This is a genomic window from Solicola agrisoli, assembly GCF_049059935.1.
GTDB lineage: Bacteria > Actinomycetota > Actinomycetes > Propionibacteriales > Nocardioidaceae > JAURVT01.
Map to the genome: position 1 here is coordinate 56,176 of NZ_JBMGQR010000008.1, position 45,253 is coordinate 101,428.

Annotated in this window: 48 protein-coding genes and 1 pseudogene (1 of these 49 cut by a window edge); 28 read left to right on the plus strand and 21 right to left on the minus strand. The window is 73.9% G+C overall.

Features of this window, described 5'->3' with window-relative positions; translation table 11 throughout:
* A protein-coding gene (locus ACI6PP_RS04905) for an RNA polymerase sigma factor SigF (RefSeq protein ID WP_421109607.1) crosses the window boundary here: on the plus strand, positions 1–22 show its end. It extends 788 nt beyond the left edge of the window; the window shows 22 of its 810 coding nt (coding positions 789–810); the start codon falls outside the window, past its left edge; it ends in the stop codon at positions 20–22.
* A 6-nt stretch (positions 23–28) separates the two neighbouring features.
* Here the strand turns inward: ACI6PP_RS04905 and ACI6PP_RS04910 are convergent, their stop codons facing one another.
* Positions 29–448, minus strand: coding sequence for a hypothetical protein (locus tag ACI6PP_RS04910; protein WP_421109609.1), 420 nt, complete (start codon positions 446–448; stop codon positions 29–31).
* 279 nt (positions 449–727) lie between these two features.
* On the opposite strand from ACI6PP_RS04910, the gene ACI6PP_RS04915 reads away from it, so the two are divergent.
* Positions 728–979, plus strand: coding sequence for a WhiB family transcriptional regulator (locus ACI6PP_RS04915; RefSeq protein WP_421109610.1), 252 nt, complete (start codon positions 728–730; stop codon positions 977–979).
* A 69-nt stretch (positions 980–1,048) separates the two neighbouring features.
* Here the strand turns inward: ACI6PP_RS04915 and ACI6PP_RS04920 are convergent, their stop codons facing one another.
* The gene (locus ACI6PP_RS04920) at positions 1,049–2,518 is read right to left on the minus strand and encodes a sensor histidine kinase (protein ID WP_421109612.1); all 1,470 of its coding nucleotides are present in this window, start codon (positions 2,516–2,518) and stop codon (positions 1,049–1,051) included.
* 66 nt (positions 2,519–2,584) lie between these two features.
* Here ACI6PP_RS04920 and ACI6PP_RS04925 point away from each other — a divergent pair, with 66 nt between their 5' ends.
* From ACI6PP_RS04925 to ACI6PP_RS04955, 7 genes are all read left to right on the plus strand, one after another.
* The gene (locus tag ACI6PP_RS04925; RefSeq protein WP_421109614.1) at positions 2,585–3,511 is read left to right on the plus strand and encodes a DUF2785 domain-containing protein; all 927 of its coding nucleotides are present in this window, start codon (positions 2,585–2,587) and stop codon (positions 3,509–3,511) included.
* Between the two features lie 51 nt (positions 3,512–3,562).
* Positions 3,563–3,823 (plus strand): DUF3311 domain-containing protein, encoded by a 261-nt coding sequence (locus tag ACI6PP_RS04930; protein WP_421109616.1) that lies wholly within the window; start codon positions 3,563–3,565, stop codon positions 3,821–3,823.
* The gene (gene mctP / locus ACI6PP_RS04935) at positions 3,820–5,520 is read left to right on the plus strand and encodes a monocarboxylate uptake permease MctP (RefSeq protein WP_421109618.1); all 1,701 of its coding nucleotides are present in this window, start codon (positions 3,820–3,822) and stop codon (positions 5,518–5,520) included. Before ACI6PP_RS04930 ends, mctP begins: the two co-directional genes overlap by 4 nt.
* A 10-nt stretch (positions 5,521–5,530) precedes the next feature.
* A complete protein-coding gene (locus ACI6PP_RS04940) occupies positions 5,531–7,225 on the plus strand; it encodes an acetolactate synthase (protein ID WP_421109619.1) in 1,695 nt (564 codons plus the stop codon).
* Entirely contained in the window at positions 7,225–7,746 is a 522-nt protein-coding gene (locus ACI6PP_RS04945; protein ID WP_421109621.1) for a GNAT family N-acetyltransferase, read from the plus strand. The genes ACI6PP_RS04940 and ACI6PP_RS04945 overlap by 1 nt, the downstream gene beginning before the upstream one ends.
* Entirely contained in the window at positions 7,743–8,129 is a 387-nt protein-coding gene (locus tag ACI6PP_RS04950) for a thioesterase family protein (protein WP_421109623.1), read from the plus strand. Before ACI6PP_RS04945 ends, ACI6PP_RS04950 begins: the two co-directional genes overlap by 4 nt.
* A gap of 191 nt (positions 8,130–8,320) precedes the next feature.
* A complete protein-coding gene (locus ACI6PP_RS04955; RefSeq protein WP_373887156.1) occupies positions 8,321–8,395 on the plus strand; it encodes a 50S ribosomal protein bL37 in 75 nt (24 codons plus the stop codon).
* Positions 8,396–8,474: 79 nt separating this feature from the next.
* Here ACI6PP_RS04955 and rsrA read toward each other — a convergent pair whose 3' ends face one another.
* From rsrA to ACI6PP_RS04980, 5 genes are all read right to left on the minus strand, one after another.
* Positions 8,475–8,798, minus strand: a complete 324-nt coding sequence (gene rsrA / locus ACI6PP_RS04960; RefSeq protein WP_421109625.1) for a mycothiol system anti-sigma-R factor — start codon at positions 8,796–8,798, stop codon at positions 8,475–8,477.
* Positions 8,795–9,454 (minus strand): sigma-70 family RNA polymerase sigma factor, encoded by a 660-nt coding sequence (locus ACI6PP_RS04965; RefSeq protein ID WP_421109627.1) that lies wholly within the window; start codon positions 9,452–9,454, stop codon positions 8,795–8,797. Before ACI6PP_RS04965 ends, rsrA begins: the two co-directional genes overlap by 4 nt.
* A 155-nt stretch (positions 9,455–9,609) precedes the next feature.
* Positions 9,610–10,227 carry an alpha/beta hydrolase family protein gene (locus ACI6PP_RS04970; RefSeq protein WP_421109629.1) on the minus strand — a complete coding sequence of 206 codons (618 nt, stop codon included), beginning with the start codon at positions 10,225–10,227 and terminating at the stop codon, positions 9,610–9,612.
* Between the two features lie 25 nt (positions 10,228–10,252).
* Entirely contained in the window at positions 10,253–11,023 is a 771-nt protein-coding gene (locus ACI6PP_RS04975) for an SOS response-associated peptidase (protein WP_421109630.1), read from the minus strand.
* A gap of 297 nt (positions 11,024–11,320) precedes the next feature.
* The gene (locus ACI6PP_RS04980) at positions 11,321–12,043 is read right to left on the minus strand and encodes a hypothetical protein (protein ID WP_421109632.1); all 723 of its coding nucleotides are present in this window, start codon (positions 12,041–12,043) and stop codon (positions 11,321–11,323) included.
* A 202-nt stretch (positions 12,044–12,245) separates the two neighbouring features.
* On the opposite strand from ACI6PP_RS04980, the gene ACI6PP_RS04985 reads away from it, so the two are divergent.
* The 4 genes from ACI6PP_RS04985 to rsgA are packed head-to-tail and all read left to right on the plus strand — an operon-like array spanning position 12,246 to position 17,788.
* Positions 12,246–14,936 carry a sigma-70 family RNA polymerase sigma factor gene (locus ACI6PP_RS04985; RefSeq protein ID WP_421109634.1) on the plus strand — a complete coding sequence of 897 codons (2,691 nt, stop codon included), beginning with the start codon at positions 12,246–12,248 and terminating at the stop codon, positions 14,934–14,936.
* A 37-nt stretch (positions 14,937–14,973) separates the two neighbouring features.
* The gene (locus tag ACI6PP_RS04990) at positions 14,974–15,477 is read left to right on the plus strand and encodes a DoxX family protein (RefSeq protein ID WP_421109636.1); all 504 of its coding nucleotides are present in this window, start codon (positions 14,974–14,976) and stop codon (positions 15,475–15,477) included.
* Between the two features lie 18 nt (positions 15,478–15,495).
* Complete coding sequence (gene aroA, locus ACI6PP_RS04995; protein ID WP_421109637.1) at positions 15,496–16,773, plus strand: 3-phosphoshikimate 1-carboxyvinyltransferase; 1,278 nt, start codon at positions 15,496–15,498, stop codon at positions 16,771–16,773.
* Between the two features lie 10 nt (positions 16,774–16,783).
* Positions 16,784–17,788 (plus strand): ribosome small subunit-dependent GTPase A, encoded by a 1,005-nt coding sequence (gene rsgA, locus ACI6PP_RS05000; RefSeq protein ID WP_421109639.1) that lies wholly within the window; start codon positions 16,784–16,786, stop codon positions 17,786–17,788.
* On the opposite strand, the gene ACI6PP_RS05005 is transcribed toward rsgA, so the two are convergent.
* On the minus strand, positions 17,785–18,270 hold the full coding sequence (locus ACI6PP_RS05005; protein WP_421109641.1) for a DUF2231 domain-containing protein: 486 nt from the start codon (positions 18,268–18,270) through the stop codon (positions 17,785–17,787). The two genes, rsgA and ACI6PP_RS05005, sit on opposite strands and share 4 nt — an antisense overlap.
* Positions 18,271–18,347: 77 nt before the next feature.
* On the opposite strand from ACI6PP_RS05005, the gene ACI6PP_RS05010 reads away from it, so the two are divergent.
* Positions 18,348–19,232, plus strand: coding sequence for an inositol monophosphatase family protein (locus tag ACI6PP_RS05010; RefSeq protein WP_421109643.1), 885 nt, complete (start codon positions 18,348–18,350; stop codon positions 19,230–19,232).
* Positions 19,233–19,304: 72 nt separating this feature from the next.
* On the opposite strand, the gene ACI6PP_RS05015 is transcribed toward ACI6PP_RS05010, so the two are convergent.
* The 3 genes from ACI6PP_RS05015 to ACI6PP_RS05025 are packed head-to-tail and all read right to left on the minus strand — an operon-like array spanning position 19,305 to position 21,786.
* Positions 19,305–20,522 (minus strand): MFS transporter, encoded by a 1,218-nt coding sequence (locus ACI6PP_RS05015; protein ID WP_421109645.1) that lies wholly within the window; start codon positions 20,520–20,522, stop codon positions 19,305–19,307.
* Positions 20,519–21,046, minus strand: a complete 528-nt coding sequence (locus ACI6PP_RS05020; RefSeq protein WP_421109647.1) for an ArsR/SmtB family transcription factor — start codon at positions 21,044–21,046, stop codon at positions 20,519–20,521. The genes ACI6PP_RS05015 and ACI6PP_RS05020 overlap by 4 nt, the downstream gene beginning before the upstream one ends.
* A gap of 32 nt (positions 21,047–21,078) precedes the next feature.
* Entirely contained in the window at positions 21,079–21,786 is a 708-nt protein-coding gene (locus ACI6PP_RS05025) for a hypothetical protein (RefSeq protein WP_421109649.1), read from the minus strand.
* A 98-nt stretch (positions 21,787–21,884) separates the two neighbouring features.
* Here ACI6PP_RS05025 and ACI6PP_RS05030 point away from each other — a divergent pair, with 98 nt between their 5' ends.
* The 5 genes from ACI6PP_RS05030 (at position 21,885) to ACI6PP_RS05050 (ending at position 23,786) form a co-directional block, all read left to right on the plus strand.
* On the plus strand, positions 21,885–22,322 hold the full coding sequence (locus ACI6PP_RS05030) for a CBS domain-containing protein (RefSeq protein ID WP_421109651.1): 438 nt from the start codon (positions 21,885–21,887) through the stop codon (positions 22,320–22,322).
* Positions 22,323–22,348: 26 nt separating this feature from the next.
* Positions 22,349–22,714 (plus strand): FluC/FEX family fluoride channel, encoded by a 366-nt coding sequence (locus ACI6PP_RS05035; RefSeq protein ID WP_421109653.1) that lies wholly within the window; start codon positions 22,349–22,351, stop codon positions 22,712–22,714.
* Positions 22,711–23,070: a fluoride efflux transporter FluC gene (locus tag ACI6PP_RS05040; RefSeq protein WP_421109654.1), complete on the plus strand. Its 360-nt coding sequence runs from the start codon at positions 22,711–22,713 to the stop codon at positions 23,068–23,070. The genes ACI6PP_RS05035 and ACI6PP_RS05040 overlap by 4 nt, the downstream gene beginning before the upstream one ends.
* Positions 23,071–23,091: 21 nt before the next feature.
* Entirely contained in the window at positions 23,092–23,493 is a 402-nt protein-coding gene (arfB, locus tag ACI6PP_RS05045; RefSeq protein ID WP_421109656.1) for an alternative ribosome rescue aminoacyl-tRNA hydrolase ArfB, read from the plus strand.
* Positions 23,494–23,648: 155 nt separating this feature from the next.
* Positions 23,649–23,786 (plus strand): hypothetical protein, encoded by a 138-nt coding sequence (locus ACI6PP_RS05050; protein ID WP_421109657.1) that lies wholly within the window; start codon positions 23,649–23,651, stop codon positions 23,784–23,786.
* Positions 23,787–23,790: 4 nt separating this feature from the next.
* On the opposite strand, the gene ACI6PP_RS05055 is transcribed toward ACI6PP_RS05050, so the two are convergent.
* Complete coding sequence (locus ACI6PP_RS05055; RefSeq protein ID WP_421109659.1) at positions 23,791–25,182, minus strand: helix-turn-helix domain-containing protein; 1,392 nt, start codon at positions 25,180–25,182, stop codon at positions 23,791–23,793.
* A gap of 258 nt (positions 25,183–25,440) precedes the next feature.
* On the opposite strand from ACI6PP_RS05055, the gene ACI6PP_RS05060 reads away from it, so the two are divergent.
* A complete protein-coding gene (locus tag ACI6PP_RS05060; RefSeq protein ID WP_421109660.1) occupies positions 25,441–25,593 on the plus strand; it encodes a hypothetical protein in 153 nt (50 codons plus the stop codon).
* Between the two features lie 46 nt (positions 25,594–25,639).
* On the opposite strand, the gene ACI6PP_RS05065 is transcribed toward ACI6PP_RS05060, so the two are convergent.
* On the minus strand, positions 25,640–27,067 hold the full coding sequence (locus ACI6PP_RS05065) for a helix-turn-helix domain-containing protein (protein WP_421109662.1): 1,428 nt from the start codon (positions 27,065–27,067) through the stop codon (positions 25,640–25,642).
* A gap of 212 nt (positions 27,068–27,279) precedes the next feature.
* On the opposite strand from ACI6PP_RS05065, the gene ACI6PP_RS05070 reads away from it, so the two are divergent.
* Positions 27,280–27,483, plus strand: coding sequence for a hypothetical protein (locus tag ACI6PP_RS05070; RefSeq protein ID WP_421109663.1), 204 nt, complete (start codon positions 27,280–27,282; stop codon positions 27,481–27,483).
* A 2-nt stretch (positions 27,484–27,485) separates the two neighbouring features.
* Here ACI6PP_RS05070 and ACI6PP_RS05075 read toward each other — a convergent pair whose 3' ends face one another.
* Positions 27,486–28,742: an MFS transporter gene (locus tag ACI6PP_RS05075; RefSeq protein WP_421109665.1), complete on the minus strand. Its 1,257-nt coding sequence runs from the start codon at positions 28,740–28,742 to the stop codon at positions 27,486–27,488.
* A 90-nt stretch (positions 28,743–28,832) separates the two neighbouring features.
* Between ACI6PP_RS05075 and ACI6PP_RS05080 the strand changes: the two genes are divergently transcribed.
* Entirely contained in the window at positions 28,833–29,402 is a 570-nt protein-coding gene (locus ACI6PP_RS05080) for a GNAT family N-acetyltransferase (protein WP_421109666.1), read from the plus strand.
* 72 nt (positions 29,403–29,474) lie between these two features.
* Here ACI6PP_RS05080 and ACI6PP_RS05085 read toward each other — a convergent pair whose 3' ends face one another.
* Together ACI6PP_RS05085 and ACI6PP_RS05090 are read right to left on the minus strand one after the other, a co-directional pair.
* Positions 29,475–30,965, minus strand: coding sequence for a CYTH and CHAD domain-containing protein (locus tag ACI6PP_RS05085; protein ID WP_421109668.1), 1,491 nt, complete (start codon positions 30,963–30,965; stop codon positions 29,475–29,477).
* A 193-nt stretch (positions 30,966–31,158) separates the two neighbouring features.
* The gene (locus ACI6PP_RS05090; RefSeq protein ID WP_421109670.1) at positions 31,159–32,133 is read right to left on the minus strand and encodes an LLM class flavin-dependent oxidoreductase; all 975 of its coding nucleotides are present in this window, start codon (positions 32,131–32,133) and stop codon (positions 31,159–31,161) included.
* Between the two features lie 161 nt (positions 32,134–32,294).
* Between ACI6PP_RS05090 and glgX the strand changes: the two genes are divergently transcribed.
* Genes glgX through ACI6PP_RS05120 form a run of 6 tightly spaced genes read left to right on the plus strand, consistent with a single transcriptional unit; the run spans position 32,295 to position 40,070 of the window.
* Positions 32,295–34,391, plus strand: coding sequence for a glycogen debranching protein GlgX (glgX, locus tag ACI6PP_RS05095; RefSeq protein WP_421109671.1), 2,097 nt, complete (start codon positions 32,295–32,297; stop codon positions 34,389–34,391).
* Positions 34,384–36,771 carry a malto-oligosyltrehalose synthase gene (treY, locus tag ACI6PP_RS05100; protein WP_421109672.1) on the plus strand — a complete coding sequence of 796 codons (2,388 nt, stop codon included), beginning with the start codon at positions 34,384–34,386 and terminating at the stop codon, positions 36,769–36,771. The genes glgX and treY overlap by 8 nt, the downstream gene beginning before the upstream one ends.
* Entirely contained in the window at positions 36,768–38,534 is a 1,767-nt protein-coding gene (treZ, locus tag ACI6PP_RS05105; RefSeq protein WP_421109674.1) for a malto-oligosyltrehalose trehalohydrolase, read from the plus strand. Before treY ends, treZ begins: the two co-directional genes overlap by 4 nt.
* Before the next feature lie 40 nt (positions 38,535–38,574).
* A complete protein-coding gene (locus ACI6PP_RS05110; protein WP_421109676.1) occupies positions 38,575–38,739 on the plus strand; it encodes a hypothetical protein in 165 nt (54 codons plus the stop codon).
* Positions 38,740–38,775: 36 nt separating this feature from the next.
* Complete coding sequence (locus ACI6PP_RS05115; RefSeq protein WP_421109678.1) at positions 38,776–38,979, plus strand: hypothetical protein; 204 nt, start codon at positions 38,776–38,778, stop codon at positions 38,977–38,979.
* The gene (locus tag ACI6PP_RS05120) at positions 38,976–40,070 is read left to right on the plus strand and encodes a hypothetical protein (RefSeq protein ID WP_421109679.1); all 1,095 of its coding nucleotides are present in this window, start codon (positions 38,976–38,978) and stop codon (positions 40,068–40,070) included. Before ACI6PP_RS05115 ends, ACI6PP_RS05120 begins: the two co-directional genes overlap by 4 nt.
* Before the next feature lie 85 nt (positions 40,071–40,155).
* Here ACI6PP_RS05120 and ACI6PP_RS05125 read toward each other — a convergent pair whose 3' ends face one another.
* From ACI6PP_RS05125 to ACI6PP_RS05145, 5 genes and pseudogenes are all read right to left on the minus strand, one after another.
* Complete coding sequence (locus ACI6PP_RS05125; RefSeq protein ID WP_421109681.1) at positions 40,156–40,845, minus strand: cutinase family protein; 690 nt, start codon at positions 40,843–40,845, stop codon at positions 40,156–40,158.
* A gap of 212 nt (positions 40,846–41,057) precedes the next feature.
* Positions 41,058–41,561 carry a P-loop nucleotide/nucleoside kinase family protein gene (locus ACI6PP_RS05130; RefSeq protein ID WP_421109683.1) on the minus strand — a complete coding sequence of 168 codons (504 nt, stop codon included), beginning with the start codon at positions 41,559–41,561 and terminating at the stop codon, positions 41,058–41,060.
* Positions 41,562–41,563: 2 nt separating this feature from the next.
* A complete protein-coding gene (locus ACI6PP_RS05135; protein ID WP_421109685.1) occupies positions 41,564–42,499 on the minus strand; it encodes an esterase/lipase family protein in 936 nt (311 codons plus the stop codon).
* Positions 42,500–42,593: 94 nt separating this feature from the next.
* Positions 42,594–44,471, minus strand: coding sequence for an exodeoxyribonuclease V subunit alpha (gene recD / locus ACI6PP_RS05140; RefSeq protein ID WP_421109686.1), 1,878 nt, complete (start codon positions 44,469–44,471; stop codon positions 42,594–42,596).
* Positions 44,468–45,253: pseudogene (locus ACI6PP_RS05145) on the minus strand (exodeoxyribonuclease V subunit beta); the annotation flags it as partial. The gene recD and the pseudogene ACI6PP_RS05145, both read right to left, overlap by 4 nt.

Sequence of the window (45,253 nt, forward strand, 5' to 3'; positions counted from 1 at the left end):
GGGCCTCGGCGACGAGCTCTGACCTGGCTCAGACCGTGTGGGGGTCGGGCGGGTCGGCCGCCTCGAACGCCCGCAGCACCGGCCGGTTGAGCAGGCACCCGAGCACCACCACGGCGGCCACCACCAGGAACGGCGCCAGCGGGGTGCCGGTGCCGCGCAGGTTCCAGGCCAGGCCGAGCTGGATCAGCTGGGTGAACAGCACCGGTCCCCGCGACCACGAGCGCAGGCGCAGCAGCCCCCACGCGGCGACGAGCTGTCCACCCCCGTAGACGACGAAGAACAACGACGTGCCGATGCCGAGCGCGAGCCGGCCGGACGACACCGAGGCGAGGTCGAGGGCCGCGAACGTCAGCAGGGCGAGGGCCTCGGCCGCGACCACGACCGCGGCGAGCACGACGGCGGCTCGGGCGCCCGTGCCGGGTCCCGGCTGCTCCTGCGGCGTGTCCACGCGCCGAGCGTACGTCCCGGACCACCGTCCGCCCCGTACGGGTCTACCCCAGATGTGACAGATTCGACAACGGCAACTCCCTTGTGCAAGGGAGGGTTTGTTGCGACGATCGACTCAGCTTGAACAGAGCGCTCCTCGTCGTGCCCCGACACGACGTCCGGCCCCGTCCCACCCGTCAGCAGATGACGGTCAGATGACGGTCGAGGCGGTGGTGATCTGTTCGACATGAGGTCGAGACCCGCCGGTCACGACCTACCCAGTCAAGAAGGAGGCAAGGCCGTGGATTGGCGTCACCGCTCTGCGTGTCTCGAAGAGGATCCAGAGCTGTTCTTCCCGATCGGCAACACCGGCCCCGCGATCGCCCAGATCGAGGAGGCCAAGGTGGTCTGCCGACGCTGTGACGTCCGCGAGCTCTGCCTGGAGTGGGCCCTGGAGTCCGGTCAGGACCACGGTGTCTGGGGCGGTCTCAGCGAGGACGAGCGTCGCGCGCTGAAGCGCCGCAACGCCCGTGCCCGCGTCCGCACCGCCTGAGCAGCACCCACAGGACCCTGACGGTCCCGCACCCCTCGGGGTGCGGGGCCGTCGTCGTTCTCGGGCCGGCTAGGCGAGGGGCAGGGCGACCTCGACGCGGGTACCGGCACCGTCGGGTCCCCGGCCCGGGCCGAAGGCGAGGGTGCCGCCCAGCTCGGTCTCGACCAGCACCCCCACGATCGAGACGCCGAGACCGGCGCTCTCGCGGGGGTCGACGTCGGCGGGGATGCCGACGCCGTCGTCGACGACGGTGAGCACCAGCCGTCCGGGGGTCCGCTCGACCTCGAGCACCACCTCGCCCGGGCCGTCGGCGAACGCGTGCTCGGCGGCGTTCTGGATCAGCTCGGTGAGCACCATCGCCAGGGGGGTGGCCACCTCGGCGGGGAGCACGCCGAAGGTCCCGCGACGGGTGGTGGTCACCCGCGACGAGGACGACGACACCTCGGCGACCGTCAGACGCAGGCGGTCGGCGATCTCGTCGAACTCCACGGTCTCGTCGAGCTTGCGGCTGAGCGTCTCGTGGACGAGGGCGATCGAGCCGACCCGGCGCTCGGCCTCCTCGAGCGCCTGTCGTCCCTGGGGCGAGTCGAGCCGCCGCGCCTGCAGCCGCAGCAGGGCGGCGACCGTCTGCAGGTTGTTCTTCACCCGGTGGTGGATCTCGCGGATGGTCGCCTCGCGGCTCATCAGCTCGCGCTCGCTGCGGCGCAGCTCGGTGACGTCGCGCAGCAGCACGAGCGCTCCGCTGCGCTCGCCGTCGGCCCGCAGGGGCACCGACCGGAGCAGCAGCGACGCCCCGCGGTTCTCCAGCTCGGCCTCGGCCGGGGCGCGTCCGGCGACGACCGCCGACAGCGCGACGTCGGTGGCGCGCGCCGAGGTGGGCACCAGCGTCTCGGTGGTGCCGGCCAGGGGCTGGCCCACCAGGTCGCCGGTCAGGCCGAGCCGCCGGTACGCCGACATCGCGTTGGGGCTCGCGTACGAGACGGTGCCGTCGGCGTCGGTGCGCACGAACCCGTCACCCACCCGCAACGAGCGGCTCGGCGCCGACGGCTCCCCCGGCGTCGGGAACTCGCCGCGGCTGATCATGGTCGCGAGCTCGCCCGCCGTCTGCAGGTAGGCCAGCTCGAGGCGGCTGGGGGTGCGCACGCCGAGCAGGTTGGTGCTGCGTGCGATCACCGCGATGACGCGGTCGCCCCGGCGCACCGGGATGGCCTCGACCCGCACCGGCACGTGGTCGAGCCACTCGGGGTCGCCCTCGCGGATCACCCGGCCCTCGGCCAGGGCCGCGTCGACCATCGGACGGCGACCGGCCGGCACGAAGTCGCCGACGAGGTCGTCGACGAGCGCCGTCGGACCCGTCGTCGGACGCATCTGCGCCCCGGCCCAGAAGCCGCGTCCCTCGGCGTCGGGGAGCCAGAGCAGCAGGTCGGCGAACGACAGGTCGGCGATGATCTGCCAGTCGGCGATGAGCAGGTGGAGCCACTCGACGTCCAGCGGCTCGAGACGGGTCTGGTGGTGGGCGACGTCGTCCAGCGAGGGCACGGCCACAGCCTAGGCCCGTCCAGATGGGCGTCCCGCTCCCGCGGGTCGGCGTGCGACGATGGGGCCGTGTCGGAGTCGTACTGGCAGTCGGTGGTCAGCGCCGGCATGCACGTCCCCGCCGACCGCCCCCTCGACGAGTCCACGATGGAGCTCGTCGAGATGCTGGGCAGCCCCAACCCCCGTCTGCGCGACGACCTCGCGTACCCGCTGCTGGCCACCTGGATCTCGCAGGGCGAGTACGACCACGTCCTCACCGGGCTCGGCAACGGCATCGCGCCCGGGCTGCGCACCGGCCTCGGCGGCGACGGCGACGTGTCGGTGCTGCGGCGCTCGTTCAGCGCGCTGCTGCTGGCCGAGATCGTCTCCCGCGACAACAACGAGGCGCTCGTCCCGCCCGACACCGTGATGTCGTGGGGCGACCTCGCCACGTCCTGGTACGTCCGCGAGCGCGACCTGCGGGGCTGGATCCCCGGGCAGGGCCGCGCGCTGGCCGTCGCCCACGGGGCCGACCTGCTGGGTGCGCTCGCGCGATCACGGCACTTCAAGCGGCTCGAGCTGACCGTGCTGCTCGACGTCACCGCCGACCGCCTGCTGACCCCCACCACGCACGCCTGGCGCCACGGCGAGGAGGACCGTCTCGCGTACGCGACGATGGCCGTCCTGCAGCGCGGCGAACTGGCGTTCGGCGTGCTCGAGCCGTGGCTCGCCCGCGTCGCCGAGGGCACCCGCCCGCCGCGCACGCGCGGCTCGGTCGTCGGCGAGTGGCCCACCGTCAGCGCCCACAACACCTCGGCCTACCTGCGCTCGCTGCACATCCAGCTCGCGCTCGGCGTGCAGGGTCGCCCCGGCCAGCGCGACGACGCCGACCTGTTCCGCGGCCGTCCGCCGCACCGCTCGGACCTGCTGCTGGTCGTGCTCGACGCGATCCGCGCAGAGAGTCCCTGGTTGTTCCAATCGTCCACCGGAAGGCGTACGTTCCCCTCAGCGACCTGAGCCTCGGGGGCGACGTCGCCTGTCCACTGACTCACCGCCGGAGGTCTCGACGTGCCGTCCCGCACGCCCGTGTACGTCGCCGGGATCGCGCTCGCGGTCCCCGTCGTGCTGCCGTTGCTCGTGTTCACCTACGCCCGCAGGGGTCCGGAGCTCGCGGGCATCCCGTTCTTCTACTGGTACCAGTTCCTGCTGGTGCTGGTGTCGGTGGTCGGCACCTCGATCGCGTTCCGCATGGTGCGCGTCGACGAGCGCCGCCGCCGCGAGATCGAGGGGCCGCCCGTCGGGCGCAAGGACCAGGAGCCCCGCGCATGACCGGCGACGGGCTCGACGGCGTGGCGCTGGCCGTCTTCCTGTTCTTCTTCATCCTCGTCACCGTGATGGGCTTCCTGGCCTCGAGGTGGCGCAAGGTGGCCAAGCTCGACAACCTCGACGAGTGGGGCCTGGGCGGCCGCAGCTTCGGCACGTTCGTCGCGTGGTTCCTCATCGGCGGCGACATCTACACCGCCTACACGTTCATCGCGGTGCCGGCCACGCTCTACGCGGGCTCGGTGACGGGCTTCTTCGCGGTGCCGTACACGATCATCCTGTACCCGATCATCTTCATCTTCCTGCCGCGTCTGTGGTCGGTCTCGCACCGCCACCGCTACGTGACACCGGCCGACTTCGTCCAGGGCCGCTGGGACTCCAAGGCCCTGACGCTCGCCGTCGCGTTCACCGGCCTGCTCGCGACGATGCCCTACATCGCGCTGCAGCTGGTGGGCATCCAGGCGGTGCTGGACGTCATCGGCATCGGCACCGACAGCGACAACTGGCTGATCAAGGACATCCCGCTGTTCGTCGCGTTCCTGGTGCTCGCGCTCTACACCTACTCCTCGGGCCTGCGGGCACCGGCGCTGATCGCGTTCGTCAAGGACTCGCTGATCTACGTCGTCATCATCGCCGCGGTGATCTACCTGCCCACGCAGCTCGGCGGCTGGGGCGAGATCTTCAACGCCGCGGAGCGCTCGTTCAACGAGTTCAACTCCACCAACTCCGACGCGATCGCCTCGGGCGACGCCACCGCTCGTGGGCTGATCCCCCAGGGCCCCGCGCACTGGGCGTACGCGTCGCTGACGCTCGGCTCGGCGCTCGCGCTGTTCATGTACCCGCACTCGATCACCGCGGTGCTGTCGACCAAGAACCGCAACATCATCCGGCGCAACGCGTCGCTGCTCCCGGCGTACTCGTTCCTGCTCGGCCTGCTGGCGCTCCTCGGCCTCGCGGCCGTCGCGGCGGGCGTCCAGACCGACAACGCGCAGCTCGCGATCCCGCAGCTGTTCGAGAACGAGTTCCCGGGCTGGTTCGCGGGCCTGGCCTTCGCCGCGATCGCGATCGGCGCGTTCGTGCCCGCCGCGATCATGTCGATCGCCGCGGCCAACCTGTGGACCCGCAACATCTACAAGACCTACATCCGGCCCGACTGCACGCCGGCCGACGAGGCTCGCCAGAGCAAGCTCGCGAGCCTGCTGGTCAAGTTCGGCGCGCTGGTGTTCGTCCTCGCGCTGCCCAACGAGTTCGCGATCAACCTCCAGCTGCTGGGTGGCATCTGGATCCTGCAGACGCTGCCGGCGATCGTCATCGGCCTGTACACGCGGTGGTTCCACCGCTACGCGCTCCTGGCCGGCTGGGCCGTCGGGTTCCTGTGGGGCACCTACGCCGCCTACGCGCAGCCGTCCGTCGGCGATCCCGGCTCGCACTTCGGCGGTTCCGTGGCGCCGCTCAAGGTGTTCGGCATGCAGCTGAGCGACAACCCGGTGTACTTCGGCATCACGGCCCTGGTGCTCAACCTGGTGGTCGCCACCCTCCTCACGCTGGTCCTGCGGTCGGCCAACGTGCCGCGCGGCACCGACGAGACCGAGTCGGGCGACTACCGCGCGGACGCCGGCGACGAGGGCGTCGTCGAGAGCCTGGAGGGCGACCTGCCGCCGCGCGACGCGTCGGCGGCGGCGGAGGGCACTACCGGTCGGTAGGGTCGGGTCCATGACCGACGCACCCGAGACCGCCGACGCGAACGAGCCGACCGGACGGGAGGGGCACGGCGGCGAGCTGGCCCTCGACGTCGCCCGGGCGCACGGCGTCCGGACGATGTTCACGCTCTCGGGCGCGCACGTGTTCCCGCTGTACGACGCCGCCGTCAAGGACGAGCCGACCACCCGGCTGGTCGACGTGCGGCACGAGCCGTCGGCGGTGTTCGCGGCCGAGGCCACCGGCAAGCTCACCCGCACGCCCGGCCTCGCGGTGCTGACCGCGGGTCCCGGCGTCACCAACGGCGTCAGCCCGGTGGCGCAGGCGCACTTCGCTGGCTCGCCGCTGGTGGTGATCGGCGGCCGCGCGCCCACCAACCGCTGGGGCACCGGCAGCCTGCAGGAGCTCGACCACCCCCCGATCTTCGCGACGATCTCCAAGCACGCCACCACCGCGATGCGCACCGACGAGATCGCGCCGACGATGCAGCAGGCCTTCGACCTCGCGGGCTCCTCGCACCGCGGCCCGGTGTTCGTCGACGTCCCGATGGACCAGATCTTCGACCGCGCCACGAGCACGGTGACCGACCCCGGCCCATCGGTCGCGCCCCTCGAGCCCGACGCCGACGACCTCGCCGCCGTCGCGCACCTGCTCGCGGGCGCCGAGCGTCCCGTCCTCGTGCTCGGCACCGACGTCTGGTCCGACCACGCCGAGGAGGCGGCGCTGCGCTTCGTCACCGAGACCGGCGTGCCCGTCATCGCCAACGGCATGGGACGCGGCGTCGTCCCCGGCGGGCACCCGCAGCTGGTCACCAAGGCCCGCTCCGTGGCGTTCGGCCGGTGCGACCTCGCGGTCGTCGTCGGCACGCCGCTGGACTTCCGGCTCGGCTACGGCGTCTTCGGCGGCAAGGAGGGCGCCCCGCAGGCCCAGGTGGTGCACCTGGCCGACTCCCCCGGCCAGGTCTCGACACACGCCGTCACCGCCGCCACCGCGTCGGGCGACCTCACCCGCGTGCTCGACGGGGTCCTCGCGGCGCTCCAGTCGGCGTCCGGCAGCCGTCCGGACTGGTCGGGTTGGCTGTCGACGCTGCAGGACCAGGTCGCGTCGGCCATCGAGCGCGACTCGGCGCTGCTCACCGCCGAGGCCGATCCGGTGCACCCCGCCCGCATCTACGGCGAGCTGCTCCCCCGGCTCGCGGACGACGCCGTCGTGATCGGCGACGGCGGCGACTTCGTGTCGTTCGCCGGCAAGTTCGTCGAGCCGCAGCGTCCCGGCGGTTGGCTCGACCCCGGCCCCTACGGCTGCCTGGGTGCCGGTCTCGGCGCGGCGATGGCCGCCCGCATCGCGCGCCCGTCGAGCCAGGTCGTGCTGCTGCTCGGCGACGGCGCCGCCGGCATGTCGCTCGTCGACGTCGACACGCTCGTGCGCCACGACCTCCCCGTCGTGATGATCGTGGGCAACAACGGCGCGTGGGGCCTGGAGAAGGGCCCGATGCAGATGCTCTACGGCTACGACGTGGCCGCCGACCTCACCCCCGGCACCCGCTACGACCAGGTGGTCACCGCGCTGGGCGGCGGTGGCGAGACCGTCACCGACCCGCGCCAGATCGGGCCGGCGCTCGACCGCGCGTTCGCCTCGGGCGTCCCGTACCTGGTCAACGTCATCACCGACGTCGAGGCCGCCTACCCGCGCAGCACCACCGGCATCTGATGCTCGAGGTCCGGCTCGCGCACCCGTCCGAGCCCGAGACGGCAGGGGCGCTCACCGCGTCGGTCTACGCCGTCGAGGGGTACCTGACGCGACCCGACGGCTCGCCGGACGAGCACTACCGCGGCGAGCTCGCCGACGGACGTCGCCGCGAGCGCGACGCCGAGCTGGTCGTGGCGGTCGACGACGGCGAGCTGGTCGGCACCGTCACCTGGTGCCCGCCGGGGTCGCCCATGCGCGAGGTGGCCACCACGGACCGGCAGGGCGAGGTGCGGATGCTGGCGGTCGCGCGGTCGGCCCGCGGTCGCGGCGTCGCGCGGGCGCTCGTCACCTGGTGCCTGGACCGCGCCGACGAGCAGGGGCTCGACGAGGTCGTGCTGTGCTCGCTGCAGGAGATGACCGCGGCCCACGCGCTCTACACCGGGTTCGGGTTCCGCCGCGACCCCGTGCTGGACTGGGCGCCGATGCCCGGCGTCGACCTGATCGGCTTCCGGCGCGACGTCCACCTCCAGGGAGCCCCATGAGCATCACCGCCGGCCAGAGCGCCAGCGTCGACCACGTCGTCACCGACGACGACACCGCCCTCGCGCTCGGCAGCGGCGACCTCCCCGTGCTGGGCACGCCGCGCCTGGTCGCCTGGTGCGAGGAGGCGACGTGCGCGGCCATCGCGACCGAGGTCGACGGCGCGTCGTCGTCGGTGGGCACCCGCGTCGACGTCGAGCACGTCGCGGCCAGCGCCGTCGGCACCACCGTGACCGCGACCGCCGCCGTCACCGACGTCGACGGACGCCTGGTCTCGTTCGAGGTCGTCGCCCGCGACGACGCCGGCCAGGTGGTCGCCCACGGCCGCGTCCGCCGCGTCGTCGTCCGTCGCGAGCCCTTCCTCGCCCGCCTCACCCGCCCCTGACCTCCCACCCGGCCCACGCCCGGCCCCTCTCTCGCGTCGAGGTCCGAGTTGCTCAACGCATCGAGTCGCGGTGCGTCGCACCACTCGGACGTCGACGGGCGAGACGAGCACGCGACGGCCTCGCGAGGGCGTGTGGGACGATGGGGGCGTACGTCCCCGACCGCGGGGAGACACCCCGACGAGGAGGACCCATGGGCAAGACCGGTCGCAAGCGTCGTGCGCGTCGCAAGAAGAACGCGAACCACGGCAAGCGCCCCAACGCGTGAACCACCCGGCACCACCGGTGCCGGACGACGAAGGCCCCCGCAGCACGTGCTGCGGGGGCCTTCGTCGTGGTGGGCGGTGTCAGTCGCGCGGCGGCTCAGGATCGGCCGACGAGAAGCCGGACTCGGTCCAGCTGTGCTCGGTGTAGGTGTGCTCGGAGATCTCGACGCGGACGGTGCGGATCGACGTCAGCACACGGTCGCGCAGCGGCGCCGGGGCGCTCTCGGTGCACGAGCGGGCGACGAGGTTCTTCACCATCCGCTCGAGGTCGAACGCCGTGAGGCAGGGCTCGCAGTCGGCGATGTGGGCGTGGATCTCGTCCCAGCTGGCCTCGTCGAGCTCGCGGTCGATGAACAGGTACAGCGAGTCGAGGGCGCGGACGCAGTCGGGGCCGTGGTCGCTCATGCGCTCTCCCCCGCCCCGGTGACGGCCATGCCGCGGTCGCGGGCGTAGTCCGACAGCATCTCGCGGAGCTGGCGGCGTCCACGGTGCAGGCGCGACATCACGGTGCCGATGGGGGTGCCCATGATCTGGGCGATCTCCTTGTACGGGAAGCCCTCGACGTCGGCGAGGTAGACCGCGTACCGGAAGTCCTCGGGCAGCTTCTGCAGCGCGTCCTTGACGTCGCTGTCGGGGAGGTGCTCGAGCGCCTCCATCTCGGCGGACTTCAGGCCCGACGAGGTGTGCGACTCCGCCGCGGCCAGCTGCCAGTCCTCGACCTGCTCGGTCATCGACTGCTGCGGCTGGCGCTGCTTCTTGCGGTAGGAGTTGATGTACGTGTTCGTGAGGATGCGGTACAGCCAGGCCTTGAGGTTGGTGCCGGGCTTGAACTGGTGGAACGCGCTGTACGCCTTGGCGAACGTCTCCTGGACGAGGTCCTCGGCATCGGCGGGGCTGCGCGTCATCCGCAGACCGGCGGAGTAGAGCTGGTCGAGGAAGGGAAGGGCGTCGCGCTCGAAGCGCAGCGCACGGTCCTCGGGCGTCTCGGTGGCGACGTCGATCTCGACGTCGGCGGGCGTGTCGAGGGCCGCCGTGGCGGTCGAGTCAGTGGGTTCGGTCATCGCGCTCAAGCGTACTCCCGCACCCTCGTGGCGACATGTCGGCGCGGATCTGACGGTCTGCAGCACGGTCGTCGCTCCTCTCCGGGGCTGGTGTGGTGTGTCACCAGGCAGAACCGGGGAGCGGCGCCCTTTGTTCCGTCGACGTCGGGGGCGGCTCAGCGCCGCGGCGGGGTGACCCGGGCGACGAAGGCCGCGGCCTTCTCGACGAGCAGGTCGAGCACCGCGGACTGGTCGAGCGGGTCGCTGCGTCGCACCTTGAACCCGTGGTCGGCGCCCTCGATGGCGTCGACGCCGAGACCGACGGGCATCTCGACCGGTGCGCCGAACGGGTCGCGTCCCCCTTGCAGGACGCGCAGCGGCAGCCCCGTGTCGAGCTCGTCGGCGCGGCTCTTCTCGGGCTTGCCCGGAGGGTGCAGCGGGAACGCCAGGGCGAGGACGCCGACGGCACCGACGCGACGACCCGTGCGGCACGCGACGCGGGCGCCCGCGCTGCGTCCGCCCGCGACCAGCGGCACGCGGGGGCGGGTGCGGTCGAGCATCGCGACGAAGCACTCGTCGAGGACGGCGGGCGCGGGGGCGATGCCCCGACCGGCACCCACCCAGGGCATCTCGACCAGGACCACCGTGACGTCGTGGTGCACCAGCCCGGTGGCGAGCGCGGCGAGGTCGCGGGCGTCGATGCCGCCGCCGGCCCCGTGGGTGAGCGCCAGGTTGGCGCGCGGGCGGGGCGAGCGGTGCGTGACCAGTCGTCCGGGGCCGTGCGGGGTGGGCACGGTCCGGACCTCGGGTGCGGCCACCTCAGCCGGCCTCGAGGACGTCGGCCGGCACGTCGCTGAGCGGGATCGGGTCGACGAGCTCGGGGCCCTCGTTGCGGACGTTGTTGACCGCCCGCGAGACGGGGAACGCCTCGAGCCGCCCGGGGGCGGCGGGCACCAGCATCGAGGCGACGTCGTCGGTGTCGGTGACGCCGGGGTCGAGCCAGCGGGCGTGGTCGGACCGCTCGAGCAGCAGCGGCATGCGGTCGTGCAGGCGGCCGATGTCGTCCTCGGCCGTGGTGGTGAGGATGGTGAACGACCACAGCCACGGGTCGTCGTCGTCGGACGCCGACGGGTCGCGCCACAGCTCGTACAGGCCGGCCATCGCGAGCACGCCGCCGTCGGACGGGCGGATGAAGAACGGCTGCTTGACCGGCTTGCCCTTGGCGTCGCGCGCGGAGCTGGCGTACCACTCGTAGTAGCCGTCGGCGGGGACGAGGGCGCGCCGCGACGCGAAGGCCTTGCGGAACGAGGGCTTCTCGGCGGCCGTCTCGAGGCGGGCGTTGATCATCCTGTTGCCGATCGAGGGGTCCTTGGCCCAGCTGGGCACCAGCCCCCAGCGGGCGAGCTGCAGGCGACGCACGGGCGCGGCGTCGGGCTCGCCGCGCGGCGCCCGGGCGAGCACCACCGGGACGTGCTTGGTGGGCGCGACGTTGTAGTCGACCGCGACCGGTGGGACCCAGGCGGAGGGGTCGACGTCGAACTCGTCGACGAGGTCGTCACCCGCCCGGCTGCTGGCGTACCTCCCGCACATGGCAGCAGCCTCCCACACGCGTCCGACAGCCACGGGCAGCGTCGGCGCACCCCCTCCCACCGGGGTGCAGCGACGGACTCATGGTGCCCGCCGCGAGCCGTCCGCGTGGGCGAACGACCGCAGATGGCCCGGACGGGCCATGGACGTGGAGCGGTCCCCGCCGCCCGCCTCCCCCCGAGCCCGACGACGGGGACCCGTCTGTGGTGGGTGGGCCACCCCGACCAGGAGGCACGCGTCGGCTGGTCCCGAGACCCAGCCGCTGTCGTGCCTCCCCCCGACGGTCGGGGCGGCCCCGTGCTACCGCGCGAGCTGCCCGAGCAGGCTCGTCGCGGAGTCCTCGTCGGCCGGGAGCGGCAGCGTCGTCACCGACGCGATGCCGCCGAGCCGGCGGGCACGGGTGCGCAGCAGCGTCGCCACCGCGGCGGCCGCGTCGTCGACGTGCGCGGTGCGCTCGACCAGCGCGACGGTGCGCAGCTCCCCGAGCTGCGCGATCGTCTCGGCCCCGTCGAACACGGTGCGCACGAGCGTGGCGGCCTCGAGCATCGTGAGCGAGCGCAGCAGGGGCGGCACCCCGGCGGCGGGCGTCGGCAGGTCGGCGATCACGAGGGCGTGCGTCTCGGTGGCCGACGTGCAGTCGCGACGGGCCACGCGGTACACGTCGGCCAGGCGCGAGCGCAGGTGCTGGCTGGTGGCCAGGCCCGTGAGCGGGTCCTCGCACGACACGGTCTCGAGGTGCGCGGCGCTGGCCTCGGCCCAGCCGGTGCCGAGGGCGCGTGCGACCTCGTAGGCCGGCTCCTCGCCGACCAGGCGGTCGTAGACGCCCTCGAGGTCGCTGTACAGCCGCCGCAGCGGGGTCCCGTCGGCGCCCGCGCTCGCTCCCACCTCGAGCGCGACCACCTCCGCGAGGCCGGACTCGTGGACGTCGCCCCCGACGGCGTCCTCGAGCAGCTGGACGCGCTCGGCGTCGATCCCCGTGCGCCGCGCCCCCTGCGGTGCACCGTGTGCTGTGGACTCGTTCACGACGCCTCCCGGCCGTTGCTGCGGGTGCCCTGTGCATCCGCTCTCAGGACAAGGACGCGCGACCACCGGGATCGTGACGCGGTTTTCGGAATCTTTTTCCTCCCGATCCGCGTCCCGTCCAGATGAGGGAGATATGTCGCGGTCTGCCCCTGTGGGGTACCCCTTTCGTATGGTGGGTCCAGGACTCACCAGGGAACGAGCCATGACCGACCAGGACGCGCCGGCGCAGCCGGGTGACGACGAGCTCATCGCCGCCGTCCGCTCCGGCGACCTCTCGTCCTACGGGCTGCTGTTCTCGCGGCACCAGGAGGCCGCGCACCGCCTCGCCCGCCAGCTGACCCGGGGTGGCGCCGACGCGGACGACCTCGTGGCCGGGTCGTTCGAGAAGGTGATGGACCAGCTGCGGGCCGGCAAGGGCCCCGACGTGGCGTTCCGCGCCTACCTGCTCACCGCGATGCGCCGGCTGCACGTCGACGGCATCCGGGCGGTCTCCAAGGTCCGCCCCACCGAGGACGCCGACCTCGACCGCGGCGTCGACTTCGACGACGCGCCGCTGGCCGCGTTCGAGCAGGGCACCGCCGCCGCGGCGTTCGCCTCGCTGCCCGAGCGCTGGCAGACCGTGCTGTGGCACCTCGACGTCGAGGGCGAGAAGCCCGCCGCCGTCGCACCGATCCTCGGCATGAGCGCCAACAGCGTCTCGGCGCTGGCCTACCGCGCACGGGAGGGCCTGCGCCAGGCCTACCTGCAGCAGCACCTCCGCGAGGAGGCCGACGACGCGCACCAGTGGGCCATCGGCAACCTCGGCGCGTACGTCCGCAAGGGTCTGTCGCGGCGCGACCAGGCCAAGGTGCGCGAGCACCTCGACGGCTGCGCGCGCTGCACCGCGGTCTACCTCGAGCTGAGCGAGGTCAACTCCGACCTCGGCGCCATCGTCGCCCCCGCGGTCCTCGGCGCCGCCGCGGCCGGCTACCTGGGCGGCGGCGGATCGACGGCGATGGCGGTCCTCGGCGGCTGGTGGTCGTCCACCCGGGGCTGGGTCGCGGGCAGCACCACCCACACGGTCGCCGCCGTGGCCGGGGCCGCGGCCGTCGCGACCCTCGCCGGCGGCCTGGTCTTCGTCGCCGTCACCGGCGGGGCCGACGACGTCGCGTCCACCCCCTCCTCGCAGTCCGACGGCGACGGGTCGTCCGGCGACGCGTCCGGGCCGGACTCCCAGGCGCCCGGCACCACGCCCGGCCTGCCGGGAGCGACCCCTCCCGGCACCTCCCCCAGTGCGCTCCCTCCCACGCTCCCCGGCGCCACGCCCCCGGGCTCGACCCCCGCCCCCGACACCTCCGGCCAGGGCGGCTCCCCCGGCTCGAGCGACGGGTCGCCCTCCGACGACGGGTCCGGGGACGGCTCCGGTGACGGCTCGGCCGACGGCTCCGGCGACGGCTCGGGCGACGGCGCGACCGGTGACGGCCAGGGCAGCCCCGACCCCACGTCGCCCGGCGACCCCGACCTGGGGGCGAGCGGGTCGGTGAGCGCGTCGGTCGGCGACGACGCCATCACCGTCACCTGGGACGCGGTGCCCCGCGCCCGCGGCTACGACGTCTACCGCAGCGCCGCACCGCAGGCGGGTGCCGGACGGTTCGGCGTGCGTGCCGCGCTCGCCACCGACGCCGCGGCCACCCTGGTCAACACCGACGGGCCGCTCACCCGCCGGTCCCTCGACGACGAGCCGGTCGACGCCGGCAGCTACGTGTACACCGTGCGCGCGGTGCGCGGCGACGAGCTCGGACCGGGCACCAGCCAGACCGCGCGCGACTGGCAGGGCCGGCTGGTGGGGCGCGGGGCGGTGCGCACCACGGTGACCGGTGGCGGCAGCTCCCTGTGCCTGGGCGCGTCGGGCGGCCGACTGGCCCTCGTCGCGTGCGCCGACTCCCCCGCCGTCGTGCTGCGGGGCGGGATGATCCGCGTCGGCGACCGGTGCGCCGCCGCCGACGGCGACGTCGTCGAGCTCCGCAGCTGCGACCCCGCGTCGGCCGCCCAGCGCTGGAGCCTGCGCGCCGCCGAGCCCGCCGGCACCCGTGTGGTCGCCGCGTCCGGCCTGGTGCTCCGACAGAGCGGCGACTCCCTCGTCCTGGTCACGGCCTCGACGTCGTCCAAGCCGCGCGAGACCCGCCCCGAGCGGTTCCGCGTGCCCGGCCGAGACGGCGTCGACCCCGGTGTCCCCGAGTCCGACGACCCACCCCTGACCGCACCCGCGAACGTCTTCCTCGCCGCGAAGGGCGACGCCGTCACCGTCACCTGGACCGGCGTCGACGACCCCGACGGCTACGTCGTCCGCCGCGACGGCACCGCGGTGTCCGGGCGGCTCGCCGACGGCGCCACGTCGTTCACCGACTCGTCCGTGCCGGACGGTCTGCACGTCTACACCGTGACCGCCGTCCGCGACGACGACACCCGGACGTCCGACGAGGTCGAGGTGGCCGTCGGCCGCACCCGGTACGGCGTGCTGAGGTTCCACGACGACTACGCGGGCGGCGCCTGGTGCGTCGACGCGTCGGGCGGCGTCAGCGTCCAGCGCTGCGCCGGGGCGACGATGTGGAGCTTCTACGCCGACGGCACGATCCGCGACGGTCGCCTGTGCCTGCTGGCACCGGGACGCGACGTGACGCTCGGCTCGTGCGAGGGGGCCACCACGTGGGCGGACTCGGTGGCGCCGCGGTTCGGCGGGGTGTTCCTCGTCGCCGACCGGCGCGACGTCCTCGACGCGAACGGCGGCATCGTGCGCGCGGGCGTCGACCTGATCGCCTACCCGGCCAAGCGCGACCCCACCTCGGCCCCGGGCAACGACAACCAGCGGTTCACCCTTCCGGGCCGTGTCGACGCGCCGTCCGACACGCGGTGACGGTGCGGCGGCGCGCGGGCTGCGATAGGAATGGGGCATGACACTGCTGCGCGTCGTCGCCCGCCCCATGCTCGCCTCGATCTTCGTCGTGGGCGGGCTCAACGAGATCCGCAACGCCAAGGCGATGGCCCCCGCGGCCAAGCCGGTGACCGACAAGATCGTGCCGCCGATCGCCCGGGCGGTGCCGCAGGCCCCGATCCCCACCGACGAGGCCACGCTGGTGCGCCTCAACGGCGCCGTCGAGCTGATCGGCGGGCTCGCGCTGGCCACCGGTCGGTTCCCGCGCTTCTCGGCCCTCGCCCTCGCCTCGAGCCTGGTGCCGGTGACGTTCGCCGGTCACCGCTACTGGGAGGAGACCGACCCGGGCACGCGCCAGAACCAGAAGATCCACTTCCTCAAGAACGCCTCGATCCTGGGCGGGCTGCTGCTGTCGAGCCTCGACCCCGAGCCGCAGAAGAAGGTCTGGCCGCGTCGCGCCAAGGACCGCACCGTCGACCTCACCCACCGGGCCGTCGACGCCGTGCAGGACCTGCGTCCCTGACGTCATAGGGTCGGTCGCGTGACCTCGACCTGGCCCGCACCGCACGCCTCCGGCCCCGTCGACGCGACGGTCGCCCTGCCGGGGTCGAAGTCGCTGACCAACCGTGCGCTGCTGCTCGCCGCGATCGCCGACGGGCCGTCGGTCCTGACGCGCCCGCTGCGCTCGCGCGACACCGAGCTGATGGCCGGTGCCGTGCGCGCGCTCGGCGGCGCGGTCGACGACGTGCCCGGTTCGGACGCCTGGCGCGTCACCCCGCTGTCGACCGGCTCGCCCGTCGACGCCGACGTCGACTGCGGCCTGGCGGGCACCGTCATGCGCTTCGTGCCCCCCGTGGCCGCCCTCGTGAGCGGCGACGTGCGCCTCGACGGCGACCTCTACGCCCGCGAGCGTCCGATGGGCACCGTGCTCGAGGCCCTGCGCTCGCTCGGCGTCACTGTGGACGACGACGGCCGAGGAGCCCTGCCGTTCACCGTCCGCGGCGCCGGTCGCGTGCGCGGCGGCGTCGTGACGATCGACGCGTCCGCCTCCAGCCAGTTCGTCTCCGCGCAGCTGCTGGCCGGGGCCCGCTACGACGAGGGCGTCGACGTGCGGCACGACGGCAAGCCGGTGCCGTCCATGCCCCACGTCGAGATGACGCTCACCGAGCTGCGCCGCCGCGGCGTCGAGGTCGACGACTCCGAGCCGAACCGCTGGGTGGTGCGGCCCGGCCCGGTCGCCGCGCTCGACACCGCCCTCGAGCCCGACCTCTCCAACGCCGGCGCCTTCGTCGCCGCCGCCCTCGTCACCGGCGGCACCGTGCGCGTCCAGGGCTGGCCCGACCGCACCGACCAGGCCGGCGACCGCTGGCGCGAGCTCGCCGCCTCCTTCGGCGCCGACGTCGAGGTGCAGGACGGCACCCTGGTCGTCACCGCGTCCGGCCGGCCCGCCGGTCTCGACGTCGACCTCCACGACGAGGGCGAGCTCGCGCCCGTCGTCGCCGCGGTGTGCGCCGTGGCCGACGGTCCGTCCCGCCTGCGCGGCATCGCCCACCTGCGCGGCCACGAGACCGACCGGCTCGCCGCGATCGTCGCCGAGGTCACCCGGCTCGGGGGCGAGGCCACCGAGACCGACGACGGCCTCGAGATCCACCCCCGGCCGCTGCACGCCGCCCAGCTGCTCACGTACGCCGACCACCGGATGGCTCACGCCGCCGCGGTCCTGGGCCTCGCGGTGCCGGGCGTCGTGGTCCGCGACGTCGAGACCACGGCCAAGACGTTCCCCGGGTTCGCCGACTACTGGGCGACGGTCTTCGGGTGAGCCGGCCACGATGAGCCGCCGCGACGACGACCACGAGCGCTTCGAGCGCCCCCGCCGACGCACGCGTCCGCGCACCAAGGACCGCCCCGACTACGGGGAGGCCGAGGTGGGGCGTGTCGTGACGATCGACCGCGGCCGGTACACGCTCCTGGTCGGCGACGGCGAGCAGGAGCGGGCGGTCACCGCGATGAAGTCGCGCTCGATCGGGCGCAAGGGCGTCGTGGTCGGCGACCTCGTCAAGGTCGTGGGCGACACGAGCGGCGAGACCGACACCCTCGCCCGCATCGCCGAGGTCGAGGACCGCGCCACCGTGCTGCGCCGCACCGCCGACGACACCGACCCCGTCGAGCGGGTCATCGTCGCCAACGCCGACCAGCTCGTCGTCGTCACGGCGCTGGCCGACCCCGAGCCACGCCCGCGGATGATCGACCGCTGCCTGGTGGCCGCGTTCGAGGCGGGCATGAAGCCGCTCGTGTGCCTCACCAAGTCCGACCTCGCCCCCGCCGACGACCTCCTCGACGCACTTCGCCCGCTCGCGGTGGAGGTGCTCGTGACGCGCGTGCTGCCCGGGGGCGGCATCGAGGGCCTCGACGACGTCCGCGCCGCGCTGGAGGGCCACACGAGCGTGCTGGTGGGCCACAGCGGCGTCGGCAAGTCGACGCTCGTCAACGACCTCGTCCCCGAGGCGCACCGCAGCACCAGCTTCGTCAACGCCGTCACCGGTCGCGGACGGCACACGTCCACGTCGGCCATCGCGCTGCGGCTGCCCGGCGACGGCTGGATCGTCGACACCCCCGGCGTGCGGTCGTTCGGCCTGGCGCACGTCGACCCCGACCGTCTGGTCGACGCGTTCGAGGACCTCGCCGACGTCGTCAGCGGGTGCTCGCGCGGGTGCGCGCACACCGCCGACGACCCCGAGTGCGCGCTCGACACCGCCGTGGCGGACGGGACGCTCGACCCGGCTCGCGTCGACTCGTTCAGGCGGCTGCTCGCCAGCCTGACGGCGCCGTACTAGTTGGTCCGGCTGTAGTCGACCGAGCCGGTGGGGTTCCAGACGGCGCGGGCGCCCTTGTCGCCGACCTGGTAGGTCAGCACGCCCACGCCGATTGCCACCACCGCGAGGACGACGGCCAGCAGGTGGCCGACCACGGCGCGGTCGAGGCGGGACGCGGCGACGACGAGCACCGCCACCACCGACAGCACGATCAGCGCGATGAAGAGCCGGTCGCCCAGTCGGGCGTGCTCGTCGACGAGCTCGCCGGTGGGGTTGCCCTCCAGCTGGCTCGAGATCGCGCGCTCCAGGGCCTCGCCGCTCTGCGTGGCGACCCACGCGCTGATCGTGGCGACCACGGCGATCGCGGCGATGGGCCAGCGCAGCGCACGGCGCCAGCGGGACACCAGGTGGGCGACGGAGAGCAGCGCGGCGAGCGGTGCGAGCACGACGACGGCGTGCACCACGAGCGGGTGGAGGGGAAGTCCGTCGAGCTGGTCGAACACGCGGGGCTCCTCGAGATCGGCGTGCCCGGCGGCACGTGTCGTCACAGGGTACGGGGGTCGCCCACTAGCCTGTGGCCATGGCGCACTCGCACACCGACGACCTCCGCCTCGCGCACGTGCTCGCCGACAACGCCGATGCGATCTCGATGGAGCACTTCCTCTCGGCCGACCTCCAGGTCTCCACCAAGCCCGACACGACGTGGGTGACGCAGGCCGACCAGGCCGTCGAGGAGGCCATCCGGCGCACGCTCAAGAGCGCCCGCACCCGCGACGCCGTCCTCGGCGAGGAGCAGGGCGAGCAGCAGGGCTCGGTCGAGGGCAACCGCACGTGGATCGTCGACCCGATCGACGGCACGTCCAACTACGTCCGCGGCGTCCCCGTCTGGGCGACCCTGATCGCGATCGCCGAGGAGGGCGAGGTCGTCGCGTCGTGCGTGTCGGCACCCGCGCTCGGACGACGCTGGTGGGCCTCGGCCGGCGGCGGCGCCTGGACGGGCAAGTCGCTGATGTCGGCGCGCGCCTGCCGGGTCTCGCAGGTCGACCGGCTCGAGGACGCGTCGTTCTCGTACGCCTCGCTCGGCGGCTGGGAGGAGATCGGGCGGCTGCAGGAGTTCACCGCGATGACGCGGCGCTGCTGGCGCACCCGCGGCTACGGCGACTTCTGGTCGTACATGCTGCTCGCCGAGGGCGCCGTCGACGTCGCCGCCGAGCCCGAGCTCAACGTGTGGGACATGGCCGCGCTGGACGTGATCGTCCGCGAGGCCGGCGGCACGTTCACCGGGCTGGACGGGCGCCCGGGGCCGTGGGGCGCCAACGCGCTCGCGTCCAACACCCACCTGCACGAGGCGGCGATGGCCTACCTCGGGCACTTCCCCGACGACTCCGAGGCCGGCTGGCAGCCGCCCCGCACCCCCCGCGCCGACAACGTCCACGACCTCGCGTCGCGCCGCCGCGACTCCTGACGCGCCCCTGATCCCGGGAGCTGTCGGTGCCTCACAGGCCCATGGCCCTGTGAGGCACCGACAGCTCCGGGATCAGGGGGCGTGGACGGGCGCGTGCTCGAGGTCGCGCACCGAGCGCGAGCACAGCGCGAGACCGACCACCACGACGAGCGCCACCGAGCAGCCGACCATCACCGCGCGCTCGCCGAAGAGCGCGGCGAGCGGCCCGGCCAGGAGCTGGCCCGCCGGGATCGCGACGAACGAGCCGAGCGCGTCGTAGGACGTCACGCGGCTCAGCACCTCGTTGGGCACGTGCTCCTGCATCGCGGTGGACCAGCCGATGCTGAACACCTCGATGCCGGCGCCCGACACCAGCGAGACCGCGACGAGCAGCCAGACCGACGGGGCCAGGCCGAGGACGGCCATCGGGAGCACCATCGCCGAGACCGCGACCATCCCGATACGCAGCGGGTGGCGCAGGGTCACCTTGAGCAGCACCACGGACATGAGCAGGAACCCCACGGCCTCGACGCTCAGCGAGAGCCCCCACGCCCGCTCGCCGACGGTGTCGCGCGCGACCACCGGGCCGAGCGTCAGGAAGCCGATCGACTCGAGCATGTTCATCACGCCGAACGCGGCGACGACCACCCAGACCCACGTCAGGCCGGTGAAGGCCGACCAGCCCTCGCGGAGGTCGGCGAGCATCGACTCCGCCGGGCCGGTGGACGCCCGGGGCAGCCGCAACCGCGTCGTGCACGCCGCCGCGACGAGGAACGACACCGCGTCCACGGCGATCGCCCACCCCGAGCCGACCGAGACCACCAGCAGCGCGGCCACGCTCGGTCCGAGGATGTAGGTGCCGTGGCGCGAGAACCCGAGGACGGCGTTGGCCTGCTGCAGGTCGGACCGCTCGACGATCATCGGCACCACCGAGTTGGTGGCCGGGAACGTGAACGCCGCGACGGTGCCGTTGACGGCCTCGACCACCGCGAGGCTCCAGACCTCGGCGTGCCCGCTGATGAGCAGCCAGGCGGCGACGCCCTGCGTCAGCCCGGTGAGCAGGTTCGACACCACCAGCACCTGGCTGCGCGAGAGCCGGTCGGAGACCACGCCGCCGACGAGCATGAACGCGGCCATCGGGATGCTGCGCGCGGCGAGCACGATGCCGAGCGCGGACGCCGAGGCGGAGATGTCCAGCACGGCGAACGCGAGCGCCACCGGCACCATCGACGAGCCGAGGAACGAGGCGGTGCGCGCGGCGAAGAACCAGCGGAACGCCGCGATCCGCAGCGGTGCGGGGACGGTGGTCACGCCTGCTCCCCCGGCACGACGTCGCGCATCGCGAAGAGCGCGGCGGTCATGTTCACGCGGACGGTGCCGTCCGTCCGCGGCGGGCGTGCCGCGGCGTGCAGGCGGGACGCGGCGGCGTCGACCTGCTCCATCACCTCGGCCCACACCTCGGGCTCGACCCACAGGTCGGCGTCGGTCGAGCTCGTCCTGCCGGGCGTCCGCAGCGCACCGCGACGCACCATCTCGGCGGCGAGCGCCTGGAGGTACAGCGGGAAGTCGTCGTCCTCGACGGGCCGCAGCGGCGTGGCGGCGTCCCACGGGTGCCGGTAGCGCTTGGCCGTGCCGCCCCGGATCGTCTCGGTGCCCGCCACGACCACCTGGCCGGCGGCGGCGAGCGTGCGCAGGTGGTACGACGCGTTGGCCTGCGTGATGCCCAGCTCGCGGGCGACCTCGGCGGCGCTCAGCTCGGCGCCGGTGAGCAGCGAGAGGATCTGGAGCCGCACGGGGTGCGCGAGCGCCCGCAGGGACGCGACGTCGTCAGCCATGCGCCGAGTCTGCGCCCGCGGACGACCAACCGTCAAGCAGTTCTTTGGGGGTCACCCTCGGACTCGGACGCCGGGGTGCGGCCGCGGTACCAGAGCGCCAGCAGGCGCGGCGCCAGCAGCAGCGCGGCGAGGTCGAACCAGCCGTATCCCCCGGCGGCCCCGGACGGCGGGTTGCCGATCGGGACGATCCCCGTGGGGTCGTACGGCTGCCACTCCCAGGTGCCCACTGCCGTGCCGACGATCTCGAGGTACGACACGACGAGGAACGCCCCCACGTAGAGCCCGCGGTTGGGGCCCCACAGCAGGAAGCCCACCAGGCACGCGAACCAGAACGCGCCCAGCGCGTCCACGCGGTCGGTGCCCACCAGGCCCCACAGCGCCCAGGCGCCCCCGACCGCCACGACCGTCCAGGCGAGCCGCACCTGGTGCCGCCGCACCCACAGCGTGCGCCCCACCCCGAGCGCCGCGAGGTACACCAGTCCGTGGCCCGGAGGGACGTAGAGGGGGACGTTGTCGAACCGGTAGGTGTACACCTCGAGGAACGGCGAGAACGTGTACTCCACGGCCGTCGCGAACACCACGACGACGAGCACCTGGGCCCGCACGAGCGGCGTCTCGCGCCGCAGCGCCAGCGCGAGGGCCAGCCAGGTCAGGACGCCGAGCAGTCGCTGGGTCCAGATCGTGCCGGTGGCGTCGATCCCGAGCACCACCGTGATCCACCCCATCACGGCGACCGGCATGCCCCGAGTCTGCCAGGAGCGGGATCGTCCGTCCGACTCTGGCCGCGACGGGTCCGACGGCCCTACCATCACGGCACGACCCACCCACTGGAGGAACCATGCGCGTGAGCGACGTCCTGACGTCCAAGGGCAGCACCGCCGTCTACACGATCGCGCCGGACGCGACCGTCGCCGAGCTCCTCGACACGTTCGCGGCCCACGACGTCGGTGCCCTGGTGGTGAGCGAGGACGGCACGTCGCTGGCCGGCGTGGTCTCCGAGCGCGACGTGGTGCGCAAGCTGCGCCACGTCGAGTCGCCGAACGAGCAGAGCGTCGCCTCGATCATGACGGCCGGTGCCGACGTGTACACGTGCACGTCCTCGGACTCGTTCTCCTCGCTGATGAGCGTGATGACCGAGCACCGGGTGCGCCACGTGCCGGTCGTCGACGACGGCCAGATCACGGGGGTGCTCTCGATCGGCGACGCGGTCAAGTACCGCATGGGCGAGCTGGAGTTCGAGCGCGACCAGCTCAGCGGGTACGTCGCGGGCGGCTGAGCCCGGGTCGGTGGCACCATGACGCGGTGAGCACCAGGACGACCGTCGCGCTCGTGGCCCTCGGCGGCGCCCTCGGGGCACTCGCACGCTGGGCCTCGCCCTGGCCGACGCTGGTCACCAACGTGCTCGGGTGCCTGGTGATGGGCGCCCTCGTGGTCGCGCTCGAGCGACGGATGCCCGGACGCTGGGCCCGTCCGCTGCTCGCCGTGGGCTTCCTCGGCGGCTACACGACCTTCTCGGCGTACACGGTGGACGTCGCCCGCCCGCTGGTGGACGGCGACGCCGGCGACGCGCTCGTCCACCTGGTGGCCACGCCCGTCGCGGCCGTCCTCGCCGTCGCCGTGGGCGTGCTGGTCGCCCGTCGGCTCGTCCCCGCGAGGGACGGGACGTGACGGCCCTGCTGGTGCTCGCCGGCGGCGTGGTCGGCGCCCCGGCCCGCTACCTGCTCGACGTCGCGCTGACGAGGGCCTGGGGCCGTCCGCGCGGGATGCCCGTGGGGATCCTGACGGTGAACGTCCTGGGCTCGTTCGCGCTCGGTCTCGTCGTCGGCTCCGGGCTCGGCCCGTCCTGGGAGGTGCTGCTCGGCACCGGCTTCTGTGGGGCCTTCACCACCTGGTCGACGCTGGCGCTCGAGCTGTGGGCGGCCGTCGAGCGACGCGCGGTGGTGTCCGCGGCCGCGAACCTGGGGCTCTCCCTGGTCGTGGGCGTGGCGGGCGCTTGGGGCGGGTTGGTCCTCGCGACGGGCTGACCGAACGTCCATGCTGGACCGGTGCCGCCCCCGACCCGCATCCCCGACGCCGAGCTGAGCTGGCGCTTCTCGCGCTCGTCCGGCCCGGGAGGTCAGTCGGTCAACACGACCGACTCGCGCGTGGAGATCCGCTGGGACCTCGCCAGCAGCAGCGTGCTGTCCGACGCCGAGCGGGACCGGGCGACGACGCGTCTGGGCGGACGCCTGGTCGACGGCGTGCTCGTCGTGACCGCGGAGGAGCACCGCTCGCAGCTGCGCAACCGCGAGGCCGCGCGCGCCCGGCTGGAGGCCCTGGTCGCCGACGCGGTCCGGCCGTCGCGCCACCGCCGGCCCACCCGTCCGACCAAGGGCTCGCAGCGGCGACGCCTGGACTCCAAGACACGCCGCGGCGAGACCAAGCGCCTCAGGCGCCCGCCGGACTGATCAGGGCGACTCGTCCCGCTTCGTCCGTTCGGACCAGGCGCCGCGACGGGTCCGTGACCAAAATTGACTAACTCGCCCCATTGCGTTTGACGGTCGGTGTCCCTGATCTTTGACTCTAGTCACAACATCAGCAGTCATTCTGAGGGAGAACCACCATGACCAAGCGCATCGCGACCACCCTGACCGTCCTCGCCGCGACCCTCGTCCTGGCGGCTCCGGCCTCGCTGACCGCGAACGCCGCGTCCGACGGTGGCTCGGTCGACATCGCCCGCGGCAAGTACGGCTGCTGCTGAGCGACTAGGGACTGAGCACCCGCGGCGAGGGGGATCGCCGGCTCGACTGCGTGTCCGCCGTGGCGTGCACGACCCGTGTCGGGCGGACGCCCGCCGCCCTGACCGAGCGCCGCAGCGCCTCGACCTGCAGGTCGGTGTCGCCGATCTGCGCGGCGAGGTCCGCGACCGTCATCCACGTGCGGGACGCCTCACGCGGGACGTCGTCCCGCTCGGTGGCCTCGGCCGCGAGGCGCGCCATCTCCAGGCCCTCCTCGGCGTGGCCTCGTGCGACCAGGACGTGGGCCTGGACGAGGTCGGCGAACGCGAGGTCGATCGCGACGCCGTCGTCCGCGTCGTGGAGGCTGGCCCTGACGTCGATGATGCGGGTCTCGGCCCGGTCCACGTCGCCGTCCAGGAGGTCGCAGCGCGCGAGGTCGAGCTCCACCCTGCACCGCTCGGCCTGCGAGGCCTCGTCCTGCATCGCGCTCAGGGCCGCCTCGAAGTGCGTGCGGGCGTCCGCGACGCCGCCGCCGGAGCCGTCCTCGAGCATCAGGAACCCGCAGTTCGCGTGCAGCATGCCCAGGTTGCGCGTGGCCTCGCTCTCGCCCAGGACGGCCAGGGCCTGCTCGCTCAGTGCAAGGGCGTCGGCCATCCGGCCCTGCTCGGCCGCGACCATGCTCGAGTTCCACAGCGCACCACCGCGGGACCGCAGGGACCCGCTGGACGCGGCCCGGCTGATGACGTTGGTCAGCAGCATCCGCGCCCGCGTCAGGTCGCCTCGGTCGCTGTAGGCCTGCGCGAGCGAGATCACGATCATGTTCTCCTCGTCGCGGAACTCCGCGCCGAACGCCGCCAGCGCCCGCTCGCCGAGCGACACCGCGTGGTCGAGGTCGCCGCACTGCTTGTAGCACCGCAGCAGCATCGACTGCACGCTCAGCCACAGCTCACGGGTCTCGTCGGGGTCGAGCGCGGCCTGGAGGCCCTCCAGGATCTCGATGGCCTCCTCGACGCGCCCCTGCCCCTCGGTGGCGGCGGCCAGGAGCGCGAGCGCCTCGAGCCGCTCGGACTCGCCGAGCAGGGAGTCGTCGAGGACGATGCGGGCGTACTTCTCGGCCGAGGCGGGGTTGCCGGCGCGGATCGCGATGCGGGCCCACTTCAGGTCGAGGTCGACCTCGGCGCGCGACCGCGCCGCCCGCTCGGCGGCAGCGTCGGCGGTGCCACCGGTGAGGTCGTCGACGGTGGTGCCCAGCCTCTCGGCGAGCACGAGCAGCGTGTCGAGGGTGGGATGACGCTTGCCGGCCTCGATCAACGAGACGTAGGAGGCGGTGTAGTCCGCCCCACCCAGCGCGCCCTGGGACATCCCCCGGGCCACGCGCAGCTCCCTGACCCGGTTGCCGAGTCCTGTCACGTCCGGCATGAGCCGTTCTCCCTCCGTCGCGGAGGCCTCGGACGCGGACCCCGTCCCCGCGCACCTCCCACCGCTCTGTCGATCCACGATACGCACTCCGAGGGGTCGTGGCGGGGGGTTGTCACGAGAAATGTGACTCGTCATTTCGCAGCAGATCTCCTCAAACCGTCCGAGAACAGACGGGGCGGAGGGGTCGTTCCCGTTGACGAATGTGGTCAAACCTCTTTGACTCAGGTCATTCCATCCGTCATATGAGGGAGAACTGCCATGTCGAAGCGCTTCACCACCGTCCTGACCGTCCTCGCCGCCACCGCCGTGCTCGGCGTCGCCCCGGCCAGCATCGGCTCGTCCACCGCCTCCAACGGCGGCGGCAACACCGTCGTGAAGGACATCGCCGGGGGCCGCTGGGGCTGCTGCTGAGCCACGGCCTCCCGTCTCGGGACGGGGGCCGCTCGGCGACGACCGCTCAGCGCAGGCTGAGGGTGACCCCGGGGCTCCGCTCGTCGGCCCGGTCGGCCCGGTCGGCCCGGTCGGTCTCGCGGGTCGGGGACGCGGGTCGGGCGCCCGGCACGATGCCGCCCTGGGCGGCGCGCACGCCTGCGGCGTCCACGGAGGCCTCGAGGGCCTCCATGCGGAGCTCGACGTCGCCGACCTGGCGGGCGAGCTCGGCCACGGCGCGCCACGTGCGGGACGCCTCACGGCGGGTGTCGACGCGGTCGGTGGCCACCGCGGCCTCGCGGGCCAGCGTCATGGCCTCGGCGGCGCGGCCGCGCAGCACCAGCACGTGGGCCTGCACGAGGTGCGCCGTGGCCCGGGCCGACACCGCGGACTCGCCGATCTCGTCGAGCAGCTGGTGCGCCTCGGCGAGGCGGAGGTCGGCGGCGTCGACGTCGCCGGCGGCGACGTCGCACTGGGCGAGGTGGACCAGGATCCTGGCACGCTCCCCGGTGGTGCCCTCGAGGTCGAGACCGTCGACGGCGGCCTGGAAGTGCTCGCGGGCGCGGTCGACGCCGTCGGGCGAGGCCAGCTCGAGCTGGACGACGCCGCAGCTGGCGTGCAGCCGGGCGAGGTTGCGCACGGCGTCGCTCTCGGAGAACACCGCGAGCGCCTGCTCGGACAACCGGACGGCGTCGTCGATGCGGCCGTCGTCGGCGGCGACCAGGCTCGCGTTCCACAGGGCGCCGCCCCGCACCTGCAGGGAGCCGGTGTCCTCGGCCCGGCGCGTGACGTTCTGGAGCAGCATGCTGGCGCGCGTGAGGTCGCCGCGCGCGGCGTAGGCGTCGGCGAGCGACACCGTCAGCATCATCTCCTCCTCGCGCACGGTCGGGCCGATGAGGCGCATGGCGCGCTCACCGAGGTCGATGGCGAGGTCCATGTCGCCAGCGTCCTTGTAGCAGCGCAGCAGCATGACCTGGGTGGAGAGCCACAGCTCGCGGGTGACGTCGGGGTCGAGCTGAGTGGCGAGGTCCTCGCCGATGGCGATGGCGCCGACCAGGTCGCCCTGGCCCTCGGTGGCGGCGGCCAGCAGCGACAGGGCGTCGAGCCGCTCGGACTCGTCGACGCCGACGTCGTCCAGCACGAGGCGCGCGTACTTCTCCGCCGACGCCGGGTTGCCGGCGCGGATGGCGATGCGGGCCCACTTGAGGTCGAGGTCGACCTCGGCGCGCGTGCGGGGCAGCACCTCGCCGTCGAGGTCCTCGGTGAGACCGCGCGGGGACGTGCCGAGGCGCTCGGCCATGAGGGCGACGGCCTCGGCGCTCGGACGCCGCTTGCCGGCCTCGACGAGCGACACGTAGCTGGGCGAGAGCTCGTCGCCGCCCAGCTCGCGCTGGGACAGGCCGCGCTCGCGGCGCAGCTGCCTGATGCGGCCTCCCAGGGCCTCGACGTCAGCCACCCTCGCCACCTGCCTTCCTGCCATGCCGACCACGTCCACCGGACGGGCGGCCCCCGGAGACGGCGCCAACCGTCTCGCTCCCGTCGACAGGGTACTCAACAATGGGGAGCCTGGGGAGAGTCTGTGGTGGTCCGTCCGGGTCGGGCGTGTCGAGCCCCGTCCGGCTCCGGCCAGTAGCGTGGTGCTCCCACCTGCTGCCAGACGGAGGACCGATGGACGTCCGCGAGTCCGAGATCACCTGCCCGCTGTGCGGCGCGCTGGCCACCGTGCGCTACTCGGCGGGCCTGCTGGAGGGCCAGCCCGCCGGGGTGGTCGACCACGACGACGACCCGGGCGCGGTGTGCCTGAGCGGCTGCCACGACGACCGCACCGAGGAGTTCCGCGAGGCCGTCACCACCCTGCTGCGCGGTGCGTGAGGTCAGAGCGTCTCGGACGCCGGCCGCTCGGCGGGCACGAACGACAGCGCCACCACGGCGAGCACCGCGGCCAGCGAGAACACGTAGAAGCCCCACGGGTACTCGATGCCGGCGGTGACGAGCACACCGGTGATGGACGGGCCGAGGATGGCGCCGAGGCGCCCCACGCCGGACGCGAAGCCGAGTGCCGTTCCCCGGGCGTCCGTAGGGTAGAGCTGGCCGACGAACGCGTAGACGAGCACCTGCGCGCTGAAGACGAAGAACCCCGTGACGAAGACCGCGACGTACAGCAGCACCTGGGACTCCAGGCGGATGCTGAGCGCGGCCAGGAAGACCGCGGCGAGCGCGAACCACGCGAGCACGCTGGGCTTGTTGCCGCGGGCGTCGGAGACCCGGCCGCCGACGACCAGCCCGGCGACCGCGCCGACGTTGAGCACGAGCAGCAGGCCGAGGGACGCACCCACCTCGTAGCCGGCGGCCCTCATGATCGTCGGCAGCCAGGTGTTCAGGCCGTAGACGAGCAGCAGCCCCATGAACGACGCCACCCACAGGCCGATGCTGATCCGCAGGTAGCGCCCGCGCAGCAGGGCCGCCACGGGTGCGCTGGCCACCTGGGTGCCCGCCGCCCCGGCCTCGCGCGCCCGCAGGTACGCCTCGGACTCGGGCAGCCTCGCCCACATCAGCGGCACCGACACCAGGCCCGCCACCCCGCCGACGACGAACAGCGAGCGCCAGTCCAGGCCGAGCTCCTGCACCAGGAGCAGGGCGAGCAGGGCCGTCAGGACGGCGCCGACGTGGTAGCCGGTCATGGTGCGGGTGACGGCTGCGCCGGCGCGTCCGTCGGGCGAGGCCTCGCTCATGAAGGCGAGCGCGATCGGCAGGCACCCGCCCAGGCCGAGACCGGCGAGGAAGCGCAGCGCGACGAAGACCTCGAGCGTCGGGGCCACCGCGATGAGCAGGGTGAACAGAGAGAAGCTCGCGACGCAGGCGATCAGCGTCCGGCGGCGGCCGAAGCGGTCGGTGAGGGGCCCGATCGACAGGGCGCCCAGGCCGACGCCGACCAGGCCGACGGTCGCGGCGAGCGTCGCGGACGCCGGGTCGAACCCGAGGTCGCCGGTCTCGATCAGCGTCGGGATGACGGCTCCGAGGACGACGAGGTCGAACCCGTCGAAGGCCACGGCCAGCCAGCACAGGGCCACCGCCCAGCCGTGCGAGGCCGGGACGCGTCCGGTGGTCGATGCGGTCTGCTCGGTGCTCATCGCCAGATCATGGCGGGCCGCACGCCCACCGCGCCAGTCGCCCCGCGCCCGGGAGGAGCCGGGACCGCCCGGTGGAGGGACACTGCTGACGTGCCCGCACTGGTGACGCCGACGGTGGACGTCCACGCGTCGTTCCTCGTGTCCGCGCAGGAGTACCTCGACGAGGGTCGACGGCAGCCGTACGACCACGCCTCCCCCGACCGCGACCTGGCGGCCCAGGTCGAGCGGTGGCGCACGCCCGACGGCTTCGCCGACTACGTCGCGCACCTGGTGGCCGACGCGGTCGAGGACGAGACCCGTCCGCCGGGCATCGTGCCGAGCACCACGCTGTGGTGGGTCGACGGCTCCGAGTACCTGGGACGCATCCAGGTGCGGCACCGGCTCTCGACGTGGCTGCGGGAGTGGGGCGGGCACGTCGGGTACGACGTCCGCCCGTCGGCCAGGCGACGCGGTCACGCCACCGCGATGCTCGCCGCCGCCCTGCCGGTCGCCCACCGCCTCGGCCTCGACCCGGTCCTCGTCACCTGCGACGAGCCCAACGTCGCGTCACGTCGGGTGATCGAGGCCAACGGCGGGGTGCTCGAGGACGTCCGCACCGCCCCCGGCGTGCCGCCCAAGCTCCGCTTCTGGGTCCCGACCTCGCCGCCCGGAGCCCGTTGACCTCCGGCCGAGTCGCCTCCCGGGCCCGCACCCTGCCGACGGAGCCGGAGGTCGACGCGGGTGGTCGGGCGCTCAGAGCCTCCGCAGGCGCTTGTCGGTGAGCAGACGCCTCGCGGCGCGGTGGAAGTCGCGCTCGACGCGGGTGTCGTCGCTCTCGGTGCGGGCGTGCACCCGCCCGAGGACGAAGGCCGCGTCGGCGGTGCCGGCGTGGCCGAGGTGACGGAACCAGCGTCCGGCCCGCCGGGCGTCGAGGTGGTCGCCGAGGACGGTCTGGAGGCCCTTGGACCGGCGCACCACGCGTCGCACCCCCGGCTCGGCCGGGAGCAGCACCTCCAGGGCGTACCGCAGTCGCTTGGCCGACTTGCGGACGTGGTGCAGCGCCTCCTCGTGCTCGGCCTGGGTGAGGACGCGTCCGGCGTCGCGCACGGCCCGGCGCAGGCGTCGCCGCGGCTTGCGGCACAGGCGTCCGAGCTCGTCGGCGGCCCTGCGGCGGGCGAGCGACGTCCAGGGCGGGTCGACGAGCAGCTGCTCGAGCCCGGCGAGCAGGGCGGCGTGACGGCGGGAGTCCAGCGCCCGTCGGGCGCGGTCGCGCGCCGTGGCCTCGGCGTCGTCCAGGTGCTCGCGGGCCAGCAGACGGGCAGGACCGGTGGCGAGCGCGTCGGGCTCGGCGTCGAGCGCGGCCACGACCGACTTGCGCGCCACCTCCACGTCACGCAGGTCGCCGAGCTCCTGGCCCAGCCAACGGAGCTCGGCCTGCAGGTGGCGGGCGCGGTCCTCGTCGAGCAGCGGGCGGTAGACCGTCAGCGCCGCACGGAGGCGACGGGACGCGACCCGCACGTCGTGGACGCTCTCGCCGGCCACGCGGTGCCCGAGGTCGGCCCGCACGAGGACGTCCCGGTGCTCCAGCAGGTACGCGTGCAGGTGGGCGCCGGCGGTCCGCCGACGCAGCCCGGACGACGGCGGCGCGGGCTCGTCCGGGACGCCCAGCGCCCGGCGGATCTTGGACGACGACGTCGACCGCACGATGCCGGCGACCGCGAGGGAGGCCTCGACGTCGTCGAGCACGTCCGGACCGCCGTCGACCAGCTCGACCTCGATCTCGCGCCACCCCGGGTGCGTGTCTCCTCCGGGGAGGTCCACCACCACGGTGTCGTCGCAGACGACCGCGAGCACCTCGCCGTCGGCGCCGAGGAGGCGACGGGTGGTGCGGGTGGTGCGCAGGTCGGCGACCCCGACGAGCGGCGCGCCCGCGGTGAGGCCGGCGACGAGCCGGGCCAGCGGGGCGGGGACGCGTCGGGTGCGGCCGGCCGGCCGCTGCAGCTCGGTGCGGGAGTCGGTGTCGACCGCGAGCTTGAGGTGCCAGCCCGCGTCGTCGCCGCCGAGCCGCCGCCGCAGCGACACCCCCGCCCTCGCGAGCGCGTAGGTCTCGGTGTCGAGGTAGGCGGTGGTGAGCTCGGTGGTGACCGACGGCCCCACGTCGGCGACGAGCCCGCCGACCAGCGGCGGCACCGCCGTGGTCTCGTCGACGTCGTAGGTGCGCTCGACCTCGTGCAGGACCGTCATGCCCAGGACCCTGCCAGAGACGGGTGAACGGGGCCCGACGACGGAGGGCGGGTGGAGCGCGAGGCGGGACGCCGGGCGTCAGCGAGCGCCTCTGAGGCGTCCGGCGCCCGGCTGGCCAGGCGCGACGGGCGACGGCGAGCTGGGTTCGCTCGTCGAGCCCGGCGCAACGCAGCCAGGCGGGATGCCGGGCGTCTCAGAGGGCTTCGGCGAGCTTCGCCACGGCGAGATCGGCGTCGTCGCCGACGGGGACGAGCACCACGCTGGACGCGCCGGCGTCGTGGAGGTCGGCGATGCGGGCGCGGGCCTGGTCGGGCGTGCCGACGACGGCCAGCTGGTCGACCCAGGCGGCGGGGAGCCCGGCCGCGAACGCCTCGGCGTCGGGCGAGCGGTCGCGCAGCGCCCGCAGGTCGGAGGCGAACGGGAGCGGGTCGACGTGCGGCGCCCAGTCGGGCTCGCCCACCACGGCGAGCGCGGGACGGACGGCGTCGCGTGCAGCGTCGGCGTCGTGGTCGACGACCGCGAGGTTGTAGGCGACGAGGCGGTGCGGGCCGGTGGCGCCGATGGCGGCGCGTGCGGCGCGCAGGTACTCGGGCGTCACCGGCTCGGCGAGCACGGTGCCGTCGGCCACGCGCCCGGCCACCGCCAGCGAGCGGGGGCCGCGCACGCCGGCGAGCACGCGCGGCACGTGCGTCGGGGGCAGCTCGAGCGCGAACCCGTCGAGGCTGACGTGGTCGCCGGCGACGTCGGCCTTCTTGCCGTGCAGGATCGTGCGGACGGCCGCCAGGTGCTCCTCGAGCAGGCCGAGCGGGCTGGACGTCGACGCCCCCACCTGCGACATCCAGGCGGGCATGCCGTGGCCGATGCCCACGTCGACGCGGCCCGGGAACAGCTCGGCGAGCGTCGCGACCTCCATCGCGGCGAAGGCGGCGTTGCGGGCCGCCGCCGGGAGGATGCCCAGGCCGACGCGCAGCGTGGTGGTCGACGCGAGGACGGTGGCCGCCTGTGCGACGCCGCCGCGGAACCCGGCGTCCTCGACGACCCACAGCTCGTCGAAGCCGAGCGCCTCGACGCGTCGACCGAAGCCGACCAGCTGCTCCGCGGGGAGGTCGCGTGGCAGCACGACCCCCACCGACAGGTCCGGACCGTCCTCGGGCACGACCTCGCTCATGGCGAGGGATCGTACACATCCCGGGCGTGTCGCACCGGGAGGCCTCCCTGCGACGCAGGCCACCCTCGTCCGAGGTGCTGGCCACCCCCGCCCCCTCCTACGATGTGCCAGAGCACCGGTCGTCTGGACCACCACGCGCACACCGAGCGATGAGGAGCACGATGGAGGTCTGGCCCGGTACCCCGTACCCCCTGGGCGCGACGTACGACGGCGCCGGAACCAACTTCGCGTTGTTCTCCGAGGTGGCCGAGGGCGTCGAGCTGTGCCTGTTCGACGGCGACGGCACCGAGGAGCGCATCGCCCTGTCCGAGCGCGACGCGCTGGTGTGGCACGTCTACCTGCCGCGGGTGGGGCCCGGCCAGCGCTACGGCTACCGCGTCCACGGACGCTACGCGCCCGCCGAGGGCATCCGCTGCGACCCCAGCAAGCTGCTGATCGACCCCTACGCCAAGGCGCTCGACGGCGCGATCGACTGGGCGCCGGCGTGCTTCTCGTACGACTTCAAGGACCGCACCAAGCGCAACACCGAGGACTCCGCCGCGCACACCATGCGCTCGGTGGTCGTCAACCCGTTCTTCGACTGGCAGGACGACCGTCCGCCGCGCACGCCGTACCACGAGACGGTGGTCTACGAGGCCCACGTCAAGGGCATGACGATGACGCACCCGGGCGTGCCCGAGGAGATCCGCGGCACCTACGCGGCGATCGCGCACCCCGTCGTCATCGAGCACCTCCAGAGCCTCGGCGTCACCGCGATCGAGCTGATGCCGGTGCACCAGTTCGTCAACGACTCCACGCTGATGGAGAAGGGCCTGAGCAACTACTGGGGCTACAACACCATCGGCTTCTTCGCGCCCCACAACGTCTACAGCTCGTCGGGCCAGCGCGGCCAGCAGGTGCTGGAGTTCAAGGCGATGGTGCGCGAGCTGCACCGCGCGGACATCGAGGTCATCCTCGACGTGGTCTACAACCACACCGCCGAGGGCAACCACCTCGGCCCGACGCTCGGGTTCCGCGGCATCGACAACGCGTCGTACTACCGCCTCGTCGACGACGACTGCGCGCACTACTACGACACCACCGGCACCGGCAACACGCTGCTGATGCGCAACCCGCACGTGCTGCAGCTGATCATGGACTCGCTGCGCTACTGGGTCACCGAGATGCACGTCGACGGGTTCCGCTTCGACCTCGCCGCGAGCCTGGCCCGCCAGTTCCACGAGGTCGACCGCCTGAGCGCGTTCTTCGACCTCGTCCAGCAGGACCCGGTGGTCTCGCAGGTCAAGCTGATCGCCGAGCCGTGGGACGTCGGTCCCGGCGGCTACCAGGTGGGCAACTTCCCGCCCCGCTGGACCGAGTGGAACGGGCAGTACCGCGACACCGTCCGCGACTACTGGCGCGGCGAGCCCCGCTCGCTCGGCGAGTTCGCGGCCCGGCTGTCCGGGTCGAGCGACCTCTACGAGAGCGACGGACGCGCCCCGTACGCGTCGATCAACTTCGTCACCGCGCACGACGGCTTCACGCTGCACGACCTGGTGTCGTACAACGACAAGCACAACGACGCCAACGGCGAGGACGGCAACGACGGCGAGAGCCACAACCGCTCGTGGAACTGCGGTGCCGAGGGCGAGACCGACGACCCCGCCGTCCTGGAGCTCCGGGCGCGTCAGCAGCGCAACTTCTTCGCCACCCTGCTGCTCAGCCAGGGCGTGCCGATGATCCTGCACGGCGACGAGCTCGGCCGGACCCAGCGCGGCAACAACAACGTCTACTGCCAGGACAACGAGCTCTCCTGGATCGACTGGGCCGACACCGACACCGAGCTGCTCGCGTTCGTCCAGCGCCTGATGTCGCTGCGCGCCGGCCACCCGGTGTTCCAGCGGCGCCGCTTCTTCACCGGCGAGGAGGGCGACAACGGCGTGGCCGACATCGCCTGGCTCAACTCCTCCGGCGAGGTGATGAAGAGCGACGAGTGGTCCACCGACCGCGTGCAGGCGCTCGGGGTGTTCCTCGACGGCGAGGGCATCACCGAGCCTGGCCTGCGCGGCGAGGACATCACCGACGACTCCTTCCTGCTGCTCCTCAACCCCGGCCACGCCGACGTCGCCATGACGCTGCCCGACGGCCTGTTCGGAAAGGTCTGGCAACCCGTGCTCGACACCGCCGATCCCACCGTCGACGAGACCGCCGACACCGTCGCGGCGCTCACCGCGTGGACCGTCGTGGCCCGCTCGTTCGTGGTGCTCCGCCGTGGCTGACGTCCGGCCCCTGACGGGCACCTACCGGCTCCAGCTGCACGCCGACTTCGACCTCGCCGACGCCGCGGCGGTCGTCCCGTACCTGGCCGACCTCGGGGTGTCGCACCTGTACCTCTCCCCCGTGCTGCAGGCCGCGCCCGGCTCGATGCACGGCTACGACGTCGTCGACCACACCCGCGTCTCGGCCGACCTCGGCGGCGAGGAGGCGCTCGTCGCGCTGTCCGAGCGCGCCCACGAGCACGGGCTCGGCGTCGTCGTCGACGTCGTCCCCAACCACATGGCCCTGCCCGAGCCGCTGCACCTGAACGCGCCGCTCTGGCAGACGCTGATGCTGGGCCGCGAGTCGCCCACCGCGCACTGGTTCGACGTCGACTGGGATCTCTGCGACGGACGCATCGGCCTGCCCGTGCTGGGCGACCCGCTCGCCGAGACCCTCGAGGCCGGCCTGCTGAGCATCGACGAGCACGAGGGCGCGCCCGTCGTCCGCTACTACGACCAGGTCTTCCCCGTCGCGCCCGGCACCGGCGAGGGCAGCGTCGCCGAGGTGCTCGATCGCCAGCACTACCTGCTCGCCGGGTGGCGGCAGAAGGCCGACGTCCTGGGCTACCGGCGCTTCTTCGACGTCGACACGCTCGTCGCCGTCCGCGTCGAGCTCGACAATGTCTTCGACGAGACGCACGCGCTGCTCGTCGACCTGCACCGCCGCGGCGTCGTCGACGGCTTCCGCATCGACCACCCCGACGGCCTCGCCGACCCCGAGGGCTACTTCGCCCGTCTCGCCGAGGCCACCGACGGTGCCTGGGTCGTCGCCGAGAAGATCCTCGAGGGCGACGAGCCGCTGCCCGCCGACTGGGCCGTCGCCGGCACCACCGGCTACGACGCGACCAAGGTCGTCCAGACCGTGTTCTCGCCGCCCACCGGCGCCGAGATCGACGAGCTCTGGCGCGGCCTGGACGGCGCCGACCCCGACCTGCACGCCGTCGAGATCGAGTCCAAGGCGCTCGTCCTCGACGACCTCCTGCAGCCCGAGGTGCAGCGCCTGACGCGTCGCGCCGTCGCCGCGTCCGAGGCCGCCGGCACCCCGCTGGAGACCGCGAAGGTCGACGCCGCCCTGCGCGCGCTGCTCGTCCAGACCGAGGTCTACCGCGCCTACCTGCGCCTCGACGTGCCCGCCGACGACCTCGCCCGTGGACGGATCGCGCACCTGCGCGAGCTCGCGTCCGCCGCCGAGCCCGACCTCACCGACACCCTCGACGTGCTGTGCGACCTGCTGCTCGACAGCACGTCCACCGACCCCGACACCCGCGACCTCGTCGTCCGCTTCGGACAGGTGTGCGGACCCGCGATGGCCAAGGGCGTCGAGGACACCACGTTCTACCGCTGGCACCGGCTCGTGGCGCTCAACGAGGTGGGCGGCGACCCGCTGTCGCTGGACGACCCCGACCCGCGCGCCCTGCACACGTGGGCGTCGCGGCAGCTCGCCACGCACCCGCACGGCATGACCACGCTCTCCACCCACGACACCAAGCGCAGCGAGGACGCCCGCGCCCGGCTGCTCGCCGCGGCCGAGGACGTCGACGGCTGGCGGGCGATCTGGACGCCGGTGCGCGAGCAGGCGATCCGGCTCGGCGTCGACGAGCCCACCGCCTACTTCGTGCTGCAGACCGCGGTCGCGGTGTGGCCGGTCGGCACCGACCGGCTGGACGGCTACCTCGACAAGGCCGTCCGCGAGGCCAAGCAGCGCACCGCGTGGGTCGACGGCGACGAGGACTACGAGCGCCGCGTCCGCGAGCTCGGCGCCCTGGTCGCCGGCGACGACGGCATCGGCGCGACGATCGGCCACTGGGTGGGCGACCTCGCCGAGGGCGTCCGCGCCACCACCCTCGGCGCCAAGCTCCTGCAGCTGACCCTGCCCGGCGTCCCCGACGTCTACCAGGGCTGCGAGGCCGTCGAGCTCGCCCTCGTCGACCCCGACAACCGCCGACCGGTCGACTACGACCTGCGCCGCGAGCGGCTCGCCCGCCTCGACGGCGGGCAGGCCCCGTCCGACCTGGACGACGAGAAGACCTGGGTCACCGCCCAGGCGCTGCGGCTGCGACGCGACCGTCCGCGCTCGTTCGGGTCCGACGCCACCTACCGTGCGCTCGACACCGGCTCCACCCACGCGGTGGGCTTCGTGCGCGACGAGGCGGTGGCCGTCGTCGCCACCCGCTGGGCGTGGACGCTGCGTCGCGACGGCTGGGGCGAGTCGGCGCTCGAGCTGCCCGTGGGCCGCTGGGTCGACCTGCTCGGCGGCGCCACCTACGACGGCGGCTCGATCGCCTGCCAACGGCTGCTGGCCTCGCGGCCCGTCGCACTGCTCGTCCGGGAGGACACGTGAGGTTCGAGGTCTGGGCACCGCTGGCGCGGGAGTCGGTGGCGCTGCACGTCGCCGACGACGTCGTCGCGATGGAGCGTGCCGAGGACGGCTGGTGGTCGGTCGAGCACGACGCCACCACCGGCACCCGCTACGCGTTCGCGCTCGACGGCGGGGACGAGGTGTTCGACCCGCGCGCCCGTCGTCTGCCCGACGGCCCCGCCGGACGCGCGGAGGTCGTCGACCTCACGACGTACGACTGGCAGGACCACCAGTGGCGCGGCGTCCCGCTGCCCGGCTCGGTGGTCTACGAGATGCACGTCGGCACCTTCACCGACGCCGGCACCCTCGACGCCGCGATCGAGCGGCTCGACCACCTGGTCGCGCTCGGCGTCGACCTGGTCGAGGTGATGCCGATCGCGACCTTCCCCGGCCGTCACGGCTGGGGCTACGACGGCGTGGGCCTGTACGCGGTGCACGAGCCGTACGGCGGTCCCGAGGCGTTCTGCCGCTTCGTCGACGCGTGCCACGCCCGCGGGCTGGGCGTCGTGCTCGACGTGGTCTACAACCACCTCGGCCCGAGCGGCAACCGCCTGCACGAGCTGGGCCCGTACTTCACCGACGCCTACGGCACCCCGTGGGGCCAGGCGCTGAACCTCGACGGCGAGGACAGCGACGAGGTGCGCCGCTTCGTCATCGAGAACGCGCTGATGTGGCTCGACGACTTCCACGTCGACGGCCTGCGCCTCGACGCCGTCCACGCCCTGTTCGACCAGCGCGCGATCCCCATGCTCGAGGAGCTCGGTGCCCGGGTGGGCTCGCTGTCGGCGCGCCTCGGCCGTCCGCTGTCGCTGATCGCCGAGTCCGATCGCAACGACCCCCTCACCGTCACCCCCCGCGAGGGCGGCGGCATGGGGCTCGACGCGCAGTGGGCCGACGACGTCCACCACGCGCTGCACGTCGTCCTCACCGGCGAGACGCAGGGCTACTACGCCGACTTCGCCGAGCCGGGCGTGCTCACCAAGGTGCTGGAGTCGGTGTTCCTGCACGACGGCACGTACTCGACGTTCCGGCGCCGCACCCACGGCCGTCCGGTCGATCGCGCGCTCACGCCGGGCTCGCGCTTCGTCGCGTCGTTGCAGACCCACGACCAGGTGGGCAACCGCGCGACCGGCGACCGCATCTCGGCCACGCTGAGCCCGGGCCTGCTGGCCTGCGGCGCCGCGCTGCTGCTCACCGCCGCCACCACGCCGATGCTCTTCATGGGCGAGGAGTGGGGCGCGTCCACGCCCTGGCAGTACTTCACCGACCACACCGACCCCGAGATCGCCGAGGCCGTCCGCAAGGGCCGACGCGGCGAGTTCGCGTCGCACGGGTGGGACGCCGAGGACGTGCCCGACCCGCAGTCCGAGCAGACGGTGGTCGACTCGCGCCTGGACTGGGACGAGGTGTCCTCCGAGCCGCACGCCGCGGTGCTCGCCTTCTACACCGAGCTGATCGCGCTGCGTCGCCGCAGCGCCGACCTCGGCGACCCGAGCCTGGACCGCGTCGTCGTCGAGCACGACGAGGACGCGCGCACGGTCGTCGTCCACCGGGGCGACGCGGTCGTGGCCGTCAACCTCGGCTCCGCGCCGGCCACGCTCGCCGTCGGCGCGATCGAGGGGCGGGAGAACGAGGTGCGCGAGCGCGCCGTCGTCCTCGCCTGGGACGCCGACGGCACGGGCTGGGACGGCTCGTCGGTGACGCTGCCGCCGGAGTCGGCGGCGGTCCTCACGCCGGTCGACTGACCGATCGGTGGTCGTGGGCGGCGGTCGATACGGTCGGGGCATGACCGAGACCCCGCAGGACCCCACGCCCGACGAGCACGGCGTCCAGGACGCCCCGTCCGACGGTGCGCCCGTCGACGACGTGCAGGAGCCGGGCACCCCGGCGACCGGCCCGGGCACCGAGCCGCAGGAGCCCGCCGGCACGCAGACCCAGGACCCGGCCTGACCGTCAGGTCGCGCCACCCGTAGGAAGGAACGCCAGATGAGCGAGAACCAGTCCGAGGACCGCGGCGTCACCGAGGCCGACATCCAGCGCGCCATGGCCGTCGACTCCCTGCCCGAGACCACCGAGAACGCCGCCGAGGCGGGCGACTCGACGCAGGTGCAGATGACCGACGGGTCCCTGGTCCCCGAGGAGCAGCTGCGCTCGGCCGAGGACCTCGAGTCGGAGGACCCGCAGGAGTGAGCCCCGGCTTCACCCTCACCGCCGAGCCGCCCCGCACGCCCACCCTGGCGCGTCTGCTGGGGCGGCTCGGTCGCGTGGGGCTCGGCGGCGTGCTGGCCGACCTCGACCGTGACGCCGTGCCGTGCGAGGTGCCGGGCGAGGCGGCCGTCGAGGGGTTCACCTGGCAGGACGGCGACAACGACGACCCGCGCTGGTACCCGCAGGGCGTGACCGTCCCGGTGACCGACGACGACCGGTCCGTGCTCCTCGTCAGCTGGTACGCCCACCGCGACCGCTGGGGACGCACACCCGGGTCGCGCATCACCGTGGTCGACCGCACCGACGCCGCCCGTCCGCGCTACCGCCACGTGCTCCTCGTCGACACCGGCTCGAGGTTCGGACGGCTGCGCCTGCGGCGCGTGCCCGTCCACGCGGGCGGCATCAGCGTGCACGGCCGGATGCTGCACGTCGCCGACACCCACGCCGGCGTGCGCGTGTTCGACCTGGACGACGTCGTGCGCATCCCCCGCCGCACCGTCGACGCCCTGCTCCCCTGGGCCGGCGCCGGCACCCGCACGATCGGCCACCGCCTGCTCGGCGGGTTCACCGCGTACGGCTACACCTACGTGCTGCCGCAGACCGGCTCGTTCCGCGCCTCGCGTCCGTCGGGAGCGAGGTCGCTGCGCTACTCCTTCCTCACCGCCGGCCCCGTCGACGGCCAGGACCAGCTGGTGGTGGGCGAGTACGGCCGCAAGGGTCAGACGTCACGGCTCGTCCAGTACCCGTTCGACGCCTCCACGCACCTGCCGCGCACCGACGACGGCAGGTGCGAGCCGCTCGCCCTCCACGAGGACCAGCCGCCGCGGATGCAGGGCGTGGCGGTGGCCCAGGGACGCTGGTTCGTCACCGCGAGCGCCGGCGAGGGCAACCCCGGCGACCTGTGGGTCGGCGAGCCCGGCGCGTTCCACCGCCACCGCGGCGTCCTGCCCACCGGTCCCGAGGACCTCGACACCTCCCCCGACGGCACCCGCGTCTGGTGCGCCACCGAGTGGCCCGGCCGGCGCTGGGTGTTCTGCCTCGACCCGTCGGCGTGGGCGGGCACGCCGGGCTGATCGATTACCAGGAGACCCTGGTAATCGGACGCGGACCACGGAGAATCTGCCGTGGTTCGCGACCGCTCACCGTGGTTCGTCCGGCTCAGAGCCGCGCGAGCGCGAACGACGTCGCCTCGCCGTCGTAGCGGGCGAAGTAGCCGCTGTGCACGGGGACGTCGCTGTCGCCGGCCTGGCAGTAGCGGTCACCGGTGTCGCAGTACGACGCGATGCGGGTCGCGAACCCGGACAGGTCCCCGGACGGACGCACGAAGATCCCGTTCTTGGACGTGTGGGTGCCGCGCGTGAACGCCTCGGCCGCGCGGAACGACGGGTCGCCGTAGAACACCACGGCCTTGACGTTGCGGGCCGCGGCCGCGGACAGCTGGGTGCCGCGGGCGTCGAGCGCGTCGCCGAGGGCGTGGGCACCCTGCGACCAGCCCACGAGCACGGTGCGGGTGGACGGGCAGCGCTCGGCCAGTCCCTCCAGCACCTCGCGCGTCTCGGTGGAGCCGGCATTGACGCTCGCGATGTAGTTGAGGTTGGCCGGGTAGTCGAGCGCCTGCGTGCGGACGGTGGCCGCCGAGCCGTTCGCGATGCTGCCCGCGAGGCTCCCGATCCGTCCCGTTCCGGCCGCCTCCCCCGTGCCACGGGCGGCGAGGACGACGACGCTCGCGCAGTCGTCGGACGATGGCACGGCCGACGCCGGCGCGGCGAGCAGGGTGGTGGGGACGGCCGCGGCGACGGCGGCGAGGGCGAGGGCGAGGGTCTTCAGACCGGTGAGGTGGGTGCGCATGGCCGCTGGATACCCGCCCGCCGAACCGGACAAACCCACGCCACGGTGAACGGTGGCCGACCATCCGCCCCCGCGCCCGCCCCGCCCCGCCCCGCCGAGTGGCGCAAGTTCGGGGTGCTCGGCGCGTGTCGACCCCGACCTTGCGCCGCTCGGCACGGGTTTTGCGCCACTCGGCGTGCCTGTTGGGGTGGGCGGGCGGGAGGGAGGGGCGGTCAGACGGCGGCGCGGACGGCCGCGGCGAGGGCGACGACGTCGAGCGGGCGGGTGGTGTCGACCTCGACCACCGGGCAGAACCCCAACGGCTCGGACGGGCTCCCCCACAGCTCGGACTCCTCGCGCAGGTCGTCCAGGTGCCCGGGGTGACGACCGGCTGCCCGAGTCCGGTACCGCGCACGGACGACCTCGAGCGGCGCGACGCAGTGCACCTCCACCAACGGCCCGGGCAGTGCGCGGACGGCGGGCAGGGCGTCGTCGAGGAAGGTGCTGTCGAGCACGGCTCCCGGGCTCCGACGCGCGACGGCCAGCTGGGCCGCGACGGCCGCGCGTCCCAGGCGCTGCGACTCGGCCACCGTCACGGGTCGTCCGAGGACGTCGACGAGTGCCTCCTTGACCTCGTCCTTGGCGACCAGCGCCAGTCCGAGCTCGGTGGCGAGCGCCTCGGCCACCGCGCTCTTGCCCGATGCCGGCCAGCCGTGGACGAGCACGAACAGGTGCACGATCAGGCGGGCTCGCTCGAGATCACCGGCGGCACGAAGGTGCAGCTCGGCGCCTGCGCCGTCGACGGGTCGAGGGCGTTGCGCACGAGGCGGATCGCGATCGGGTCGTAGGCGATGCCGAGGTGGTCGGTCGCGTCGAGCGGGCACACGTCCTGAAGCAGCACGTTGTCGACGCGGTCGCCGTCGAGGAACGCGTTCGAGAACGGCGTGACGACCTCGTCGAACTTCGTCTGGATCACGGTGTAGTCGACGCCCGGCACCGTGTCGCCGCCGGCGTCCAGGGCCCGGTTGAACGCCGAGCCCTGGGTCTGCTGCACGCACGCCTCGCACGCCAGGCCCACCGCCCGTGCACCGCCGGGCAGCGCGACGATGCTCGTCAGCAGGCCGAAGACGGTCGTGCCGTGGTTCGACGGGCTGAGGCCGACGAGCCGTCCGACGTGCTCGGCTCCCCCGAGGTTCTTCAGGTAGTACCGCGGCATCATCCCGCCCTGCGAGTGCCCGACGACGTCGACCTTCTGCGCCCCGGTGGCCGCGAGCACCTCGTCGACGAACGTGTCCAGCTCGCGGGCCGACGCGGGGATGTCGGTGAGCCCGCGGAACGCCGTGCCCGCCTGGCCGCCGTAGTTCAGCGAGAACAGGCAGTAGCCGTCGGCCTTCAGCGCCGGCGCCAGCTCGGCCCAGTTGTCGTAGGCGTTCTCGAAGGTGCCGTGCACGAGCACGACCGGACGCGGGTGCGCGTCGGTCGGCCTGCAGGCGAAGTCGTTGGTGCCGGGCGCGGTGGCGCCGGGGTGGGCGAGGCTGTGCAGCAGCGCCGCCGGGAACGTGGTCCGCGCCGGCCCCTCGGGGCCTGGCGGCGTCTCGGCCGTGGCCGCCGGGGCGGTGACGAGCGCGCCGAGCAGCAGGGCGGCGGTGGAGGCGAGGACGGCGAGGCGACGCATGACGCTCGTACTACCCGTGCGTAACCCGCTCCAAACCAGCCGGGCCCCGGACGGGGTGGCAGGACCTGGCACCTCTGGCTGCGGCAGGTGAGCGTCAGGCGCGCCTGGTGCGCAGCCCGGACGCACGGACGATCGGGCGCTCGACGGCGGTGGCGACGGCGTCGGGCGTGCCGATCACCCGCACGTGCTTCTGCGCGCGAGTGACCGCCGTGTAGAGCAGCTCGCGGGTCAGCAGGGGCGAGTCGGGGGTGGGCAGCACGAGCGTCACCTGCTCGAACTGGCCGCCCTGGCTGCTGTGCACCGAGCTGGCGTGCACGGTGCGGACGTCGGACAGCCGGCTGGTGGGCACCAGGACGAACCCGCCGTCGCGGCGGAACGCCGACACCACCCGGCCCTCGTGCTCGACGACGACGCCGGTGTCGCCGTTGTACAGGCGCAGCTGGTAGTCGTTCGAGGTGACGATCAGCGGGCGGCCGACGTACCAGTAGCCGTCGCGCGCGTAGCCCGGCAGCGCCTCGGCGAGCCACTGCTCCACCTGGCCCGTCCAGTGCGAGACGCCCCACGGGCCGTCGCGGTGCGCGCACAGCAGGCGGTGCCGACCGAGCGCGGCCAGTGCCGTGGTGGCGTCGCCGACGCGCGCGGCGGCGAGGAGGTCGCGGTTGGCGCCGACGACGTCGCGGTGCAGGTCGTCGGTGGCCTCGGCCGACGCGGGGTCGAGCAGCTCCACCTCGTCGTCGCCGCGGTCGAGGGCCGCGAGGGCGCCGTCGACGTCGCCGAGCCGGATGGCCGTGGCGAGGTCGAGGATCGTTCCGGAGTGCCGGTGGACGGTGGACAGACGCACCACGCCGGACGAGATCGCGGTGGAGCGCTCGGCGTCGTCGAGGCCGGCGATGTCGGCGGCGACCAGGGCGTCGAGACCGGCCGGCGGAGCGGCGTCGGGCGGGGCTGGGCGCTGCACGAGGTCGCCCAGGACGGCGCCGGCGTCGACCGACGCGAGCTGGTCGGGGTCGCCGACAAGCACCAGGCGGGTACTGGGACGCAGTGCGTCGACGAGCCGCGACATCATCGTGAGCGCCACCATGGACGCCTCGTCGACCACGACGAGGTCGAACGGCAGCGGGTTGTCGTGGTCGTGCCGGAACCGGGTGCGCGCGCCCGGCCGCCACCCCAGCAGCCGGTGCAGGGTGGACGCGCTCAGCCCGGCGAGGTGGGCGGCGTCCTGCTCGGGCAGCTGCTCGGCCTGGTAGGCCACCGACTCCTGCAGCCGGGCGGCGGCGCTGGCGGTGGGCGCGGCGAGCGCGACCCGCAGCGGCACCTCGGCCTGGTCCTGCAGCAGCGCGACGAGCCGCGCGACGGTGGTGGTCTTGCCGGTGCCCGGGCCGCCGGCCAGCACGCTGACCCAGCGGTGCGCGGCCACCACCGCGGCGAGCCGCTGGCGGTCGGGGGCCTGCGTGTCGAACAGCCGGTCGCGGGCCTCGGCGAGCCGGGCGGCGTCGACCGCGGGCGGCTCGCGCAGGGCGGCGGAGTCGACGGCGTCGGCGATCACGTGCTCCTGGCGCCAGTACCGGTCGAGGTAGAGGGCGCCGCCGACGAGACGCAGCGGACGGTCGGCAGGGCCGTCGAGGCCGTCTGCCACCAGGACGCTGGCGCGCAGGGCGGCGAGCCACGCGTCGACGTCGGGCCACGGGAGGTCGTCGGTGGCGGTGCCGGACGCGGTGCCGTCGACCTCGTCGACCACCGTCACCTCCTGCGCCGTGGACAGCTCGAGGCACACCGACCCGTGGCGCACCGCCCGCACGGCGAGCGCGACGGCGAGCAGCACCGCCTCGTCGGTCTCGGGTCCGAGCCGTTCGAGACGCCGGGCGACGTGGACGTCGGCCGCTTCGAGCACGCCGGCGTCGTTGAAGGTGGCCAGGACGCCGGTGGCTCCGCGGGCGCGGTGGACGTGGTGCGGGTCGTCGAGCAGGCTCATGCGGCACCCCGGTCGAGCAGGTCGGACAGCGCGACGACGAGCGCCGCCGGCGGCTGCCACGAGAACACGCCGCACGGCACGCCGTCGACGAGCGGGGTGTCCGGGCCGCACATGCCGCGGACGAACAGGTAGAGCACGCCGCCGAGATGCACCGCGGGGTCGTAGCCGGGCTGGCGCCACCGCAGGAAGCGGTGCAGCGCCACGCAGTACAGCAGCGCCTGCAGCGGGTAGTGGGCGTCGCGCATGGCGCGGGCGGTGGCCTCGGGTCGGTAGTGCCACGACGTCAGCGGCTCGTCGCGGTTGCCGACCCAGTTGGTCTTGTAGTCGACGACGAGGTGGCGCGGGGTGCCGGCGTCGTCGCGCACCCGCAGCACGAGGTCGATGCTGCCGGTGAGGAAGCCGCGGAGCCGGCGCTCGAGCAGGACGGGCACCTCGAGGTCGTCGGCGTAGCCCGCCATCGGGTCGTCGGCGGGCAGGTGGCGGCGCAGCAGCTCGGCGATCTGGCCCACGGTCGCCTCGCCCGTGGGCACGTCGCCGCCGACCATCGGCATCTCGAAGCCGAGCTCGTCGAGCCGGTCGGCGCGGCCGACGTGGGCCAGGCTGAGGCCGGGTGCGAGCGGGCCGAGCGGCGTGGTGATCGGCGCGGCTAGCGACTCGCCGAGCGCCACGGAGCCGACGCCCGGGAACCGGTCGGCTCCCGCGGCGGCCGCCTCGGCGACGAGGTGGGCGGCGAGGTCGGGCGTGGTGAAGTCGGCGGTCTCGAAGACCTCGTGGACGAGCGT

Coding starts and splice junctions, on each gene's coding strand:
- ACI6PP_RS05075 (WP_421109665.1), bottom strand. CDS start 28,742: ATGAGCACCGAGCAGACCGCATCGACCACCGGACGCGTCCCGGCCTCG.
- recD (WP_421109686.1), bottom strand. CDS start 44,471: ATGAGCCTGCTCGACGACCCGCACCACGTCCACCGCGCCCGCGGAGCC.
- ACI6PP_RS05115 (WP_421109678.1), top strand. CDS start 38,776: ATGAGCGAGAACCAGTCCGAGGACCGCGGCGTCACCGAGGCCGACATC.
- ACI6PP_RS05110 (WP_421109676.1), top strand. CDS start 38,575: ATGACCGAGACCCCGCAGGACCCCACGCCCGACGAGCACGGCGTCCAG.
- ACI6PP_RS05050 (WP_421109657.1), top strand. CDS start 23,649: ATGACCAAGCGCATCGCGACCACCCTGACCGTCCTCGCCGCGACCCTC.
- ACI6PP_RS05020 (WP_421109647.1), bottom strand. CDS start 21,046: ATGGCTGACGACGTCGCGTCCCTGCGGGCGCTCGCGCACCCCGTGCGG.
- ACI6PP_RS04985 (WP_421109634.1), top strand. CDS start 12,246: ATGACCGACCAGGACGCGCCGGCGCAGCCGGGTGACGACGAGCTCATC.
- ACI6PP_RS04940 (WP_421109619.1), top strand. CDS start 5,531: ATGACCGACGCACCCGAGACCGCCGACGCGAACGAGCCGACCGGACGG.
- ACI6PP_RS04950 (WP_421109623.1), top strand. CDS start 7,743: ATGAGCATCACCGCCGGCCAGAGCGCCAGCGTCGACCACGTCGTCACC.
- ACI6PP_RS05030 (WP_421109651.1), top strand. CDS start 21,885: ATGCGCGTGAGCGACGTCCTGACGTCCAAGGGCAGCACCGCCGTCTAC.
- rsgA (WP_421109639.1), top strand. CDS start 16,784: ATGAGCCGCCGCGACGACGACCACGAGCGCTTCGAGCGCCCCCGCCGA.
- ACI6PP_RS05010 (WP_421109643.1), top strand. CDS start 18,348: ATGGCGCACTCGCACACCGACGACCTCCGCCTCGCGCACGTGCTCGCC.
- mctP (WP_421109618.1), top strand. CDS start 3,820: ATGACCGGCGACGGGCTCGACGGCGTGGCGCTGGCCGTCTTCCTGTTC.
- ACI6PP_RS04990 (WP_421109636.1), top strand. CDS start 14,974: ATGACACTGCTGCGCGTCGTCGCCCGCCCCATGCTCGCCTCGATCTTC.
- ACI6PP_RS04975 (WP_421109630.1), bottom strand. CDS start 11,023: ATGTGCGGGAGGTACGCCAGCAGCCGGGCGGGTGACGACCTCGTCGAC.
- ACI6PP_RS05090 (WP_421109670.1), bottom strand. CDS start 32,133: ATGAGCGAGGTCGTGCCCGAGGACGGTCCGGACCTGTCGGTGGGGGTC.
- ACI6PP_RS05085 (WP_421109668.1), bottom strand. CDS start 30,965: ATGACGGTCCTGCACGAGGTCGAGCGCACCTACGACGTCGACGAGACC.
- ACI6PP_RS05025 (WP_421109649.1), bottom strand. CDS start 21,786: ATGCCGGTCGCCGTGATGGGGTGGATCACGGTGGTGCTCGGGATCGAC.
- ACI6PP_RS05060 (WP_421109660.1), top strand. CDS start 25,441: ATGTCGAAGCGCTTCACCACCGTCCTGACCGTCCTCGCCGCCACCGCC.
- ACI6PP_RS05055 (WP_421109659.1), bottom strand. CDS start 25,182: ATGCCGGACGTGACAGGACTCGGCAACCGGGTCAGGGAGCTGCGCGTG.
- ACI6PP_RS04965 (WP_421109627.1), bottom strand. CDS start 9,454: ATGACCGAACCCACTGACTCGACCGCCACGGCGGCCCTCGACACGCCC.
- glgX (WP_421109671.1), top strand. CDS start 32,295: ATGGAGGTCTGGCCCGGTACCCCGTACCCCCTGGGCGCGACGTACGAC.
- ACI6PP_RS04945 (WP_421109621.1), top strand. CDS start 7,225: ATGCTCGAGGTCCGGCTCGCGCACCCGTCCGAGCCCGAGACGGCAGGG.
- rsrA (WP_421109625.1), bottom strand. CDS start 8,798: ATGAGCGACCACGGCCCCGACTGCGTCCGCGCCCTCGACTCGCTGTAC.
- ACI6PP_RS05070 (WP_421109663.1), top strand. CDS start 27,280: ATGGACGTCCGCGAGTCCGAGATCACCTGCCCGCTGTGCGGCGCGCTG.
- ACI6PP_RS05125 (WP_421109681.1), bottom strand. CDS start 40,845: ATGCGCACCCACCTCACCGGTCTGAAGACCCTCGCCCTCGCCCTCGCC.
- ACI6PP_RS05135 (WP_421109685.1), bottom strand. CDS start 42,499: ATGCGTCGCCTCGCCGTCCTCGCCTCCACCGCCGCCCTGCTGCTCGGC.